The organism is Streptomyces sp. WAC 06738 (genome assembly GCF_003945505.1).
GTDB lineage: Bacteria > Actinomycetota > Actinomycetes > Streptomycetales > Streptomycetaceae > Streptomyces.
In genome coordinates this window covers 2,649,991-2,707,661 of sequence record NZ_CP029618.1, presented here as the reverse complement: position 1 = coordinate 2,707,661, position 57,671 = coordinate 2,649,991, and the positions used below count along the sequence as shown (strand labels likewise).

At 74.3% G+C, this 57,671-nt stretch carries 40 protein-coding genes, 1 other RNA gene and 1 pseudogene (2 of these 42 only partly in view); 19 read left to right on the top strand and 23 right to left on the bottom strand.

What is annotated here, in order from left to right; genetic code table 11:
• The 3 genes in view from DMB38_RS11355 to DMB38_RS11345 are tightly spaced (each overlapping or abutting the next) and all read left to right on the top strand, a layout consistent with a single transcriptional unit that may run on beyond the window.
• On the top strand, nucleotides 1–866 hold the 3' portion of the coding sequence (locus DMB38_RS11355) for a hypothetical protein (protein ID WP_240662124.1). 112 nt of this gene lie to the left of the window's left edge; the window shows 866 of its 978 coding nt (coding positions 113–978); the start codon falls outside the window, past its left edge; its stop codon occupies nucleotides 864–866.
• Nucleotides 863–2,494 carry a hypothetical protein gene (locus tag DMB38_RS11350; RefSeq protein WP_125935069.1) on the top strand — a complete coding sequence of 544 codons (1,632 nt, stop codon included), beginning with the start codon at nucleotides 863–865 and terminating at the stop codon, nucleotides 2,492–2,494. The genes DMB38_RS11355 and DMB38_RS11350 overlap by 4 nt, the downstream gene beginning before the upstream one ends.
• The gene (locus DMB38_RS11345; protein ID WP_125935068.1) at nucleotides 2,491–3,714 is read left to right on the top strand and encodes a glycosyltransferase; all 1,224 of its coding nucleotides are present in this window, start codon (nucleotides 2,491–2,493) and stop codon (nucleotides 3,712–3,714) included. Before DMB38_RS11350 ends, DMB38_RS11345 begins: the two co-directional genes overlap by 4 nt.
• Before the next feature lie 78 nt (nucleotides 3,715–3,792).
• Here the strand turns inward: DMB38_RS11345 and DMB38_RS11340 are convergent, their stop codons facing one another.
• From DMB38_RS11340 to DMB38_RS11305, 8 genes are all read right to left on the bottom strand, one after another.
• A complete protein-coding gene (locus DMB38_RS11340) occupies nucleotides 3,793–5,316 on the bottom strand; it encodes an oligosaccharide flippase family protein (protein WP_240662123.1) in 1,524 nt (507 codons plus the stop codon).
• A gap of 77 nt (nucleotides 5,317–5,393) precedes the next feature.
• Nucleotides 5,394–6,389, bottom strand: coding sequence for an FkbM family methyltransferase (locus DMB38_RS11335; protein WP_125935067.1), 996 nt, complete (start codon nucleotides 6,387–6,389; stop codon nucleotides 5,394–5,396).
• Nucleotides 6,390–6,396: 7 nt separating this feature from the next.
• Entirely contained in the window at nucleotides 6,397–8,346 is a 1,950-nt protein-coding gene (locus DMB38_RS11330; protein ID WP_125935066.1) for a stealth family protein, read from the bottom strand.
• Between the two features lie 116 nt (nucleotides 8,347–8,462).
• The gene (locus tag DMB38_RS11325) at nucleotides 8,463–10,769 is read right to left on the bottom strand and encodes a bifunctional glycosyltransferase/CDP-glycerol:glycerophosphate glycerophosphotransferase (RefSeq protein WP_125935065.1); all 2,307 of its coding nucleotides are present in this window, start codon (nucleotides 10,767–10,769) and stop codon (nucleotides 8,463–8,465) included.
• 174 nt (nucleotides 10,770–10,943) lie between these two features.
• Nucleotides 10,944–11,867, bottom strand: a complete 924-nt coding sequence (locus tag DMB38_RS11320; protein WP_125935064.1) for a carbohydrate ABC transporter permease — start codon at nucleotides 11,865–11,867, stop codon at nucleotides 10,944–10,946.
• Nucleotides 11,864–13,261: an ABC transporter permease subunit gene (locus DMB38_RS11315; protein ID WP_125935063.1), complete on the bottom strand. Its 1,398-nt coding sequence runs from the start codon at nucleotides 13,259–13,261 to the stop codon at nucleotides 11,864–11,866. Before DMB38_RS11315 ends, DMB38_RS11320 begins: the two co-directional genes overlap by 4 nt.
• Nucleotides 13,262–13,283: 22 nt before the next feature.
• Nucleotides 13,284–14,663, bottom strand: a complete 1,380-nt coding sequence (locus tag DMB38_RS11310) for an ABC transporter substrate-binding protein (protein WP_125935062.1) — start codon at nucleotides 14,661–14,663, stop codon at nucleotides 13,284–13,286.
• Nucleotides 14,664–15,192: 529 nt separating this feature from the next.
• Nucleotides 15,193–19,407, bottom strand: a complete 4,215-nt coding sequence (locus DMB38_RS11305) for an FHA domain-containing protein (RefSeq protein WP_125938957.1) — start codon at nucleotides 19,405–19,407, stop codon at nucleotides 15,193–15,195.
• A gap of 533 nt (nucleotides 19,408–19,940) precedes the next feature.
• On the opposite strand from DMB38_RS11305, the pseudogene DMB38_RS11300 reads away from it, so the two are divergent.
• The 4 genes and pseudogenes from DMB38_RS11300 to DMB38_RS11285 all read left to right on the top strand — a co-directional run bounded on the left by DMB38_RS11300 (nucleotide 19,941) and on the right by DMB38_RS11285 (nucleotide 25,486).
• Nucleotides 19,941–21,661: pseudogene (locus DMB38_RS11300) on the top strand (serine/threonine-protein kinase).
• 186 nt (nucleotides 21,662–21,847) lie between these two features.
• Nucleotides 21,848–23,221: a serine/threonine-protein kinase gene (locus tag DMB38_RS11295; protein WP_206337676.1), complete on the top strand. Its 1,374-nt coding sequence runs from the start codon at nucleotides 21,848–21,850 to the stop codon at nucleotides 23,219–23,221.
• 63 nt (nucleotides 23,222–23,284) lie between these two features.
• Complete coding sequence (gene prfB, locus DMB38_RS11290) at nucleotides 23,285–24,406, top strand: peptide chain release factor 2 (protein WP_125935061.1); 1,122 nt, start codon at nucleotides 23,285–23,287, stop codon at nucleotides 24,404–24,406.
• 330 nt (nucleotides 24,407–24,736) lie between these two features.
• Nucleotides 24,737–25,486, top strand: coding sequence for a hypothetical protein (locus DMB38_RS11285; protein ID WP_125935060.1), 750 nt, complete (start codon nucleotides 24,737–24,739; stop codon nucleotides 25,484–25,486).
• A gap of 192 nt (nucleotides 25,487–25,678) precedes the next feature.
• Here DMB38_RS11285 and DMB38_RS11280 read toward each other — a convergent pair whose 3' ends face one another.
• Nucleotides 25,679–25,876, bottom strand: a complete 198-nt coding sequence (locus DMB38_RS11280; RefSeq protein WP_125935059.1) for a hypothetical protein — start codon at nucleotides 25,874–25,876, stop codon at nucleotides 25,679–25,681.
• 216 nt (nucleotides 25,877–26,092) lie between these two features.
• Here DMB38_RS11280 and ftsE point away from each other — a divergent pair, with 216 nt between their 5' ends.
• The 5 genes from ftsE (at nucleotide 26,093) to ssrA (ending at nucleotide 29,970) form a co-directional block, all read left to right on the top strand.
• Entirely contained in the window at nucleotides 26,093–26,782 is a 690-nt protein-coding gene (ftsE, locus tag DMB38_RS11275) for a cell division ATP-binding protein FtsE (protein ID WP_047016035.1), read from the top strand.
• 30 nt (nucleotides 26,783–26,812) lie between these two features.
• Entirely contained in the window at nucleotides 26,813–27,724 is a 912-nt protein-coding gene (gene ftsX / locus DMB38_RS11270) for a permease-like cell division protein FtsX (protein ID WP_047016034.1), read from the top strand.
• A 153-nt stretch (nucleotides 27,725–27,877) separates the two neighbouring features.
• Complete coding sequence (locus DMB38_RS11265; protein WP_125938955.1) at nucleotides 27,878–28,993, top strand: S41 family peptidase; 1,116 nt, start codon at nucleotides 27,878–27,880, stop codon at nucleotides 28,991–28,993.
• Nucleotides 28,994–29,010: 17 nt separating this feature from the next.
• Nucleotides 29,011–29,490, top strand: a complete 480-nt coding sequence (smpB, locus tag DMB38_RS11260; protein WP_047016032.1) for an SsrA-binding protein SmpB — start codon at nucleotides 29,011–29,013, stop codon at nucleotides 29,488–29,490.
• Nucleotides 29,491–29,600: 110 nt separating this feature from the next.
• Nucleotides 29,601–29,970, top strand: a transfer-messenger RNA (tmRNA) gene (gene ssrA / locus DMB38_RS11255).
• A 96-nt stretch (nucleotides 29,971–30,066) separates the two neighbouring features.
• On the opposite strand, the gene DMB38_RS11250 is transcribed toward ssrA, so the two are convergent.
• The 3 genes from DMB38_RS11250 to DMB38_RS11240 form a co-directional block, all read right to left on the bottom strand.
• Complete coding sequence (locus DMB38_RS11250; RefSeq protein WP_125935058.1) at nucleotides 30,067–30,729, bottom strand: hypothetical protein; 663 nt, start codon at nucleotides 30,727–30,729, stop codon at nucleotides 30,067–30,069.
• A 117-nt stretch (nucleotides 30,730–30,846) separates the two neighbouring features.
• A complete protein-coding gene (locus DMB38_RS11245; RefSeq protein WP_125935057.1) occupies nucleotides 30,847–31,995 on the bottom strand; it encodes a PP2C family protein-serine/threonine phosphatase in 1,149 nt (382 codons plus the stop codon).
• Nucleotides 31,996–32,206: 211 nt separating this feature from the next.
• A complete protein-coding gene (locus DMB38_RS11240) occupies nucleotides 32,207–32,929 on the bottom strand; it encodes a Crp/Fnr family transcriptional regulator (RefSeq protein ID WP_164715961.1) in 723 nt (240 codons plus the stop codon).
• A 24-nt stretch (nucleotides 32,930–32,953) separates the two neighbouring features.
• On the opposite strand from DMB38_RS11240, the gene DMB38_RS11235 reads away from it, so the two are divergent.
• A complete protein-coding gene (locus tag DMB38_RS11235) occupies nucleotides 32,954–33,214 on the top strand; it encodes a YciI family protein (RefSeq protein WP_125935055.1) in 261 nt (86 codons plus the stop codon).
• A gap of 33 nt (nucleotides 33,215–33,247) precedes the next feature.
• Nucleotides 33,248–34,555: an MFS transporter gene (locus DMB38_RS11230; RefSeq protein WP_125935054.1), complete on the top strand. Its 1,308-nt coding sequence runs from the start codon at nucleotides 33,248–33,250 to the stop codon at nucleotides 34,553–34,555.
• 27 nt (nucleotides 34,556–34,582) lie between these two features.
• Here the strand turns inward: DMB38_RS11230 and DMB38_RS11225 are convergent, their stop codons facing one another.
• Nucleotides 34,583–35,521 (bottom strand): hypothetical protein, encoded by a 939-nt coding sequence (locus DMB38_RS11225; protein ID WP_125935053.1) that lies wholly within the window; start codon nucleotides 35,519–35,521, stop codon nucleotides 34,583–34,585.
• A 208-nt stretch (nucleotides 35,522–35,729) separates the two neighbouring features.
• Between DMB38_RS11225 and DMB38_RS11220 the strand changes: the two genes are divergently transcribed.
• Nucleotides 35,730–36,632 carry a hypothetical protein gene (locus DMB38_RS11220; protein ID WP_125935052.1) on the top strand — a complete coding sequence of 301 codons (903 nt, stop codon included), beginning with the start codon at nucleotides 35,730–35,732 and terminating at the stop codon, nucleotides 36,630–36,632.
• Nucleotides 36,633–36,722: 90 nt separating this feature from the next.
• Here DMB38_RS11220 and DMB38_RS11215 read toward each other — a convergent pair whose 3' ends face one another.
• Nucleotides 36,723–37,859, bottom strand: a complete 1,137-nt coding sequence (locus tag DMB38_RS11215; RefSeq protein WP_125938954.1) for an MFS transporter — start codon at nucleotides 37,857–37,859, stop codon at nucleotides 36,723–36,725.
• 230 nt (nucleotides 37,860–38,089) lie between these two features.
• On the opposite strand from DMB38_RS11215, the gene DMB38_RS11210 reads away from it, so the two are divergent.
• Nucleotides 38,090–38,989 (top strand): LysR family transcriptional regulator, encoded by a 900-nt coding sequence (locus DMB38_RS11210; RefSeq protein WP_125938953.1) that lies wholly within the window; start codon nucleotides 38,090–38,092, stop codon nucleotides 38,987–38,989.
• A gap of 52 nt (nucleotides 38,990–39,041) precedes the next feature.
• Here the strand turns inward: DMB38_RS11210 and DMB38_RS11205 are convergent, their stop codons facing one another.
• Nucleotides 39,042–40,661, bottom strand: coding sequence for a beta-N-acetylhexosaminidase (locus DMB38_RS11205; protein ID WP_125935051.1), 1,620 nt, complete (start codon nucleotides 40,659–40,661; stop codon nucleotides 39,042–39,044).
• Between the two features lie 140 nt (nucleotides 40,662–40,801).
• On the opposite strand from DMB38_RS11205, the gene DMB38_RS11200 reads away from it, so the two are divergent.
• Genes DMB38_RS11200 through DMB38_RS11190 form a run of 3 tightly spaced genes read left to right on the top strand, consistent with a single transcriptional unit; the run spans nucleotide 40,802 to nucleotide 45,317 of the window.
• Nucleotides 40,802–42,103, top strand: coding sequence for an ROK family transcriptional regulator (locus DMB38_RS11200; RefSeq protein WP_125935050.1), 1,302 nt, complete (start codon nucleotides 40,802–40,804; stop codon nucleotides 42,101–42,103).
• Nucleotides 42,100–44,040, top strand: coding sequence for an ABC transporter permease subunit (locus DMB38_RS11195; RefSeq protein ID WP_125935049.1), 1,941 nt, complete (start codon nucleotides 42,100–42,102; stop codon nucleotides 44,038–44,040). The genes DMB38_RS11200 and DMB38_RS11195 overlap by 4 nt, the downstream gene beginning before the upstream one ends.
• An 8-nt stretch (nucleotides 44,041–44,048) precedes the next feature.
• Complete coding sequence (locus DMB38_RS11190) at nucleotides 44,049–45,317, top strand: extracellular solute-binding protein (RefSeq protein ID WP_240662122.1); 1,269 nt, start codon at nucleotides 44,049–44,051, stop codon at nucleotides 45,315–45,317.
• A 148-nt stretch (nucleotides 45,318–45,465) separates the two neighbouring features.
• Here DMB38_RS11190 and DMB38_RS11185 read toward each other — a convergent pair whose 3' ends face one another.
• From DMB38_RS11185 to DMB38_RS11150, 8 genes are all read right to left on the bottom strand, one after another.
• Entirely contained in the window at nucleotides 45,466–48,378 is a 2,913-nt protein-coding gene (locus tag DMB38_RS11185; protein ID WP_125935047.1) for a glycoside hydrolase family 3 protein, read from the bottom strand.
• 90 nt (nucleotides 48,379–48,468) lie between these two features.
• Entirely contained in the window at nucleotides 48,469–49,476 is a 1,008-nt protein-coding gene (locus DMB38_RS11180; RefSeq protein ID WP_125935046.1) for a LacI family DNA-binding transcriptional regulator, read from the bottom strand.
• 51 nt (nucleotides 49,477–49,527) lie between these two features.
• Complete coding sequence (gene yicI / locus DMB38_RS11175) at nucleotides 49,528–51,831, bottom strand: alpha-xylosidase (protein WP_125935045.1); 2,304 nt, start codon at nucleotides 51,829–51,831, stop codon at nucleotides 49,528–49,530.
• A 60-nt stretch (nucleotides 51,832–51,891) separates the two neighbouring features.
• On the bottom strand, nucleotides 51,892–52,713 hold the full coding sequence (locus tag DMB38_RS11170) for a carbohydrate ABC transporter permease (protein ID WP_125935044.1): 822 nt from the start codon (nucleotides 52,711–52,713) through the stop codon (nucleotides 51,892–51,894).
• Nucleotides 52,710–53,702, bottom strand: a complete 993-nt coding sequence (locus tag DMB38_RS11165) for a sugar ABC transporter permease (RefSeq protein ID WP_125935043.1) — start codon at nucleotides 53,700–53,702, stop codon at nucleotides 52,710–52,712. The genes DMB38_RS11170 and DMB38_RS11165 overlap by 4 nt, the downstream gene beginning before the upstream one ends.
• Entirely contained in the window at nucleotides 53,699–55,003 is a 1,305-nt protein-coding gene (locus DMB38_RS11160) for an extracellular solute-binding protein (RefSeq protein ID WP_125935042.1), read from the bottom strand. The genes DMB38_RS11165 and DMB38_RS11160 overlap by 4 nt, the downstream gene beginning before the upstream one ends.
• Before the next feature lie 282 nt (nucleotides 55,004–55,285).
• Complete coding sequence (locus DMB38_RS11155) at nucleotides 55,286–56,560, bottom strand: lactonase family protein (protein WP_240662121.1); 1,275 nt, start codon at nucleotides 56,558–56,560, stop codon at nucleotides 55,286–55,288.
• Between the two features lie 431 nt (nucleotides 56,561–56,991).
• Nucleotides 56,992–57,671, bottom strand: partial view of an FAD-binding protein gene (locus DMB38_RS11150; protein WP_125935041.1) — the 3' end only. Its footprint extends 955 nt past the window's final position; only the last 680 of its 1,635 coding nucleotides appear in the window; the start codon falls outside the window, past its right edge; its stop codon occupies nucleotides 56,992–56,994.

Sequence of the window (57,671 nt, the reverse complement as noted above, 5' to 3'; positions counted from 1 at the left end):
CGCTGCCGCTGGAGGTGGCGCGGGAACGGGCCTTCGGGACGTACCTGGTGGAGCCGGGGGCCGAGGACGGGGCCGGCATGAGGCGGCGGCGGGCCGCGGGGGCGGGGCACGGGCTGGACGTGATCGCGGTGCGGGAGGGGGAGGCGCGGGAGCTGGGCGTGGAGCTGGCGGTGGCGGGCCGGCGGCGCCGGGGGTACGGGCTGAGGGCACCGGGAGGCGGGGTGCCGGCGGCGGGCCCGACCCTTCTTGATCCACCGCATCCCGGCGGGTGGCGGATCACCGTCGCGGCATCGGGGGACGGGTGCGCCGTCGAGCTGAGGGCGGTGCGGTTGCCGCCGCACGCGGAGGTGGAGCGGGTGGAGACGGGCTGGACCGAACTGGCGGTGCACGGGCGCGTGGTGGGTCCCGCGGATGCGCCACCGGCCCCGCGGTGGCCCGCCCTGCTGCCCCGGAGCCGGGGCGCGGAGGACGCGCGGCGCGGGCCGGCCGGCCCGGCTCCCGGCGGGGAGTTCGCGTGCGCACTCGTGGAGCGCGGGGAGGCCGGTGGCGTGTGCGCGCTGCCGGTGGACGGGCGCGGTGGCGGGCGGTTCGTGGCCCGGGCCGGAGGTGCCGCGTTGACGCGGGTGGCCGCGCGGGGCGGCGAGCGGACCTGGGACGTACGGGTACGGGCCGCCGGGTGCGCGGCCGCGCTTCCGGTCGGCCGGCTGCTCGGCGACGTCGTCGACCCCGGGCGCGTCTACCGGCTGCCGAACCGTTTGCTCGTCGCCGACTCCGGCGATGTCGTCCGGGTCGCCCCGCGGTACACCGCCGCCGGGCTGCTGGTCGTCGTCACCGAGGTCGTGGGGCACGCGGGGGAGGCCCGATGAGGATCACGTTCCTCGCGGACGCCGCCGCGGTGGAGGACGGCGTCGTACGGGGCCTCGCGGCGCACCACGACGTGGAGTTCGCCGCCGGTCCCGGCCCCGCCGCCCTGCGTACGCTCGACGCCGACGTGCTCGTCATCGCCGCCCCCGGCCTCGTATCCGCCGCCGTCGCATTCGCCCCCGCCCGCATCCTCACCGTCCACCGCGCCACCCGCCCCGGCCACCCGCCGCCGCCCGGCGCGCCGGAGCTGGACGCGCTGGTCGTACCGGCGGAGGACGACCGGGAGGCGTACGAGGCGGAGTTGGGCCCGGCGGCGCCGCGCCTCGCGGCCATCCCCGACGACGCGCACGCCGCCGAGCGCTGGCAGGCGCTCCTCGCCGAACTGGCCGCGCTCCGCGACGACGAACCCCGCCGCCAGCGCGACCGCGCCGACCGCGCCGCCTTCCACCGCGCCGCGACCGCCCCCGCCCGGCCGCTCCGCCCCCTGCCGCCGCACCCCGCGCCGACCGCGGCGGAGCTGCGACGGTGGGAGGAGACGGTAGGGACCTCGGGCGGCGGAGGCGGCGGGCGACTCGTGCGGGCGGCGGGGCAGTGGGCCGAGGTGCGGGACGACCTCCTCGCCGCCGACGCGTACGCCGCCAACCTCCGCCTCGCCGCGGACGCGCTGGAGGCCGCCGATGTCCCGTACCTCCTGCTGCGCGACCCCGACGACCCCGACGGGACCGACGGGACAGACGGGGCCGACGGGACAGACGGGGCCGACGGGACCGACGATCCGGACGGGCCCGCCCCCCGCCACCGCCTCGCCGTCGACGCGGGCCTGCGTTCGCGGGCCTGCCGCGCGCTGGCCGGCGCGTACCCCGGCCAGGCCGTCTACGCCGTGTCCCCCCGGAACCCCGGCGTCCCCGTCCCCGCCGAACTGCTCACCGCCGCAAGCGAACCGCCCGCGCTGCGCCTCTACCGCCCGTACGTCACCTCGGGCCGCACCCTCCGCTACGGCCCCGGCCACGGCTGCGACATCGAGTTCTGGCAGCGCCGCCACCGCGGTGGTGCGTACACCACCCCGTGCGCCCCCACCGCGCTCGGCACCACCCTGCCCTCGCTGACGCCGACCGCCGTGCTGTACGTGGCCGACCGCGCGTTCCCCACGCTCCGCGAGTTCGTCACCGAACCCCGCCCGCCCGTCGACGCCGTCTACACCACCACGGGCCCCGCGCTGCGCTACTCCCTCCGTTCCCTCGCGATGTACGCGCCCTGGATCCGGCACACCTACCTCGTGGCGGAAGCCCCGCCGCCCTGGCTCGACACCGCCCGCCCCGGCCTCACCGTCGTCGACCGCCGCCACCCCCTCGACGCCCTCGCCAGGCACGTACTGCCCCTCGCCGACGACGTGTTCCTCGGCCGCGCCCTCCCCGCCGGACGCCGCACGGGGCCGCCCCGCGTCGAGAGCGCGGGCGGCCACGAGCCGCGGCGGCTCGACAGGCTGTTCGCCCGCCGCGACACCGACGTCTTCTGCCTCCGGCTCCACGGCACACTCCCCCGGGGGGTGCAGGCGTTCCTGGAGGGGTACTTCCCGGCGCCGTCCCCCTACGAGCGCGCGGGGGCGCGCGGGGAGGGCGTACGGGCGTGAGGATCGTCTTCCTGCTCTCCCGCGCCGACGAGCCGGGCGAGGTCCCGCGGGCCGTCCTCACCCGGGCGGGCCACCTCGCCGCGCGCCACGACGTCGAGGTCGTCAGCGTCTTCCGCACTCGCGACCGGCCGCACACCGCGCCCGGCCCCGGCGTCCCGCTGCGCCACCTCGTGGACCGCACCGGCCCCGTCCCCGTACCGCTGCGGCCCACCGCCCTCACCGACCGCGCCCGGCAGCAGCTCGCCGCCGTGCCCAGCGCGCTCGCCGACCCCGCCCTGGACCCGGAGTTCGACGCGCTCACCGACACCGAACTCGCCCTCGCCCTGCGCACCCTCGACACCGACGTCCTCGTCACGGCCTCGCCCGCGCTGCTGCGCGCCGCCGCGGACCACGCCCCGGCGGGGGCGGTGCGGATCCACGAGTCGCCCTGGGCGGGGGAGGGGGAGCCGCCGCCGGGGACGGGGGAGTGCGACGCGGTGGTGGTACGGACGGAGGGTGCGCGGCGGCGGCTGGCGGCGGCGCTCGGCGCGGCGGCGCGGGAGCCTTCGGCGGTGAGGACGGCGGCGATCCCGTACCCGGCGCCCGGCGGCTTCCGGCCGCGGTCGTCGCGTACGGCACGGACGGCGGTGCTGGCGGGCCCGCCGGCCCGGGCGGACCACGCCATCGCCGCGTTCGCGGCGGCGGCATCGTCGCCGGCCGGTTCCGGCTGGCGGCTGCGGGTGTTCGGGGAGGGCCCTGAGCCGCCGCGGCTGCGCCGGCGGGTGGCGGAGCTGGGGCTGTACGAGCGGGTGGAACTGCTGGGCCCGAGCCCGCACATGGCGGCGGAGTGGGCCAAGGCGAGCTTCGCGGTGCTGCCTTCGGGGAGCGCCGGGGTGCTGGAGGCGTACGCCGCGGGGGTGCCGGCGGTCGCGTACGACGAGGGCGGCGGGGCGGCGGACGTCGTACGGGACGGGGTGGACGGGCTGCTGGTGCCGCCGGACGACGTGGACGCGCTGGCGGACGCGATGGCGCGGCTGATGGCTGCGGACGCGGAGCTGCTGCACCGGCTCGGCGCCAACGCCCGTGCGGGGGTGGGGCGGTTCGCGCCGGAGGGGGTGACGCGGGCGTGGGAGGAGCTGTGCGCCGAGCTGGTTGCGGCGCGCGCGCCCGCCCGCCGAGCCGCGGAGCCGGGGCGGCGGCGCGCGGCCGGGGCCGAGCACGCGGGCGTGCCGCCGCGCTGACGCGGAGGGGCGCCCAGAGCGTACGAAACACGCGGCCCGACCGGGGGCCGGGGGCAGCCCCCGTGCGTACGGGCGGCGCTACGGGACCGGGGCACCCGCCGTGCCGCGGGGCGCCGGGGTCCGGGCCGACGACCGGGGCTGCGGTGCGGGCGCCGGACCCGGGCGGTCGCCGGAGAGCGCCGCGGAGAGCGGCAACTGCTCGTGCAGCCCCGCGCAGAGCAGGGCTACGGGCGCGAGCGCCAGCAGACCGTAGAGCAGCCGGTCACCCGGCGCCGCCGCCGCGGAACCGGCCAGCGTCGCCAGCGCCCCGGCCGCCGCCCCGATGCCGCAGTGCACCGCGTGCGCCCGCAGCGCCTCCCGTACCCGCACCAGCCCGCACCGCCCCCACCGCACCAGCTGCAGCGCGTGCCCCGCGGCGGGCCCGGCGGCCGCGGCGCAGGCCAGCAGCGGCAGGGCGGAGCCGGAGCCGCGCCACGGGAGGACGACGGCGAGGGCGGCGGCGGTGGCGAGGAGCACGACCAGGTGCGTACCGAGGAGTTCGCGGCGGCGGCCGCGGGCGAGGTCGAGGGAGCAGCCCGCGGAGTAGACGAGGTGCAGCGCCCCCGCGGCGCAGAGCCACGGCACGAGCGCCGTCGCGGACTCCCAGCCGGGGCCGAGGAGCAGCGCGAGCGCGGCGGGCCCCGCCCCGGCGACGATGCCGAACCCGGCGAAGCCGGCGGCCGAGGCGGCGGTGACGGCGAGGCGCGCGGTGGGCACGTCGACGCCGCGTACGGGGCGGGACGCCCGGTGGCGATCGGCCTCCCGGCTTCCGCCCGCCGTCCGGTTCGCCACCCGGCCGTACACCGTCACCGGCACCTCGCACAGCCCCGCGGCGCGCGAGTACACGCCCGCCGCACCGGGACCCAGCAGCCCGCAGACCACCCACAGCGGCGCGCCCGCCGCGACCAGCCGCAGCAGCCCGAACCCGGCCTCGAACCACGGGACGCGGATGAGCGACGCGGCCTGCACCGGAGGTCCTTCCGGCAGCGGCGTACGGGACAGCAGCAGCCCCGCCGCGCCGAGTGCGACCGCGGCCGAGACCGGCAGCACGGCGGCCAGACCGAGGGGGTTGACGCCCCCCGCGAGCAGCAGGAGGCCGGTCGCGGCACCGGCCGCCTGGCCGCCGGCGTCGGTCAGCACGGCATCGCGCGGGCGGCCGGCGCGGCGGAGCGCGGCGAGTGCGGCGTCGGCGGCGGGCCGGCAGAGGAAGGCGCAGGCGAGGAGGCGGAGCAGGGGGGTGGTGCCGGGGGTGTGCAGGAGCAGGGCGGGCAGCGGGGCGGCGAGTTGCGCGACGGCGAAGCCGGTGAACCCGGTGATCCCGGCGAGCCGCAGCGCGGCGTGCGCGGCGGGCCGGGTCGGCGGCCCGGCGCGGTGCAGGGAGGCGGCGATGGCGCCGCCCGCGAGGTGGGCGAGGAGGTGGACGGCGGTGAGGGCCACGGCGTACGCGCCGAGGGCGGCCGGGGAGACGTGGCGGGCGGCATAGGCGACACAGCAGAGCTGGAGCAGCAGCCCGAAGGCGGCGCCACCCCACCGCCAGCCGCCCGCGGCGTCTTCCGCGTGCACCGTACGGTCCGCGCCCCCGCGCACCGCCCCGCCGCCCGCGGCGGCTTCCGTATGCCCCCTGCGAGCCGGATCCCCGTTCACCGTCCCACCGCCTGCCGCCACATCCGCGGCAGCCGCGCCGCCGGCCCGCGCCGCGGCCGGGGCGGCGCCCCCGGCCCACCGTGCGGCGCGTTCCAGTCCCGCGGGAACGGCTCGCCCGGCGGCACCAGCACGTTCTCCTCCTTGCCGCACGCCAGCACCGCCCGCAGCCACGCCCGCTGCGCCGCGTAGAACTCGTCCGCCAGCGGCTCGGGCGCGAACAGCCAGTCGCGGCACTCTCCCTGGACGTGCGGCGCGTAGCTCGTCGCGTCGTGCGCGGGCCACGGCGTCTCGGGGTGGATGAGGTGCAGGCCGTACCCCAGCTCCGTCAGGTGCGACAGGGCCGCCGCCATCGCCGCCGGGTCCGTGCTCGGCAGTACCTCGCAGACGATCCACGGGCGGTGCTCGCGCAGCACCCCGGCCGCGCCCGCGAGGACTTCGGGCTCGTGGGTCTCGACGTCGATCTTGATGAGGTACGGCGCGTGCCCGTGCCGCTCCGCGAAGCCGTCGACCGTGCCGACCGGCACCCGTACCGCCTCCGTGTGCGCGCGGTGCGCGGCGTTGAGAGAGTTGGAGCTCTCGGCCTTCAGGGACAGGTACAGCTCCGCCGTGCGGCTTCGGTCCGACAGCGCCATCTGCCGTACGTCGAAGTCCAGTCCGTTGCCGTCGCGCAGGCGGCGGCAGAGCTTCGCCGTGCGCGGCGTCGGCTCGAAGGCGACGGTCTGCAGCCGCTTGGCGCCGTGGACGAGGTCGACGAGGGCCGCGTACAGCCCGATGTGCGCGCCGATGTCGTACACCGCCGCGTGCGGCGGCGCGTACTGCGCGACGGTGAGCAGCGTCGCCTGCGTCAGCGGCTCGTACCCCGCGAGGCCCGCGCGGCGCAGTTGGCGCTGGACCGCGGTCTCCTTCCGGCTGAGCACGTTCAGCGCGCGGGGGTACGCGCCGGTGCCGGGCGGCGCGGCCGGGTTCACCGGCGTGCGGACGGCCAGGGGCATGGCCTGCTCACCTCTCCAGGGGGCCCGGGCCCGGACGCGGGCCCGTGAACGGGATCTCGAACGGGCTGGGGTCGGGGAAGTACGCCTCCAGGAAGGGGCGGATGAGCTCCACCTGCCGGTCCAGGTCGCCCGCGCCGGAGAGCGTGTCGTTGAGGCAGAAGACGTTCCGGTCGCGGCGGCGCAGCAGCCGCCGGAGGCGGGCGGCGAGGTCCGGGTGGGCGAGGTCGAAGTAGTCGTACGGGATCTGCCCGGGCACCGCGCGGCCGGTGAACGCCGCGTAGTAGTGGTGGAACGCGGACGGGATGCTCAGGTCCGTGGCGCTGCGGAAGCGGCTCGCCGCGGTCTGCCGGTGCCGTTCGGGGAAGCGCTCCTCGATCTCGGCGAGGATGCTGCGCCGCAGGGCGTGCGGCGTGTGCTTCATCTTCTGCGTGATGTAGGTGCCGAACCTCTGCTGGAGGAGCGCCCTGTTGTTCTTCCCCGCGACCGACACGGGCACGTCGCCCGCGTCCGGCGGCCCGGAGGGCAGCAGCGCGCGGGAGGGGAAGTAGCGGGTGATGCCGCTGGGGAGGAAGAACCGGTCGGGCAGGAGCGGGGCGCCGAGGAAGACGTCGTCGTTGAAGTAGAGGAAGTGCTCCGCCAGGCCGTCGATGTGGTGCAACTGGCTCTCGATGGCGTGCGAGTTGAACGTCGGCAGGACGCCGGGGTCGGTGAAGACGTCGCGGTGGTCGACGACCGTGAGGCGGGGGTGGGCGGTGTCGAGCCAGTCGGGGGCCTGGTCGTCGGTGACGAGGTAGACGTGCCGGATCCAGGGGGCGTACAGGTGCAGCGAACGGAGCGAGTAGCGCAGCTCGTCGCGGTTGAGGTAGCGGGCGTCGTTCGCGGCCTCGGCGTGGTACGGGACGCCGCCCGCCTCGGCGCGGCGGCGGCGCCAGGCGGGGTCGTCCCCGTCGACCCAGGTGTAGACGGCGTCGATGGGGAAGCGGAGGTCGTCGGGGAGCGGGACGGTCATCTCGGGGCGGGTGCGGACGTCGGGGACGGTGCCGAGAGAGCCGGGGAGCACGAAGCGGGTGAAGAGGTGACCGGGCGCGGTGACATGGGTGCCGTCGTGCGGTACGGACTCGACGACGCGGTTGAAGCGGGGCGCCACCAGCCGGCCCGCGCCCGGTGACCCGTCGCCCGGATCGCTCTCCTCGTACGGTTCCTCCGCCCAGAACTCCACGTCGCAGCCGTAGCCGGCGCCCAGCAGCGTGTGCCCGCCGCGGTCGGCGTAGTAGCAGGCGAACCGGACGACGGCCGCCCCCGCGAGCGCCTCCCACGAGGCGGGGTCGCCGGCGGGACGCACCCGGCGCTCGGGGCGCTTGCGGCGGTCGGGGAGGCAGACGTAGCCGGGGTGTGCGGTGCACAGGGCGGTGAGCGCGGCGACGGCGCGGGCGCGGGCGGAGGCGGGGACGGCGACGGCGGTGGAGACGCTGCCGTAGCCGCGGACGGCGAAGTGCTCGACGCCGGCGGCGTCGAGGGCGCCGGTGACCAGGCGCAGGTTCTCGTTGCGGGCGTGCAGCGGCGTGGGGGAGCCGGCTACGACGGCGAGCCGGGTCTGGCCGCGGTAGTGGACGACCCGGCGGTCGGGGCGGCCGAGTTGGCCGGTGGCGCGCAGGGCCCGCAGCACCGAGCGCTGCCCCGGCTCGGGGACCCGCCGGGAGACGGCGCCGAGCACGCGCTGCACCCGGTGCCGGGTGGCGGGGCCGGCGACGGCGACGACGAGCCGGCGCACGCGCCGCGGGACCGCGCGCCGGTAGCGGCGTACCAGCCACGGCTGCCCGGGCTTCGCGCCGTTGGCGTCCGCGGCGTAGGCGGGACGGGGGCCGGGCCGGGCGGGACCGGGGCGGGGGCGGCCGACTCCGGTGGCGGGGGGCGCCGTCGGCGGGGCGGCGGGGCGCTCGCTGCGGGTCTGTGTCATCCGTACCTCCGGCTTCCGTGCGTCGGGACTGCGTGCGTCGGGCGTGCGTGCGTGCGGCTCTCGTGGCTGCGGTGCGCGTGCCCGCGGGGTGCGTACGACCCGTGGCCGCACCGCCGTCATTCGCTGCGCACCACCGCACTCCCCGCCGGCCGCGGCAGCACCCCGGCAACGCCTCGCGCCACAACCCCGGGCCCCGGCACCGGCGGGCGCCCCGCCTCGCCGAGGAACACGTGCCGGACCACGCGCTCCGCGGCGTGCCCGTCGTCGTACGGGCAGAACCGGCGCCGGAACGCGGCGAGCTGCGCCGCGGCGGCGGGGGCCGCGTGGGCGCCGGTGGCGAAGGTGCCGGCGATCTCGTCGACGGTGCGGCAGACGCGGCCGGGCGGCTCGGCGGTGAGGTCGAAGTACGTGCCGCGCGCGAGCCGGTACGCCTCCCAGTCCGCGGCGTGGATCACGATGGGGCGGCCGAGCAGGGCGTAGTCGAACATCACGGACGAGTAGTCGGTGAGCAGCGCGTCGGAGGCGAGGCACAGCTCGGTGAGCGAGGGGTGCGCGGTGACGTCGAGGACACCTGCGGGCGGGGCGCCGGCGGGTGCGGCGGCGTGGAAGTAGTGCGCGCGGGCCAGCAGGACGACGTGCGCGCCGCGTTCGCGCAGCGCGCGGGCGAGGGCGCCGAGGTCGAGCGCGGGGACGTGGCCGGGCAGGTAGTCGCGGTGGGTGGGGGCGTAGAGGACGGCGGTGGCGCCCTCGGGGATGCCGAGCCGGGCGCGCAGCCCGGCGCGCGCGGAGGGCGCGAGCGGCGGCCCGGCGAGGGCGTCGTTGCGCGGGTAGCCGTACTCCAGGGTGGTGTGCTCGGCCGGGTAGGCGCGGCTCCAGGCCAGCGTGGAGTGGCGGTTGGCGGAGAGGCTGTAGTCCCAGCGGTCGACGCGGGTCATGAGCGCGGCGAAGTCCATGCCCGCCGCGCCCGCCGGGTGGGCGGCGAGGTCCAGGCCCATCTTCTTCAGCGGGGTGCCGTGGTGGGTCTGCACGTGGATCTGGCCGCGGCGCTTCACCACGTACTGCGGAAAGTTGACGTTGTTGACGAGGTACGTGGCGCGCGCCAGGGCGCGGTGGCAGGCGAGCGAGCCGGGGCGCAGCACCCGTACGCCCGGCGGCACGGTGTGCGCGTACGCGGGGCGGGCGATCCAGGCGGTGGCGAGGCCGGGGACCAGCTCGCGGGCCTTCGCTTCGAGGGCGGCGGGGTTGCAGGAGTAGCCGCGGTACCAGTACGCGGCGAAGACCGCCAGGTGCGGGTCGAGGGGCAGGCGGAGCTGGAGGCGGTAGTAGAGCAGGCCGCAGCCGGCGCGGGCGCGGCGGGCCGCGCGGGCGGCGAGGTCGCGGGTACGGGAGAGGAGCCGGCCGGCGGCGCCGAGCAGTTGGAACGCGCGCCGGGTGCCGAGCCGCACGAGGAGATGCCGCGTCCGGGCCCGGGCCCCGCGCCCGGCCCGCAGGGCACCGCCGGCGGCACCCCGGGCCCGTACGGGCCCCTCGGCCTCTGGGGCGGGACCCGTCCCATACCGCACGTACAGCGCCCGCGCCCGCCGGAAGAACTCCGCCCGCTTCTGCCGCGGCACCCGCTCGCTCTTGTTGAAGATCGTCGTCAGGTGGTCCACCATCCGCACGAACAGCACCGGCCGCCACCGCTCCAGCCGCCGCGCGGCGAGGAACGCGAACACCCGCTCGTACTGCTCGAAGACGTCGAGGTGCTGCTCCCCCGGCGTGCCGAGGATGTTGCCCGACCGCCGCTGCCGGTAGTGCACGCACACCCGGTCCAGCACCGCGATCCGCCCCGCCGACAGCAGCGCGGGGTACGTCCACGGGGTGTCCTCGTAGTAGCCGGGCGGGAAGCTGAGGCCCTGCGCGGCGACGAAGTCCCGCCGGTACGCCTTGTTCCACACCACCATCAGCAGCCGCAGCAGCTCCGGCCGCTCCGCCAGCCGGAAGACCTGCGGGTCGCGCTCAGCGAGCAGGTCGGCGCGGACGTTGCGGGCGTGCCGGCCGTCCCAGTAGGTGCGCGCGTAGTCGTAGACGAGGACGTCGGGGTCCGCGGTGGCGGCGAGCCGGTCGGCGAGCGCCTGGAGCGCGCCGGGGACGAGGGTGTCGTCGCCGTCGAGGAAGAGGACGTAGTCGCCGGTGGCGCGCTCCAGTCCGGCGTTGCGGGCGCGGCCCAGGCCGACGTTCGCGCTCAGGTGGACGGCGGTCAGCCGCGGATCGCGGGCCGCCGCGGCGTCGATGATCTCGCCGCAGAAGTCGGGGGAGCGGTCGTCGACCGCGATGACCTCCACGTCCGTGAAGGACTGGGTGAGCACGGACTCCAGGCACTCGTCGAGATACGCCTGGACCCTGTACGCGGGCACGATGACGCTGAACCGGGGCACGGACACATCCCTGGGCGGGCGGCGGCGGAAGGACAGTCCGCTGGTCGGAATGTCCTTATTTCTGGTATCCGCCACCGTAACGGCGGCCCCACGCACGCGGCCGTACGACAGTACGGCCGCCCGGGTGATCCACCCGGACGGCCGTATCGTCTCGACGCGCTCGCCTCAGCGCGTACGCGCCTACTTCACCGCGCCCGCCATCACGCCGGACACGAACTGCCGCTGGAAGGCGAAGAAGACGACCAGCGGGATGATCATCGAGATGAACGCGCCGGACGCGATCAGCTCGATGTTGCTGTCGAACTGCCGCGTCTGCTGCTGCACCGCCACCGTCAGCGGCGGCTTGCCCGGGTCGGCGAAGACCAGGGCCACCAGCATGTCGTTCCACACCCACAGGAACTGGAAGATGCTCAGCGCCGCGATCGCGGGGCCGCCCAGCGGCATCACGACGCGGAAGAAGAGCCGCAGCTCGCTCGCCCCGTCGATCCGCGCCGCCTCCAGCAGCTCCCGGGGGATCTCCGCGAAGAAGTTCCGCAACAGGAAGATGGCGAACGGCAGCCCGAACGCGGTATGGAAGAGCACCACGCCCGTGATCGTGTGGAACAGGTTCAGATCCCGGTACAGCGACGCGATCGGGATGAGCGCCACCTGCACCGGCACCACCAGCAGGCCCACCACCGCGAGGAACACCCAGTCCCGGCCGGGGAACTCCATCCACGCGAAGGCGTAGCCCGCCAGCGCGCCGATGACCACGACCAGCAGCGTGGACGGCACGGTGATCCAGATCGTGGTGGGCAGCGCGCCCATCACGTCGTCGTTGCCGAAGAGCGTGTCGTACGTCTCCGTGGTGAGCTGCCCCGGATCGCCGAAGACCTTCCACCAGCCGGTCGTCGCGATGTCCGCGGGATCCCGGAACGACGAGATGAGCAGCCCCACCGTCGGGGTCAGCCACAGGAACGCCACGATCACCAGGAACGCCCGGACCGCGCCGCCGCCCGCGTACCGGCCGATGCGTGCCGCGAGGGACTCCTTGGCCGGCGCCTCGGCCTCCGCCTTCTGCGGTTCCGGCTTGGGTGCGGTCTCCGCCGCTGCTGCGGTGGTCATCGGCCGGACTCCTTTCGCAGGCGGCGGATATTGAAGATCATCACGGGGATGACGAGGAGCAGCAGCACGACGGAGATCGCGCTGCCCACGCCCAGGTCGGGCTCGGTGCCCGCGAACGCCTGCTGGAACAGCTCGACGGCCAGCACGTTGCCGTCCTCCAGCCGGGCGCTGGGCACGATGATGTAGACGAGGTCGAAGATCTTCAGCACGTTGATCATCAACGTCACGAGCACCACGGCGAGCACCGGCGCCAGCACCGGCACCGTGATCCGCCGGAACACCTGCCACTCGTTCGCGCCGTCGACCCGCGCCGCCTCCATCAGCTCCCGCGGCACGGACGCCAGCCCCGCCGCGATCAGCACCATCGCGAACCCGGCCCACATCCACACGTACGCCGCGATCACCGCCGGCGTCACCAGCGACGGGCCGAGCCAGTCGACGCCGCCGTACGCCTCCGCGAAGTTCGAGGAGGGCAGCCGCAACTGGGCGCCGTCGGCCGCGGCCGGCAGCGTGAACGTACCGTCGGACGCGGTCGTGGCCGAGGCGACGACCTTGCCGTCCTTGACCGCCTCGACCTTGATGTCCTTCAGCGCCTTCTCACCGCTGTCGACGACGTCGGGCTTGCCGCCGCCGGGCTTGAAGTCCAGCCACACCGTGCCGCTCACGCCGTCGTCCGCGGGCTGCGGCTTCGCCGCCGGCTCCTCGCCGGCCGCGTCCTGCGGCTTCACGGCGACCAGCGGCAGCAGCGCCGTCTGACCGGCGCTGACGGTCGCGTCGCTGGTGAAGGGGCCCTTGTCGGGGCCCTTCAGATCGGCGTTGGGGCGCGGCCGGGCGCCCGGCCAGGGCGCGGGGTCGCTGAACGTGTCGTGGATCGTCGTCCACGCCGCGTTCGCGGCGCCGCGCTCCGGCTCGTTCTGGTAGACGAGGCTGAAGATGACGCCCGCCGCCAGCATCGAGATCGCCATCGGCATGAAGACGACCATCTTGAACGCCGTGCCCCACCGCACCTTCTCGGTGAGGACGGCGAAGATCAGCCCCAGCGCGGTGCAGACCGCGGGCGCGACGAGCACCCAGATCAGGTTGTTGCGCAGCGCGGTGCGGATGCGGTCGTCGCTGAAGAGTTCGGTGTAGTTGTCCAGGCCGATGAACTCGTCGCCGGAGACGTCGAAGAGGCTGCGGTAGACCGAGTACCCGATCGGATACAGCACCAGGGTGCCGAGCAGGACCACGGCGGGCAGCAGGAACGCCACCGTGATCCAGCTCTTGGTCCGTACCACCGACCTCGGCGGCTTGCTCAGCTTCTGCTCTTCCGGCTCTTGCGACGTGCTGCCCGGCGGTGCGAGGGGGGTGGGTGCGGCGGACTCCGCCGCACCCCCCGCCGACGAGGTCGACATCAGGGTCTCCCTGCTCCGTCCGTCAGCTCTTGTAGGCCGCGGCCGCGGCCTTCTCGAGGTCCTGCTGCGCGCCCTCGACGTCCTTCGGATCGGCCAGGAAGTCCTGCAGCGCCTTCCATTCGCCCTTGCCCGCGGTGCCGCCGAAGTCGGCGGGCGCCTGGTCGGACATGTCGAAGCGGAAGTCGTCCCCGGCGTCGACGAGCGCCTGCGCGATCTCCCGCTGCACGTCGTTCGGGTACGCGCCCATGTCCATGTTCTTGTTCGGCGAGACGAAGCCGCCGGGCGCCGCCCACGCCTCCGCCGCCTCGGTGGACGAGAGGTACGTGAGCAGGGCCTGCGCGCCCTTGGAGCCGGTCAGCGTCACGGCCGCGTCGCCGCCGGTGACGACCGGCTTGTCCGGGCCGACCGCCGGGAACGGGAAGATCTTCGCGTCCTCGCCGACCTTCGCGTCGGTCTCGTTGACGAACGCGCCGACGAAGTCGGCCTCGAAGACCATCGCGGCCTTCGGGTCCTCCAGGTCCGCGAACGGGGCGATCGCCGAGTCCGGGAACGCCATCTTCGTCGCCTTCTTCTGGCCGCCCGCGATCAGCGTGTCGTCGCCGAAGAGTTCGCCGAGGGTGGTGAGCGCGTCCTTCACGGACGGGTCGGTCCACGGGATCTCGTGCGCCGCGAGCTGGTCGTACTTCTCCGGGCCGGCCTGCGAGAGGTAGATGTTCTCGAACCAGTCGGTGAGCGTCCAGCCGTCCGCGCCGCCGATCGCCACCGGCGGCACGCCGGAGTCGGAGACGAGCTGCGCGGTGTCCATGAAGCCCTGCCAGTCCTCCGGCTCCTGGGCGCCCGCGTTCTCGAAGGCCGTGGTGTTGTACCAGACCAGCGACTTGTTGGCCGCCTTGCAGTACACGCCGTACTGCTCGCCGTCCACCGCGCCCAGGTCCTGCCAGCCCTGCGAGAAGTTCTTGCCCAACTCCTTCTTCGCGGCGGCGTCCAGCGGCTTCGCCCAACCCTCCTTGACGAACTCCTGCAAGACGCCCACCTGCGGCGCGAACACGACGTCCGGCGGCTTGCCGCCCGCGACCTGGGTCCGTACGAAGGACGCGACGTTGTCGCCGGTGGGCACGTACTCCACCGTGGCGCCGGTCTTCTCCTCGAAGCCGTCGAGGACCTTCTCGAAGTTCTTCTGCTCAGGGCCCGTCCAGACGGCGCCGACACGCAGGGACTCGCCGTCCAGCTTCGGGAGCGTGACGCCGGCGCCGGACTTGTCCGCCTTGCCGCCGTCCCCGCCGTTGTCGTCGCCGTCGTCGCCGCACCCGGCGGCTGTCACGGCGAGGGCACCCGCGGCGATGATCGCCACCGCGGCCCGCACGACTCGTACCTGCTGCAGTGTATGCAGCGAACTGCGCATCCCAGCCTCCCCAGGAACGCGGGGCAGATGGGGTTGTCCCGTACCGGCACAAACCTGCCCCGCGAGGTCTGTGCCGTTTTACCGGTGCGAAATGCTGTGGGGTATGTCCTACGCCCGGACCGGCGGGCCCGCAATAGCGCCTTCTGCGCAATCCCCGTAAGCGGCCGTTTCGTGATCCGTCCGTGACAGGGCAGCGTTCGGGAGGTGAAGGCGGGCCCAGGCGGGCCGGAGGCCGGGGAAGGCGCAGAAACCGCTGGTGGGGGGCTACTTGAAGAGAAACGGGCGCGGTCGTGGGGTGTGACGGGAGAGTTCGGCCGTTGGAGGGAGGCCGGTTGCGGTGGGTTGACGCCGGGGACTTCTGGGGTGGCAGATTGTTGCTGGGGGGACGGGTGGGGCGGATGGTGCGAGTGGGGCGTTGAGGGCAGGAGCGTGCGCGGACGGGCGCGCGCGAAGCGTGCGAGAGGCGTACGTGCCCACCGCGCGGCCGCCGTGCGCAGACGCGGGCCGGCCGGGACGGGGGTCGCGGGTCCTACGGAGACGGGGTGCGGGTGTCGTCCTGCGGGGCGGCGGGGGTGCCCGCGGCGCGCTGGAGGGCGCTGGCGAGCAGGGCCAGGTCGGTGGGCCCGTTGCCGAGTTCGCGCAGGGGGCGGCTCGTCGGGGGTGAGCCCATGCGGGCCCACTCCAGTGGCACGACGGTGGGCCGTGCGGTCGCCGTACGGGGGATCCGGCCGGTGACCCGCGCCGCCTGGAACGGCACCGGCTCCGCCCCCGCGGCGCACCACAGCCCGCGGCCGGGCGGCACGTCCTCGCCGCCGAGCACGACGTGGTGCGCCGCGCCGGAGACGGCGGCGGTGCCGGCGGTGGCCTCCGGCTGTGCGGAGGCGGTGACGAGGTGCATGCCGAGCGGGCCGCCGTCGCGGGCGATGGCCTCGACGACACGGACGACGGAACCGGCGGCGGGCCGCGCGGGGCTGCCGAGGGCGGGGGCCACGAGGGCGTCGTAGTCGTCGACGACCAGCACGACGGCGGGCGGCGCGCCCCGCCGTCCGGCGGGCGCGGTGGCGGATGCGGGGGCGGTGCCGTGCGGCGGTGTGGCGCCCGGGCGTTGCTGCGGTGCGGGCGTCCGGGTGCCATGGGGCGGGGTCGCACCGCGGCCGCCGGCGGTGCCTTCCGTACCCGCGCCCGCTCCGGTCCCGGTCCGTGCCCCTGCCCCCGCCGCCGGCACCGTGCCGGACTCGGCCCGTGCTCCGGCCACCGGCGTCTCCTCCGGGGCCGGTCTGGGGCGCAGCCGCAGCGTGTTGCTCTGCGCGGCCTGTATGTCCGCCGCGCCGCCCGGGCGCGGGTCGCCCGCCGCGCGGGGGCCGGGGATCGCCGGGCCCTGCGGCGCCGGTTCGCCCCCGGGGGCGTGCTGCGCTGCCCTCCGCTTGAACTCCGCCCACAGCTCCTGCGCGAACTCCCGCATCCGCACCGGGTCGGACGCCACCAGATATCCCGACACGTGCGGCAGGTCCGCCGCCGCGCCGAGCGCGTCGCCCCGCTCCCGGCCCGCGCCGTCGACGAGCACCAACTGCAGCCGCTCCGGCGGCTCCCCGGCCGCCAGCGCGGCGGCGAACGAGCGCAGCAGCTCCGACTTGCCGCCCCGGGCGGCGCCTTCGACCGCCAGCGGCCCGGCGGCGAGGTCGGCCATGAGCCGCCCGGTCGGCCCCGCGCCGAGCACCGCGCCCACGCGCGGGGCGCCCGAACGGGACTCCAGCCAGCGGGCGGTGAGCGCGGTGGGGGTGGCGCGGGCGAGGTCCAGCTCGTCCAGGAGGCGTACGGCACCGGGGAGCGCACCGCGGCGGGCGGGGTGGATGCCGTCCGCGTCGTCGCGCTCGCCGTACGGGGCCAGCGCGCGGGCCAGCCGCTCCGCCCACGCGGCGGACACGGCGTCGACCGTCCCGGCCGGTCCCGCCGCGGCGGGCCCTGAGGCGGCGGCCTCGAACCAGCCGCCGGCCGCGGCGGGTTCCGCGGGCGCCGCGGAGCCGTCGCCGCCGAGGCGGGCGCGGCCGGTGCCGTAGGAGGTCGCGGGGGAGGAGCCGGCGGGGTCGTCGTGCGCGGTGTCGTACGGACCGGGCGCCGTCGGCTCCGCGGGCCCCGGCGGCGGCGCCGTGGCCCGGGGGGCGCCCGGGTCCGCGGCGTGGCCCTCCGGTGCCGTGGCGGGGCGCTGGAGGAGCCGCAGGCTGGTGGCCACGTCACCGCTGAGCAGCCCGACCGCGCCGCAGGCGGCGAAGCCGGGGGCCGCGCCGCTCGCCGCCGCGTACGTCGCGGTCAACGGCGAGGCGGGGGTGGCGGGTGCGGTCTCGGCGAGGCAGACGAGGTGCACGCCCGCGGCGGGCCCGCGCTCGGCGAGCAGGGCGACGGCGTCGCGGACGGCGGCCGTCCCCGGATCACCGTCGACGACGACCACGCTGCGCGTCCCCGGCACCGGCTGCTCCAGCCGCCGCTGCAACTCGCCCACGCGCGCGGCGGCCTGCTCCCGGTCGTACGCGAGCAGCAGCCGGCAGTCCTGGCCCTGGCGCGGCCGTACATGGGGGAGCCAGCCGGCCCACGACCAGTCCTCGACGCGCGACTCGTGCGGCCGGCTCGGGTCGGCGGCGATCAGCACCAGCTCGAGGACGTCGGGCCCGTGCAGCGCGGCGAGTTGGGCCACGACGGAGCGCGCGAGCCCGGCGAGCCGCCCGCGCGGGCCGGCGAGCGCGAGCGACCCGGCCCGCCGCAGGTCGACGGTGAGCGGGACGGTGCCGCCCCCCGGGCGGAACTCGGTCCCCAGCCGCACGACGAGCGTGTCGGCGTGCGCACTCCCGCGCCGGAAGACGAGTCCCCGCCCGGCGGAGCCGCCCGCGCGCGGGGTGGTGCCCTCCGCGGCGCCCGGCTGCGCGGGGATGCCCGCTACGGCATCGGCGGCACCGGAGCGGCCGGGAGTGCCCGCGTCCGGGCCTGGGTGCGGGAATCCGCCCGCGGCTGCGGGGGGCGCGGGGTGGTGCGCCGGGGTGTCGTCCGGGGCGTAGAGGAAGCCGGGCCGGTACGCCGCCTCGCCGGCCAGGGCCGCGAGCAGGACGGTGGCGGCGTCCGGGTAGCGCTCGTGCAGGTCGGTGGTCTCGCCGGGCCGGGAGGCGGTACGGGCCGTGGCCGGGGCGCCGGCCGCCGGCTCCGCGGCCTCCTCCCGGCCGCCGAGCCGCCGGGCCCACGCCCGGATCCCGCGCCGCGGCGGCTGCGGTACGGCAGCGGCGCCCGCCGCCCCGCCGCGGGACCGCAGCTCCGGCGGCACGACCGTGCCCCGCGTCGGCGTACCGCTCCTGCGCGGGGCGGCCGCGCCCGGTGCACGCGCTCCTTCGGCGGCGGTGCGCCCGCGCGCCCGCCCGGCACCGGACTCCGCGGCACCGTGCCCCGCGGCACCCTCCCGGGGATCTGCTTCCGCCGCACGTCCGACCCGGTCGGGGCCGAGGTCCCCGCCGCCGTACCCCGGTTCCGCGCCCGTGGCGGGCCCGCTGAGGTCGGCGGGGACGCGTCTCCCGCCGTACCCGGCGTCCGCCGCCGCGGAGCCGTGGACGCGTGCGCCGTCCTCGTCACCGCGCGCCGGGCCGTCGTATCCGCCGCCGTCCGTCCGGCCGCCGTGCGCGCGGTCCGCTCCCGTGCCCGATCCGCTCCCGCCGGGGGTCTCGTGTCCCTCGCCGTACGCGGTGCCGCGCGTGGCCCGCGCCTCACCGGCCGCGTCTCCGTCCCCGCGGACCGCGTCGGGATTCGTCCGGCCGTGCACCCCGTGCGCACCGGCGTGCGTACGGTCCGCTCCCGCGGCCGTGCCACCTCCGCGCGGCCCCGGGCGCCCGCCGCCGGACTCGCCGCCGCGGGCGGGGCCCGCGCCTCTCGGCGCCTTGCCGGACCGGGCGCCGCCGGCACCCGGACGTCCGCCGTGCTCGGGGTCCACGTCCGCGCCGCCCCGGGCCGCGTCCCGCGCACCGCCGTCTCCGTACTCCGGGCCGCCGCCCGCCGGCCAGCCGCTGCCCAGGCCCGCCGTCGTCGTGCCCTGGTCCCCCGGCCGGCGCTGCTCCGGGACCCGGCCGTGCTCCGCCGCCCCGGCCCCCGGCCCCGCCGTGATCCGCAGCGCCGACTCCCCGACCCGCAGCACCGCGTCCGGGCGCAGCGGCACCGGGGTCGTGCCCACCGCCACCCCGTCGATCGTCGTGCCGTTCGTGGAGCCCAGGTCCGCCACCGTGACGCCGCCGTCCGGGGCGACCGTCAGTGCGCAGTGGAGCCGCGAGACGTCCGGGTCGTCCAGCGGGACGTCGGCGTCGGCCGATCTGCCGATCCGGATCTGGCCGCCGTGCAGCAGGTGGACACCGCCCGCGTCGGGGCCCGCCACCACCCGCAGGCTCGTGACCGCCGCCGCGTCGGCCGCCGGGGGCTGGCCGTGGCCCGGGTCCGCGGGGCCGCCGAGGCTCAGGACCGCGCCGTCGACCAGCGGGGGTTCGCCGAGGAGGACGCGGTCCGGGTCGAGCAGCCGCTGTCCCGCGTAGACCGCGACGCCCGCGCCGCCGCCCGTGCCGCCCGCGGTGCCCCCGCCGCCGCTCGCGGCGGCCGCGGCGGCGTCCAGGAGGCCGCCCGCCACGGCGCCCAGGGTCGTGCCGGCAGGTGCGGTGACGATCACATCGCGACCGCGGGCGGCGGCGCCGCCGCGCGCCGCCTGGACGGTCAGCCGGATCTGCATGCCGGTCACCGCTCCCTTCCCTGGGCAGGCCGATTCGAGGGCCGCCGTCATATTCCCATCTCCCACCGACAGCCCGCTGCGAGACCGGTGTTGGCGGATCTTGTATGGCCGCTTCCTGCCCCGACTCCGACTTGAAAGTTGCCGTTACGGACCATTGTTGACGCCTTCATCAGCCCAACGGGGCAACCAACGACCGGGTGGCTGACGTCCTTCCTTCGCACAGGCGTCACGGAACGACCGCGGGCGGGCGATACGGCGGCAGGCACGGGTGGGACGGCGCCGCGCGCGGGTACGGCGTCCGCAGGGGTACAGGGACGAGCGCGGCGATGCGGGTACCCGGCGGACGAGGGCACGGCACAAAACAGGAGGCGCCTTCCGGAAAACCGGTGGCCAGGGGCTGACCGGGACGCCGGACCCCGGGTCCCGCCCGACCCCGGCGGGCGCCGCGGTGACGCCACTAGAGTGGTGCAGATGGCGCACGGACCGACCGGTCCGCGGGCCGCCAGGAACGATCAGACCAGGGAGCGCATGACGTGCGGCCGGTAGGCAGCAAGTACCTCCTCGAAGAGCCGCTCGGGCGCGGCGCCACGGGCACCGTGTGGCGCGGCCGCCAGCGCGAGACGGCGGGGGCGGAAGCCGCCGTGGCGGGCAGCCCGGGCGAGGTAGTCGCCATCAAGGTCCTCAAGGAGGAGCTGGCAGGCGACCCCGACGTGGTGATGCGGTTCCTGCGGGAGCGCTCCGCGCTCCTCCGCCTCACCCACCCGAACATCGTCCGCACCCGCGACCTGGTCGTCGAGGGCGATCTGCTGGCCCTGGTCATGGACCTCGTCGACGGTCCCGACCTGCACCGCTACCTGCGAGACAACGGCCCCTTCACGCCCGTGGGCGCCGCCCTGCTCACCGCCCAGATCGCGGACGCGCTGGCCGCCAGCCACGCCGACGGCATCGTCCACCGCGACCTCAAGCCCGCCAACGTGCTGCTCGCCGGGAGCACCGGGCCCGACGGGGCCGGCCGGATGCAGCCGATGCTCACCGACTTCGGCATCGCCCGGCTCGCGGACTCCCCGGGCCTGACCCGGGCCCACGAGTTCGTCGGCACGCCCGCGTACGTGGCGCCCGAGTCCGCCGAGGGCCGCCCGCAGACCTCCGCCGTGGACGTCTACGGCGCCGGCATCCTGCTGTACGAGCTGCTCACCGGCCGGCCGCCCTTCGGCGGCAGCTCCGCCCTGGAGGTGCTCCACCAGCACCTCAACCAGGAGGCGCAGCGCCCGCCCGGCCTGCCGGACCCGATGTGGACCGTCGTCCAGTCCTGCCTGCGCAAGAACCCCGACGAACGCCCCAGCGCCGAGAACCTGGCCCGCGGCCTGCGCACCGTGGCCGCCGGCATCGGCGCCGGCGCCACCCCGGAGCAGGCGACCGCCGCCCTCGGCGTCGCCGCGCTCCTCGCCGCCGACCCGCACCCCGCGCAGGTCCCGGGCACCGGCACCGGTGCGTCCGACCCCACGCAGGTCCTCCCGGGGGCAGCGGCAGCGCCCCCGGGCAGCAGGGCGCGTACGACCCGAACGCGGCCACCAGCGTCCTGCCCGCCGGCGCCGCGGGAGCCGCGGCCGGTGCCGGCGCGGGCGCCGCCGCCGCGCACGCCCAGCAGGGGCCCGGGTCCGAGGACGGCACCCGTGTGATGCCCGTCACCGAGGGGCCGCCGCAGCCGGAGGGCCCGCACCCCTGGGAGACCCAGATGCGCGCCGCCCGCGACCGCGGCGAGCAGACCCAGCAGATCGGCTACCTCGACCCCAGCGAGGACCCGCTGCGCCGCCGCCCGCCGCGGCGCGTCCAGCGCCGGCAGCCGCCGCCCGAGGCGTACGCCGCCCCGCCGCAGCGCCGCGAGCCGCCGCCCCAGCGCTACGAGCCCCGCCCGCAGCCCCCCGCGCCCCCGCCGCAGCCCCCGCGCGAGCGGCGGCGCAGCGCGAACCCCATGCGCATCCCGGGACTCGGCTGCCTGAAGGGCTGCCTCTTCACCGTCCTCATCCTGGTCGTCGGCTCCTGGCTGATCTGGGAGCTGACCCCCGTCCAGGACTGGATCGCGGACGGCAAGGGCTTCTGGGACCAGATGACCGACTGGGCCACCGACCTCAAGAACTGGATCTCGGAGTTCAACGACGCCGCCGACGACGCCCAGAAGACGAAGGACGACATCGACTCGGGTGTCAACGACGTCCAGAAGGGCATCGACGGCCTGAAGAACGGCGGCCAGTAACCGGAGCGCCCGTGACCGACGGGCCGGTCTCCGTGGACCGGTGACCGCCGCGGAGCGGTGACAGAAGGGGCTCCCCAGGCCCCGAACCGCCCCCTGGCCTGTGAGCATGCCGACAAGTCGACACCCACGGGGGGTTTCCGCGCCGGTCCGGCAGCCAACGCCCGTGGCGCCGCGTAGCTTTGTGGCATGGCACGCAGAATCGGCAGCCGATACGCCGCCCATCAGGTGATCGGACGCGGCAGCGCGGGCACGGTGTGGCTCGGCGAGGGCCCGGACGGGCCGGTCGCCATCAAGCTGCTCCGCGAGGACCTGGCCGAGGACCGGGAGCTGGTCGAGCGCTTCCTGGGGGAGCGCGCCGCGCTGATGAGCCTGGACCACTCGCGCGTCGTCGGCGTCCGCGACCTCGTCGTCGACGGCCGCGACCTGGCGCTCGTCATGGACCTCGTCCGCGGCACGGACCTGCGCACCCGGCTGGAGCGCGACCGCCGGCTGCTCCCGCAGGCCGCCGTCGCCATCGCCGCCGACATCGCGGAGGCCCTGGCCGCCGCGCACGCCGTGGGCCTCGTCCACCGGGACGTCAAGCCCGAGAACGTCCTGCTGGACTCCGACGCCCCCGCGGGCGCGGGCGGCGCGCCCCCCGCGCTGCTCACCGACTTCGGCGTCGCCAAGCTCATCGACGCCCCCAGCCGCGCCCCCCAGCCCCCGCCCCCGCCCCGCGGGCGGGGCGGCACGGCGGCGGGCACCCGGGTGCCGACCCAGCGCCGCGTCATCGGCACCCCCGACTACGTCGCCCCGGAGATCGTCGAGGGCCTGCCCGCGCGCGCGGCCGTCGACATCTACGCCCTGGCCACCGTGCTGTACGAGCTGCTGGCCGGCTTCACCCCCTTCGGCGGGGGCCACCCGGGCGCCGTGCTGCGCCGGCACGTGACGGAGACCGTCGCGCCGCTGCCCGGCATCCCCGACGAGCTCTGGGAGCTGCTGCTGCAGTGCCTCGCGAAGGCACCCGCGTCGCGGCTGCGGGCGGTGGAGCTGGCCGCCCGGCTGCGCGAGATACTGCCGGACCTGGACGGGCTGCCGCCGCTGGACGTGGAGGAGTCGGCGGACGGCGCGGACGAGGCGGGCGGCCGGTCGCCGCACACGATGCGGCTCGGCGGCGACCGCGAGACGGCCCCGGCCGGAGCCCTCGCCACCGCGGGCGAGCCGGGCGTGACCGGCGCCGGCGGCCGGCCGCTGCGCGGCTCGGTCCCGCTGGTACGGTCCGCGGCCCCGGACTCCAACCGGGACACCCACACGAGCATGCGGATGCCCAGCGCCGACGAGCTGGCCGGCGGCGCCCGGGGCACCGCGCGCGTACCGCGGCTGGCCGGCCAGCCGCGGCCCGGCTCGGCCCGCGCCGCCCGCGCGACCGCGACCCGGGCGAAGCGGCTGAAGCTCACGGTCGCCGCGGCCGTTATCGCCCTCGCGGGCGTCGGCGGCTGGCTGGTCGCGTCGGGCGGCGGCGACGACGGCGGCGGGGGCGGGAGCGGCGGCGGCGACCGCTCCACCACCTCGGAACCCTGACTCCGTCCCGGTCCGCGGATACGCGCCACCTGCGGTCGGAGCGCGCAGCGGTACTCTGGTGGGGTGGCAGCACCTGATGTATCCGAATCGCTCAAGGCCCTCGGCTCCACCATGGACTCCATCGAGGCCGTGCTCGACCTCGACAGGCTGAGGGCCGACATCGCCGCGCTCGAAGAGGAGGCGGCGGCCCCCGCCCTCTGGGACGACCCGGAGAACGCGCAGCGGGTCACCAGCCGGCTCTCCCTCCTCCAGGGCCAGTTGCGCAAGATCGAAGAGCTGCGCGGGCGGATCGACGACCTCGAGGTCCTCTTCGAGCTCGCCGAGAGCGAGGGCGACGCCGACACGCAGCGCGAGGCCGAGGGCGAGCTGTCCGACGTCCGGCGCGCGGTCGAGGAGCTGGAGGTGCGCACGCTGCTGTCCGGCGAGTACGACCAGCGCGAGGCGATGGTCAACATCCGCGCCGAGGCGGGCGGCGTGGACGCCGCGGACTTCGCCGAGCAGTTGCAGCGCATGTATCTGCGCTGGGCGGAGCACAAGGGCTATCCGACGGAGGTGCTGGACACCTCGTACGCGGAAGAGGCCGGCATCAAGTCGACGACCTTCGCCGTCAAGGCCCCGTACGCGTACGGCACTCTCTCCGTCGAGCAGGGGACGCACCGCATGGTGCGCATCTCCCCGTACGACAACCAGGGGCGCCGCCAGACGTCGTTCGCCGGCGTCGAGGTGCTGCCCGTCGTGGAGCAGACCGACCACATCGAGATCCCGGAGAACGAGATCCGGATCGATGTCTTCCGTTCCTCCGGGCCCGGCGGCCAGTCCGTCAACACCACGGACTCCGCGATCCGCATCACGCACCTGCCGACCGGCATCGTCGTCTCCTGCCAGAACGAGAAGTCGCAGATCCAGAACCGCGCCGCCGCCATGCGCGTGCTCCAGGCCCGCCTGCTCGCCAAGCGCAAGGAGGAGGAGCAGGCGAAGATGAACGCGCTCAAGGGCGACAGCGCCGGCTCGTGGGGCAACCAGATGCGGTCGTACGTGCTCCAGCCCTACCAGATGGTCAAGGACCTGCGCACGACGCACGAGGTGGGCAACCCGCAGGCGGTCCTCGACGGTGAGATCGACGGCTTCCTGGAGGCGGGCATCCGCTGGCGCAAGCAGCAGGAGCAGGCGGCCGCCGAGGGCTGATATCCGCCGGTCGCGGGAGCGCGTCCGCGGCCCGGTCCTTCCGCTGCAATTCCACGGCTGACCGCGGGCGTTGCGGGTCCCAGAGCGAGTGTCACAGTCGTGCACCACTTACCCCGGACATTGGCCGGGAAAAGGTACAACCCCGTCTCAACTCGCTTGACGCTCCAGCGAATACCCGAGAGGCTTGCCGCCGAGCTTTCTGCAGGTGTGTGGGGTTCGTGTGACTCAGGGGGGTAAGCCCGCCGCGAACAGGCCCCGTACCGACGCCAGCCCACTGACGAGTACGGCTACTGGGGGTAGCGAGCAATGACGAACAAGGTGCGTGTACGGGTGGCGCGAATCGCCGCCAGCGCGCTGATCGCCGGCGGAGCCTCGCTCGCCGCTGCCGGAGCGGCGCAGGCCACCGGCGACGACGGCGGCGGCGACAGCGGTCGCCAGGGCAACGGACTTGAGGTCAGCGCGATCGCGGGTGTGGCCGGCATCGGCGCGACCGACACCGGCGGCGACGTCGCCGGCCCCGGTGGCGTCGACGACGGCGGCACCACCGACGACGGTGGTACGACCGATGACGGCGGCACGACCGACGACGGTGGTACGACCGATGACGGCGGGACCACCGATGACGGCGGGACCACGGACGACGGTGGTACGACCGATGACGGCGGGACCACCGATGACGGCGGGACCACGGACGACGGCGGCACGACCGACGACGGTGGCACCACGGACGACGGCGGCACCACCGACGGCGGTGCCGACGACGGTGGTTCCGGCGACGACGGCGGCTCCGGCGACGACGGTGGTCAGCAGACCACCGGCGGCCAGCAGACCACCGGCGGCACCGGCGGTGGCGACACCGACTGCGAGCTGGACGGCGACAGCGTGATCTGCGAGGCCGAGTCGACCTCCGGCGGCAGCGAGCCCTCGCCGGCCGGCGACAGCGAGCCGCAGGAGCAGCTCGCCGACACCGGTTCCAGCGGCACCACGTACCTGCTCGTCGGTGCGGCCAGCATCATCGCCGGCGGCGTCGGCTTCCGGCTGCTGCCGCGGCTGATGACCCGCAACGAGTCGGCTGCCTGACCCAGCCCCCGCCCCACAGGCGACACGAAGGGCCCGGAGCGAATCGCTCCGGGCCCTTCCGCGTCTTTCGTAGCGCTGTGTGGCGGTTTCCGGCACTTCGCTACGCACCGTCGGTGAAGCGATGTGACGCAGATCACATACGTGGGTTTCCCGGGCGCCGTACGCCCCGCGCCCCCCGCGGACTCCGCCGCGCTACGCCGTCCGCTGCTGCAGGAACAGCACCGCCGCCACGGCCGCCAGCAGCGCCAGCAGTATCCACACCGTCGTCGGCGTCACGCCGTGCCAGCCGTTCTCCTGGCGCATGCGCTCCCTGCTCGCCCGGCAGACGGGACAGCGGCCCTCGCTCACGGGCCCCGCACAGCTCGCGCAGACCAGCCAATCGCGTGTCATGTGCTTCCTCCTCCCGCTTCGCTCTCCGTGCACCGCCGGTTCCGTTTCTCCCTCTACCACTGTGCCAGGTCCGGACCGAATCGGCGCGTGTCAACGGATTCCCCGCCGGCACCCGGGGCGGTTTGTCCGTGACGAAACGCACCAACCGCCCACGGCGACTGCGCGCCCCCGCCGCATTCGCGTAAGGTCACCTGCGACCGCGACAGGGAGCCCAGCGTGATCCGATTCGACAACGTCACCAAGATGTACCCCAAGCAGAACCGTCCAGCGCTCCAGGACGTCTCGCTGGAGATCGAGCGCGGCGAGTTCGTGTTCCTCGTGGGGTCCTCCGGCTCCGGCAAGTCCACGTTCCTGCGGCTCATCCTCCGCGAGGAGCGGACCACGCACGGCCAGGTGTACGTGCTCGGCAAGGATCTCGCCCGGCTGTCCAACTGGAAGGTGCCGCAGATGCGGCGCCAGTTGGGCACGGTCTTCCAGGACTTCCGGCTGCTGCCGAACAAGACCGTCGCGGAGAACGTCGCGTTCGCCCTCGAAGTGATCGGCAAGCCCCGCGGGCAGATCCGCAAGACCGTCCCCGAGGTGCTCGACCTCGTGGGCCTCTCCGGCAAGGGCGACCGGATGCCCGGCGAGTTGTCCGGCGGTGAGCAGCAGCGGGTCGCCGTCGCGCGGGCGTTCGTCAACCGGCCGATGCTCCTCATCGCGGACGAGCCGACGGGCAACCTCGACCCGCAGACCTCGGTCGGCATCATGAAGCTGCTCGACCGCATCAACAGGACCGGTACCACAGTGATCATGGCCACGCATGATCAGCAGATCGTCGACCAGATGCGCCGGCGCGTCATCGAACTCGAGTTGGGGCGGCTGGTCCGCGACCAGTCGCGCGGTGTCTACGGATACCAGCACTGAGCCGCTGCCCCCGGAGCTGAAAGGACGGGCATGCGCGCCCAGTTCGTCTTCTCGGAGATCGGTGTAGGTCTCCGCCGCAATCTGACGATGACCTTCGCGGTGATCGTCTCCGTGGCCCTGTCGCTGGCCCTGTTCGGGGCCTCCTGGCTCATGGGCAAGCAGGTCGACACCATGAAGGGCTACTGGTACGACAAGGTCAACGTCTCCATCTTCTTCTGCAACGAAGTCGACGCCGAGACCTCGCCCAACTGCGAGCGGGGCGCGGTCACGGCCGAGCAGAAGAAGGAGATCCAGGACGACCTGAAGGCCCTCGACGTCGTCGAGAGCGTGCACTACGAGTCCAGCGAAGAGGCGTACAAGCACTACAAGGAGCAGTTCGGCGACTCGCCGCTGGCCTCCTCCCTCACGCCGGACCAGATGCAGGAGTCCTTCCGCGTCAAGCTGACGGATCCCGAGCGGTACGAGGTCATCACCAGCGCCTTCGCCGACAGACCCGGCGTCCAGGAGGTGCAGGACCAGCGCAATGTGCTGGAGAGCCTCTTCAACCTGCTCAACGGCATGACGTACGCGGCCATCGGTGTGATGGCGCTGATGCTCGTCGTGGCGATCATGCTGATCGTCAACACGGTACGGGTGTCGGCGTTCAGCCGAAGGCGGGAGACCGGCATCATGCGGCTGGTGGGCGCGTCCAGCGTCTACATCCAGTTGCCGTTCATCGTCGAGGCCGCCGTCGCCGGGCTGATCGGCGCGAGCTTCGCGGCCGTGCTGCTGGTCGGCGGCAAGCACTTCCTGATCGACAACTGGCTCGCCGACAAGATCCTGTTGATCAACTTCATCGGCTGGGACGAAGTGATCCGGGTGCTGCCCCTCGTCGTCGCGATCGGGCTGCTCATGCCGGGTATCGCGGCCTTCTTCGCGCTGCGGAAGTACCTCAAGGTCTGACAATCGGGGCGGGTGTGGCGTAGGCCACGTGCGTGCAGTGGCGGGGCCAACTCCCCCTGCCGCACCCGCCGCTGTCCTACACTCAGCGACATGTCGGGCCCGGCTGACAGCGACAGGCCCCGCAGCGCCTTCCGCCGCGGGGCCTCCCTGACGTTGGTCTTCGTCAGCGTCCTGGCCACCGGCGCCGCCACCGGGTCCTGGCCGGGCGAGGCCGAGCGCCCGCCCAAGGTGCTCACGGGGCACGTCGCCGACGAGCAGGACTACGAGCCGCGGGCCGGCGAGGGCGACACCGCCGGCTCGGCGGGCGAGCTGGTCAGCCGCAGCGGAGACCGCTGGTCGACGGCGTACAGCGCGCGCGAGTACGAGTCGCTCCAGCAGATGCTGGCGGGCAAGTACGTCGGCGTCGGGCTGTGGATCAAGACCGACGGGGCCGGCCGGATGGAGATCGCCCAGGTGGGCGAGGAGAGCCCGGCCGCCGAGGCCGGCATCCGCGCCGGCGACACGCTGCGCGCCGTCGACGGCACCCCGGTCGCGGGCCGCCCGGTCACCGAGGTCGTCGCGCTGCTGCGCGGCGAGGAACTGGGCGAGGGGGCGCGAGGAAGCACGGTGGTGCTTGCGCTCCAGCGCGGCGAGCGGCGCTGGACGCGGCCCGTGCGCCGGGTGGAGCTGACGACCGAGCCCGTGACCGTACGGCAGGACAGGCCCGGGGGCGAGGGCGCCGCGACCCCCGTGATCCGGGTGGAGAGCTTCACCCGGGGCAGCGGCGCGGAGGTGCGCAGGGCCGCGGCGGAGGCGCGCGGCAGCGACGGCCTCATCCTCGACCTGCGGGGGAACTCCGGCGGCCTGGTCGTGGAGGCCGTCGAGGCGGCGTCGGGCTTCCTCGACGACGGGGTGGTGGCGACGTACGACCTGGAGGGCAGCCAGCAGGTGCTGTACGCGAAGCCGGGCGGGAACACCCGGACGCCGATGGTCGTCCTCGTCGACGGCGGCACGATGAGCAGCGCCGAGCTGCTGGCCGGGGCGCTCCAGGACCGCGGCCGCGCCGTCGTCGTCGGCAGCCGCACCTTCGGCAAGGGCTCGGTGCAGATGCCGAAGGCGCTGCCGGACGGCTCGGTCGCCGAGCTCACGGTCGGCGAGTACCGCACCCCGGCCGGGCGCAGCCTGGAGGGCGTCGGCGTCACCCCGGACCTGGACCTGGCCGTCGCCGGCGGCCGGAGCGCCGAGGAGGAGGCCCGGACGGTTTTGAGTGGCCTCGGGAGCGGCGTCTAGGCGACAATGGCCCGGCTATGGGTAAAGACACGGGTCGCAAGCTGATCGCGCAGAACAAGAAGGCGCGGCACGACTACCTCATCCTCGACACGTACGAGGCGGGGCTCGTGCTGACCGGTACCGAGGTCAAGTCGCTCCGCCAGGGCCGGGCCTCGCTCGCCGACGGCTTCGCGCACCTCGACGGCGGCGAGATCTGGCTGCACAACGTGCACATCCCGGAGTACTCGCAGGGTACGTGGACGAACCACACCGCGCGCCGCAAGCGCAAGCTGCTGCTGCACCGGGCCGAGATCGACAAGCTGATCGGCAAGACGCAGGAGACCGGGCTGACGATCGTGCCGCTGGCGCTGTACTTCAAGGACGGCCGGGCGAAGGTCGAGATCGCGCTGGCCCGCGGCAAGCGGGAGTACGACAAGCGGCAGGCGCTGCGCGAGAAGCAGGACAACCGCGAGGCGCAGAAGGCGATCTCCGCGGCCCGCCGCAGGTTCCGCGGCTGACCTGCGCGGACGGCGCGCCGCGGGGTGGAATACGGTGGCACGGCGCGGCGTTCCTCCAGTAGGATGTCCGCAGCGGCTCCTGAGGGCTGCGCACCTTGAAAACACCACATGGGGATGATCGGTTTCGACAGCGGCTGTCGGAACAGGAGAAGCGAGCCGAGGAAGCGGCCATGATCTCGTTAACCACAGGCCGAAACAAATAATCGCCAACACCAAGCGCGATTCCTTCGCCCTCGCTGCCTAAGTAGCGACTTGCGAAGTGTCAGCCCGGGGCTGTTCCCGACCCGGATCCTGGCATCAGCTAGGGAACTCCACTGCTAGACCCGGTCACGGGGTGTAGCAGGACAAACCACAGTGACTGAGCCCGTCGGAGACTTGTCCGCGTGATCTCCGGGGCCGAGAAAAACGTAGCGGACTGCGCTCGGAGAAGTCCTGTCCCTGCACCGTTGGACGCGGGTTCGATTCCCGCCATCTCCACGAATGCGATCGGCGACCTGTGCCCACGGAAGTGTGGGCCGGGTCGCCTTCGTCGTTTCTGCGCGGCTTCGCCGCGCCCGGCGGGGGCGTCCCCTGTCGTCACTGTCTTCCGATGTGGTCCCTCAGGCGGGTCAGCAGGGGCTCGGCCACCGGCCTGCGGCGGTACAGGAGCACCGGTGGGGTCGTGAACTCGCCCAGTGCGTGGGCGCCGGGGCGTAGCTTCGGGGACGTCCTCGTCAGCGTGACGCAGAACCCCGCCTCCGCCACCCGGCTCTCGTGGAAGTCCGCCGCGGACGCCGCGTAGAAGCGGCCGGGTCCCAGCAGCCGGTCCTCCACGACCTCCAACTCCGCGACCTCCTCCGTCCGCTTGAGCACGGAGAGCCGGCCCCCTCCCTCCGCCCGGTACAGCGGCCCGCGCACCCCGCCCGGCGCCCCGCCGAACCGCCGGTAGCGTAACTCCCCGTCGATCACCAGGCTTTCCAGCGCGTACGCGTGCCGGTGCACGGTCAGCGTCCGTGCCGCCGGATGCCGTTCGCCGCGCGGCCAGCAGTGCAGCGCGTACCGCCGGCGTGATGCGGCCCCGGCCAGGTCGAGGCGGAAGCAGCCCAGCGGGTGCCACAGGGCCGGGCGCCCGCCGGGGGCCGGCGTGTCGAGCAGCTCGCCGAGTGCGGCAAGGGCCTTGCCGGCGTCCCGGTCGTCGAAGGCCGCGGCGAGCGCGGGCATGACAAACTCGTCGCCGGACATCGAGGTCTCCGCGGGCATGTGGGAGGTGGACCATCGGTCTGCGGTGCGTCCCATATGCAAGCAACGCCGCGCGCCCCGGGCAATGGCGCATGGTCGCGGACCGATGGCTTTCGGACGGGCGGGCGCCCCGCCCGGTCAGAGCGGTGGCGGGGTGCTCGGCAGGCGCTCGATGACCACCAGCGCCGCGTCGTCGGCCAACTGCCGGCCGGCGTGCCGCAGCAGGTCCCTGCGCAGGGCCGTGACGAGGTCGGCCAGCGCGCCTTCGGCGTGGCGGGCGACGCTGGCGGCGAGCGGGAAGTAGACGCCGTTCTCGTTGCGGGCCTCGATGAACCCGTCCGTGTAGAGCAGCAGCCGCTCGCCGGGGCGGAAGGCGATGGTCTGCGGCACCGGCAGGGTGCCGACCAGGCCGCCGAGCCCGATCGGGAGGCCCGGCCGGTCGGGCATGTGGCTGGTGACGGTGGCGCCGTCGATGAGCAGCGGCTCGGGGTGGCCCAGGTGCACGATGCGGGCGACGGGCTCGTCCGGCGGGATCTCCACCAGCAGGGCGGTGGTGAAGCGCTCGCTGTACATCTCCGACGGGTCGTCCCGGGCGATCTCCCGCAGCGCGGTCTCCTCCAGCCGCCCGGCGACCTCGCCGATCGTCGGCTCCCGGTACGCGGCCTCGCGGAAGCACCCGGTCAGCACGGCGGAGACGCCGACGGCGGGCAGCCCCTTGCCGCGTACGTCGCCGATGAGCACCCGGGCGCCGTACGGGGTCGGCAGCGCCTCGTACAGATCCCCGCCGATCTGGGCCTCCGCCTCGGCGGCGAGATAGACGCTGTGCAGGGCGAGCCGGTCGATCCGCGGCGGCAGCGGCCGCAGCAGTGCCCGCTGCGCGGCGCCGGCCACCGATCTGACCTGCCGCAGCTCGGTCTCCCGCTGCTGCCGGATGGCGGCGCCGACGATGCTGGCGATGCCCACCGCGCACGCGGACGCGAAGGTCATGTCGGAGCTGAGCTGGCCCCAGACGTCGTGGTAGACGTTGAGCGCCACGGTCAGCCCGATCACGACGGCGGAGAACGCGGCGGTGGTCCATACCGAGAGGGTCGCCGCGGCGACGACGGGCGCGGCGACCAGCAGGGGGGCGACCTGCGTCGTGCGGGGCGTCGCGATGTCGATGACGAGGGTGATCGCGATGATCAGCAGGGGGAACAGGACGCGCGGGATCGCGGACGCGCCGGGTGCGGCGGGGTCCTCGGCGCCTCCGACGTCACGGCGGTGGCCGCCGCGGAGCGGGAGTCGCATGGTGGTGGCGTCCTTCGGTTGATTTGCTCCTTATGTTCTGATTATCGAGGATAGGTCACGGTAGGGGAGGCGACGCGATCGTGCGACCCGATCGGGGTCGGGGGCGGTCGCCGCGGGCTGGGGGCCGCTCGGATACGGGTCCTGAGGGCCGGCTTCGTACCGGGGCGTACGGCGGGCGCGGCCGGGCCCCTGCCCGTTTCGCCGCGGTGGGTCAGCGGGCGCCGGGTGTGGCGCGCAGCACCAGGGTCTCGGGCGCGATGATCTCGATGTCACCGTGCGCGTACGTCAGCACGCCGTCCCGGCGGAGTCCGGAGAGCGCGCGGTTGAGGGTGACGCGGGTGACCCCGAGGTGGTCGGCCAGGGCCTGCTGGCCGCCGGGGAGGGGCACCCGGCGGGAGCGGCGGCGGGCGGCCTCGTCGAGCAGCCAGCCCGCGAGCCGGGCGGGCGCGGGGAGGGTCGCCGCCGCGGTGAAGCGGGTCTGCTGGTCGCGGGCCTGGGCCGCGAGGGTGCGCAGGACGTGGGCGCGGACGGCGGCGGCGTCGTCCACGAGCGCGAGGAAGTCCGCCCGGGGCAGGCTGCGCACGGTGCAGGGGGTGAGGGCGGTGTACGTCGCGGTGTGCCCGCGGCCGTCGATGACCGCGACCTTGTCCAGCGCACACGGCCCCGCCCACGCCCCGACCCGTACCACCCGCCCGCCCGCGGAGACGACGGTGGCGGCCACGCGGCCGTCGAGGAGCAGGAGCAGGTGCCCGGCGGGCTCCCCGGCGGTGCGCAGGACGCCCCCGGTGGCGAACCGCCGCGGGAGGGAGGCGCGCCACAGGGCGCGGAGGCGGTCCTGGGGGAGGCCGCGGAGCAGCGGTACGCCCCGGAGCGCGGCGCTCGCACCGGGCTCCGCGTCCGGCGCCGGTGTATCGGGTGATACAGATCCCCTCACGCCCCCGACCGTACCGTCGCCCCCATGCTCGTACTCGAACTGTCCTTCACCCCCACCCCCGACCGCCTCGCCGCCAGGACCGCCCACCGCGAGCGGCTCGCCCGGCTGCACCGCGACAAGGTCCTCCTCGCCGCCGGGCCCTGGGCCGACGACTCCGGCGCCCTGCTCGTCTTCGACACGACCCGCGACCGGCTCGACGCGCTCATGGCCGGCGACCCGTACTACCGCACCCCCGGCGTCCGGGTCGTCGGCGTCCGCGAGTGGAGCCCCGTCGTCGCCCCTTGACCTCGACCTTGGTTCAACCATCACGCTGGCGGCGTGACCCGCCCCCTCGTGCCGCGCGCCTACCGCCCCGTGTTCGCGCACCCCCGGCTGCGCCGGCTGCTGCCCGCCTTCGTCGCCTCGGACTTCGGCGGCGGCATGAGCATGGTCGCGGTGGCCTGGCTGGCCCTCCTCATCGCCCCGGACGGCCGCGAGGGCCTGCTCGTCGGGGCCGCGCTCGCCGCGTACGCGCTGCCGGGGGCAGCGGGCGTGCTGCTGCTCGGGCGGTGGCTGCGGAAGCTGCCCGCGCGCCGGCTGCTCATCGCCAACTGCGCGCTGCGCGGCACCCTGCTGGGCTGCGTGCCGCTCGCCTGGGGCCTCGGCGTCCTGGACCCCGTGACGTACGTCGTGCTGCTCGGCTGCTCGTCGGTGCTGACCGCCTGGGGCAGCGCGGGGAAGTTCACGCTCGTCGGCGAACTGCTGCCGGAGCGGCACCGGCTGGCCGCCAACGCCCTGCTCGGCGCCAGCATGTCCACGAGCATCGTCGCGGGACCCGCGGCGGCCGGGTTCCTCGCCACGGCCGTCAGCCCGGCGTGGATCATCGGCCTGGACGCGCTGACGTACGCCGTTCTCGCCGTGCAGACCGCCCGGCTGGGACCCGGCGGCGAGGAGCGTGCGAACGCGGCGGCCGGGCCCGCGGGGCGCGGGCTGCGGCTCCTCGCCGGAGAGCGCGAACTGCTCGCGATCCTCGTCCTCACCTGGCTGTTCTTCGCCCTCTACGGCCCCGTCGAGGTCGCCCTCCCGCTCTACGTCACCGGCGCGCTCGACGGCGACGCCGGGCTCCTCGGCCTCTTCTGGACCGCCTTCGGCGTCGGCGCGGTCGCCGGCGGGCTGACGGTCGGCGCGCTGCGGCGGCTGCCGCTGTGGCCGGTGACGCTCGGCATCGTCGCCGGCTGGGGCGCGACGCTGCTGCTGCCGTACGGACTCGGGGCCGGGACCGCCGCGGCGATGGCCTGCTTCGCGCTGGGCGGCGCCGTGTACGGCCCGTATCCGGCGCTGTCGTTCACCCTCTTCCAGAACCGCACGCCGCAGGGCTGGCTGACCACGGTGCTCGCGGCGCGGGGCGCGGTGCTGCTCACGTCGACGCCGGTCGGGGCGGCGCTCGGCGGGCCGCTGGTCGCGGCGTTCGGGGCGCGGGCGGTGCTGGCGGGGTCCGGCGCGGCGACGGTGGGGGTGGCGGCGGTGGGGACGGGGGTGTGGCTGGCGACGCGGGGGGCGCGGCCCGTAGCGGAGGCGGGCGGGGAGCAGGACGGCGGGCCGGACGACGACGGGGCGCGGGGGGACGGGGCGCGGGCCCCGGCCTGACCCGCGCGGCCCCGGCGGTTCGCTCCTTCAGCCCGCCGCCAGCACCTCCCGCAGCCGCCCGTACGTCGGTGCCAGCCTGCGCAGCACCTCGGCCAGCGCGGCCCCGTCACCCCGCACCAGCGGATACTGCACCGCCCCCACCAGCCGCGCCTGCTCCTCAAGCACCGCCGCGGCCCGGCCGAGCCCCGCCCGCCGCACATACGCCGACGCGTCCGCGAGCCGGCGCGCCCCGACCCGTACCGCGAAGTCCGCCAGCAGCTCCCGCACCCCCGCGTCGAGCCCCGCCGCGGCCCGGTCCGCCAGCCTCTCCAGCGCCTCGGCCCCGCCCACCGTCCCCGGCGGCACGGGCAGGTCGGCGCGTCCGGCGAGCCACGCGGCGGCGCCGGGGAGCGCGGCCCGTACCGCCTCCTCCGCCGTGACCGTGCGGACCCGCTCGAAGCCCGCCCGCATCACATACGGCTCCGCCGTGTACTCCACCGCCTCCGCCCGCCAGGACGCCAGGAACTCGCCGGCCGGCAGGGTGGCGTAGGGGTGGCCGTGCGGGTCGTGGAGGAGGACCGTGTCGCCGTCGGCGGCCAGCGCGACCACGTAGTGGTCGTTGCCGCCGGCCGAGGGGCCCCACGGGGTGCCGGGGTGGTACAGCAGCAGGCCCATGTCGACCGGCCCGACCAGCACGGGACCGCGCGCGCACGCCGTCCGCAGCCGCGCCATCGCCTCGTCGGCGGACCCGCCGGAGGTGCGGTCGCAGCGGAAGCCGAGCAGGGCGACGGCATCGTCGAGGCCGATCTCGGGGTCCCAGCCGTACGGGTCGAAGAGCGGGACGGTGCCGCCGAGAAGCTGGACGCCGAAGGGGGAGCCGGTGAGGGTCTCCACGAGACCGGGGGAGGGGCGCGCGGCCGCGCCGGGAAGGGACATGACGAGGGAGTTGGCGTAGCAGTAGGGGCCGGAGCCCGTGTAGTCGGTCATGCGGCCAGGCAACGCCCTGACACGGGGAGAGAGTCCAGCCGGGCGCTAGCGCCGCGACCGCGAAGGTTCACCGGGTGACCGTTCGTGCCGTTGGCGCCGGTGCCGGTCGGATGCGGGCGACAGGCCCTGTTGCGGCGGAACCGCACAGCCATGGTGGTGCGTCGGAGTCGCTGTTCCGGTCCGATCTGTGTACGGAGGAGGCTCGCGCATGGCGAGGGTTCGGTGCGCGCTGGTTGTGCCACATGACGCGCATGTGGATGAGGAATTGCTCCAGGCCGTGGCCATGGCGTCAGGTAAGGAGTTCTCGGTTGACGCCAGTGGCATGTTCGGCATCGAGGTGTTGGCCACGCTCTACTCCGATGAGGCCGGTGACCTGCTGATTGAGGCACAGGCCGTGGAGGTGCCGGTCAAGGCCGTGCTGGTACGCACTGCGGTTCCCGAGGACGCCGTTGCGATCCGCCAGGTGGTTGGAGACCGGCTGCACGGCTGGAGCGAGCAGATGATCCGCGCCCGGATCGAGGCGGAGCCGGACGGTGACCCACAGCTCATGGTGGCCCTCGCCATGGCGGTGGGTGGCGGCTCGATCGAGCAGGAGAGTCTCAGCCTGCTGCAACGCGCCGCTGTGGTCGATGATGAGAAGGTGCGGGGCCTGGCTGCGTATGCGTTGCAGGTCGCGGCCGATCTGGCGGACCCGCCGATCGTCCGGAAGGAGGAGGAGCGGGAGCTTGCCGACGTGCTCCGCCCCCGGGCGCCGGTGGACGACGGCGACGATTGGGTTACCGCACGACCGGGAATCAGCGGGCGGCAGATCCCACGCCCGGTCACCTGGTTGCGCGGGGCAGATGCCTCGAAGGCGATCACTGAGTGTAGTTGGGACGATGACTGGCTCATGGAGGTCGCAGGTGATACCCGTTCCGACTGGTACGAGGACATCTGGATTACCGAGAACCAGCGCACCGCGATCCACAAGATCGAGCACCCGGCGCTGGGCGGTGTGCACATCGCTGTTCACGGCATGGATACGACCGCCATCGTCGCTGCCCTCGGCATGAAGGGCGACCTCGAAGTCCTCGACACTCCTCCGGACTGCCTTCCCCGGACGGCTCCTTGACTTGATCGCATGGGGTGGGCGACATGCTTGTGCGGGGACCGATCGGGTCGGCCCAGGGGGCGGACCGGCTGAACCTTCGCGGTCACGGCACTAGGAGCCGGCGTTGGTCCGCGGGACCCGGCCGAGCAGGGTCACCGCGACCGCGCCCAGCGCCAGCGCGCCGCCGAACCACAGCACCGACCGCGTACCGAACCCGTCCACCATCCGGCCGCCCGTGAACGCCCCCAGGGCGATCGCCCCGTTGAACACCGCCACGAACAGCGACGTCGCACCCTCACGGGCCCGCGGCGCGGCCAGGCCCAGCCACGTCTGCGTACTCACCGACACCCCTCCGTACGCCAGCCCCCACACGACCAGCAGCACCGCCGCCCCCGCCACCGACAGCCCGAGCAGCGGCACGAGCAGCAGCGAGGCGGTGAGGACGGCGCCGATCACCAGTACCGTGCCGCGCAGCCGCCGGCCCACCCGGGCGCCGGCCGCGAAGTTGCCGGCGATACCGGCGATTCCGTACGCGAGCAGGAGGGTCCCGATCATCGGCGCCCCGGCGCCCGCGAGGTCCTCCAGGACGGGACGCACATACGTGTACGCGGCGAAGTGCCCCGTCACCAGCAGGGACACCACCGCGAGCCCGGTGGCCACCCTGCTGTCGACGGCCAGCCGCAGCACCCCGCCGAGGGCGACCGCCTCCGTGGCGGGCAGCGGCGGCAGCAGGACGGCCATCGCGGCGCTCACCAGCAGTGCGAGGCCGCCGACGGCGAGGAACGCGGCGCGCCAGCCGGCGAGGTCTCCGAGGTACGCGCCCGCCGGCACGCCCACGACCGAGGCGACGGCGACGCCGCTGAAGATGAGGGAGGTCGCCGCCCCGACGGCCGCCGCCGGCACCAGCCGCACCCCGAGCCCGCCGGCGAGCGACCAGACCCCGCCGAGCCCGACGCCGACGAGGACGCGGGCCGCGATCATGACGGCGAACCCCGGCGACCAGGCGGCGAGCACGTTGGCCGCGGCCAGGAGCACCATCAGCGAGCAGAGGACGAGCCGCCGGTCGAGCCGGCCGACCGCGGCGGTGACGAGCGGGGCGGAGAGGGCGGCGACCAGGCCGGTGACGGTGAGGGTGAGCCCGGCGGTGCCCTCGCTCACGTCCAGCGCACCGCTGATGGGGGTGAGGAGACCGACCGGCAGCATCTCGGAGGTGACCACGGTGAAGGTCCCGGCGGCCACGGTCGCCACGGCGGGCCAGCCGCCTTCGGCGGCGGCTTCTGCGGGCGGGGCTGCGGACAGCTCGTCGACTTTTGCCATGGCCTCAGCCAAGCCCGGCGGGCGGGAGGGGAACAAGCGCGAAGTGCTCATGCTTCCATGAGGTGGACTTATCGATGGGCGGCGTGCGGCGGCGCCGGGCAGAAGGGCGGCGGCGGATGGCGAGCGCAGGTCAGAAGGGCGGGAACGGGAATCCGGCGGCGGTGGGCGGGGTGGAGATCCGCGAGCTGGAGTGCTTCCTGGTCCTGGCGGAGGAGCTGCACTTCGGACGTACCGGCGAACGGCTGTATGTATCGCAGAGCCGGGTGAGCCAGCTCGTCCGCGCGCTGGAGCACCGCATCGGCGCCCGCCTCGTGGACCGCACCAGCCGCCGGGTCCGGCTCACCGCGGCGGGCGAGGACTTCCTCGCCGCGCTCCGCCCCGCGTACGCGGCGCTGCGCGCGGCCGTCGACGACGCCCGGGCGGCGGCGCTGGGGGTGGGCGGGCCGCTGCGGATCGGGTTCCAGGGGGTGGTGGGGTACGGATTCATGGACGCGGTCGGGGAGTTCGAGGACCGGCACCCGGGGTGCGGTACGCGTCTCACCGAACTCCCGCTCTCGGACCCCTTCGGGGCGCTGCACCGCGACGAGGTGGACGCGGCGGTGGTGCTGCTGCCGGTGGCGGAACCGGGACTGGCGCTGGGGCCGGTCTTCTCGGTGCAGCCCCAGTACGCGGCGGTCTCGCGGCGGCACGCCTTCGCCGGGCTCGTGGAGGTGGACGCCGAGGACCTGGCCGCCACCCCGCTGATCGGCGTGACGGCTCCGGCCCCGGCGTACTGGCGCGAGGCCCAGGCCCCGGCGCGTACCCCGGCGGGGGCGCCGGTCCCGCGCGGGCCGGAGGTGGGGACGCTGCAGGAGGGGCTGTCGCTGGTGGCGGCGAACCGGGGGGTGATGCTGCTCTGCCGCCCGACGGCGGAGCACCACCCGCGGGGGGACGTGGCGTACGTACGGGTGCGGGGGCTGCGGGAGTCGGCGCTGGGACTGGTCTGGCGGGAGGACGGGGCGGGCGCGGCGGTACGGGCGTTCGCGGAGGCGGTGGGGGAGGCGATGAGGGGGGCGGGGTGAAGGGGTGCCGGCGACCGGCTCCCCCGTGGCCGGTCGCCGGGCTCCCCGGCGGTTACCTGATGTTCCTCGTGTCCGCCTCCACCTCCGCCAGGTACTCCGCCATCGTCACCGGCCTCCCCCGTACCCCCGGGCGCCGCTCCCACGGCCTCGGGCCCTCCGGCCGCCGGTACTCCACCCCCAGCGCCTCCAGCCGGTCCAGGTGGTGCGCCAGCCGCTCCGCGAAGGCCGTCCCGTCCCGGGTCGCGTCGCACCACACCGTCTCCGCGAACGCGCTCATCCGCGGGAACGCCTGGTAGTCCAGCGCCCGGGCATTGTCGATCGCCTCCGTCCACAGGCCGCACTGCGCGCCGATGACCAGGTCCGCCGCCGGGGTGCCGCGGAGCTCCTCCGGGACCGGTTCGAAGGCGTAGACCTCCTCGACCGGCAGGACCGTGCCCACCGGGACCGGTTCGTCCGGGGAGTCCGAGGCCCGGTAGTCGAGGTAGACCTGGCGGGCCGGGCTGGTGACGACCTGGTGGCCCTCGCGGGCCGCCCGCACCGCGCCGTGGTTGTCGCGCCACGACACGATCGTCGCGGCCGGCGGCAGGCCGCCCTCCAGGATCTCGTCCCAGCCCAGCAACTGCCGTCCCCGCGCCTGAAGATGGTCCGAGACCTGCCGGATGAACCAGCTCTGCAGCTCGTCCTCGTTGCGCAGCCCCAGCTCCGCCATCCGCGCCTGCGCCGCCGGACTCGCCTTCCACTGGTCCTTCGGGCACTCGTCGCCGCCGACGCAGATGATCGGGCTGGGGAAGAGCTCGATCACCTCGTCGAAGACGTTCCGTACGAAGTCCAGCGTCGCGTCGGAGACGTTGAGGATGTTCGACTTCACGCCCCAGCCGGTCTCCACCGCCAACTGCGCCCCCGTGTTGCCCAGTTCCGGGTACGCCGTGATCGCGGCCTGCGTGTGCCCCGGCACGTCGACCTCCGGCACCACGAGGATATGCCTGGCCGCCGCGTACGCGACGATCTCGCGGATGTCGTCCTGCGTGTAGTAGCCGCCGTGCGGCCGGCCGTCGCCCGTCTCGTTCCAGCCCGGCTTCGACTCCGTGCGCCAGGAGCCGACCTCCGTCAGCCGCGGGTAGCGCTTCACCTCCAGGCGCCAGCCCTGGTCGTCGGTGAGGTGGAAGTGGAGCACGTTCAGCTTGTGCAGCGCCATCTGGTCGAGCACGCGCAGCACGTCGCGCTTGGTGAAGAAGTGCCTGGCCACGTCGAGCAGCACGCCCCGCCACGCGAACCGCGGCCGGTCCTCGATCTCGACGCAGGACAGGTCCCACGGGCCCTCGTCGAGCGCGCTGTGGCGCAGGGTGTGCGGCGGCAGGAGCTGGCGCAGCGTCTGCACGCCGTAGAAGGCGCCGGCCGGGCCGCCCGCGGCGATGCGGATGCCGTCGGGGCCGATCGTCAGGCGGTACGCCTCAGGACCCGCACCCGGGTCCGCCGCCAGGTCTCCGGCCAGGGCCAGCTCGATCCCGCCCCGCCCGGGCGGCAGCGTGCAGCCCGTGCCGGGCAGGAGCTGTTCGCGCAGGACGCGGGCGACCGGCGTGAGCGCCGGATCGGCGACGTGCAGCGGGGTGTCCGGGCCCAGGGCGTACGAACCGGGGCGGGGGGAGCTGCGCGACGGCGTGGGGATGATCAAGGTCGGTCTCCGTTCGACGGGTTGACGCTGGCGTTCTCCACTCCATATAAAGGGCTCCATCGTAAATATGTAAAGGAGTCCATCGTTACTCCGTCGCGGGTTCTCCACGGCGGGAGGTGGGCGTGGGAGGGGCGTGACTCATGGCATCGGCAGCGGAGCTGGGCGGGGACCTGTCCCGGCTGCGGCACCTGAACTCGCTGGCGGTCGTGGACGTCCTGCGCGGCGCCGAGCCGCTCACCCTCACCGCCGTCGCCGAGCGGACAGGACTCTCCCGGCCGTCCACCAAGGACGTCGTAGGCCAGCTCGTGGAGCTGGGCTGGGTCCAGGAACTCGGCCCCGCGCAGGGCACCGTCGGGCGCCCCGCGCGGCGGTACCGGTTCCGGGCCGACGCCGGGCACGTCGCCGGCATCGACATCGGCGTCCACAGCGTGCGCGCCGCCGTCGCCGACCTCGACGGCACCGTACGCGCCCAGACGCACCGCACAGTCGGCCCCGCCACCCCCGTCGACGACCGCATCGCCGCCGCCGACCTGGCCGTGGCCGACTGCCTGACCGCCGTCGGGCTGCGGCGCGAGGACCTGTGGGCCGTCGGCGCGGGCACCACCGGCATCGTGGACCGCGCCGGCACCGTGCAGTTCTGCGCCGGCGTCGCCAACTGGACCGGCGTCGACCTCGCCGCCCGCATCGGCGCCCTCTTCCCCTGCGCCGTGCAGATCGACAACGACTCCCGCCTCGCCGCCCTCGCCGAGCGCCAGTGGGGCGTGGCCAAGGGCGTCGACGACACCGTCTTCCTCCACGCCGGCCGGCGCACCGGCGCCGCGCTGGTCGTCGGGGGGCAGGTGCACCGCGGGTTCGGCGGCGTCGCCGGCGAGGTCGGCATGCACCCCGTGACGCACTGGGTCACCGCCGCCTCGTACCTCCACGACTGCCCCGCCGTCCCCCCGGACGTGCCCAAGAGCGACGCCGCGCGGCACACCTTCGCCGCCGCCCGCGGCGGCGACCCCATCGCCGTGGCGGCCGTCGAGCGCTACTGCGACGACCTGGCCCTCGGCACCTCGGCGATGGTCATGACCCTCGACCCCGAACTGGTCGTCCTCGGCGGCGCCTTCTCGCGCGCCGCCGACGTGCTGCTGCCGCGGCTGCGGCGGCGGCTGGAGGACGTGTGCCTGCGGGTGCCGGAGCTGCGCGCGTCCGCGCTCGACGAGGAGTGCGTCGCGGTCGGCGCGATCGGGCGGGCCGTGGCGTATCTGGACGGCGAGCTGTTCGGCGGTGCCGCCGGGCAGATCGTCCCGCTGCACGACCTCGCCGCCGGCGACGGGAAGGCGGCGGAGTCCCCAGGCCACCCGGGCGATCAGCGCCACCCGGGCGTGCGGGCCCAGCGGCGCGATCCGGGCGATCAGGGCGCCCCGGGACCTGACCGAGCAGCAGGAGGTGCCCGTTGACGACGACGCCCCGCACCGAGGCGACCGCCGATCCCGTACGGAACGAAGGCGGCGCCCCGCCGACATCCCCACGACCCCCGGCCGGCGCCGCGCCGCCCCCGGTGAGCCCGCTCCGCGCCCTGTGGCGGCGGACCGTCCCCGCCCGCTGGCTGGCGCCCGGCACCCTGCTCATCGCGGCCGTGATCGTCTTCCCGGCGATCTACATGGTCGGGATGTCCTTCGTCGAGATCAACCGCATCGGCCTCACCGACGGCTTCGCCGGGCTGGAGAACTACCGCAGCCTCTTCGCCGAGGACGAACTCCCCGGCGTCGTCGGCAACACCCTCCTGTGGGTCGTGGTCGTCGTCGGCCTCACGGTCCTCGCCTCCCTCGCCCTCGCGCAGTTCCTCGCCAAGGACTTCTTCGGCCGCCGCTTCGTCCGGCTCGCGCTGATCGTGCCGTGGGCGACGTCCCTGGTGATGACCGCGACCGTCTGGCGCTTCATCTACGAGGGCGGGAACGGCCTGCTCAACCGGCTGCTGATGGATCTGAAGATCCTCGACTCGCCGGTGGACTGGTACAAGGACCCGGACATCGCCTTCTTCTCGCTGATGGCGGTCGGGGTCATCACCTCGATCCCCTTCACGGCGTACGTCCTCCTCTCCGGGCTGCAGACCATCCCCGGCGAGGTGGTGGAGGCCGCGAAGATCGACGGCGCCGGGCCGTGGACCACCTGGCGCCGGGTGACGCTGCCGATGCTGCGGCCCTCGCTCACCGTCGCGCTCGTGCTCAACATGCTGCACGTCTTCAACGCCTTCGCCCTGATCTGGGTGATCATGGGCAAGACGGCCGGCAACCACGCCGACACCTCCGTCACCTTCATGTACAAGATCGCCTTCACCGGCCGGCTCGACACCGGTGAGGCCGCCGCCCTCGGCGTGCTCAACGTCATCGCGATCAGCCTCCTCATCGCCGTCCTCATCCGGCTCCTCAAGGGCCGCGCCCCCGCCGCGTACGGCAAGGAGCGCGCGGGCAGCGGGGCCGCCGAGGCCCTCGGCCGCCGCACCCGGCTGGCCTCGGCCGCCCTCGCCCGCGGCCTGCGCCCCGTGACCGGACCGCTGGCCGCCGGGTGGCGGCGGGTGCGGCACATCGGGCTCCCGCTCGCGGGGCTCTGCGTCGCGCTCTTCTTCCTCGCGCCGTACGTCGCGATGTTCCTCGGCTCGCTGAAGACCGACGCCGAACTCTTCCAGGTGCCCGCCGACTACCTGCCCGACGAGTGGGCCTGGTCCAACTACGCCGACGTGTGGGACAAGATCCCGCTGGCCGACTACTTCAGGGTCAGCCTGATCGTCGCGCTGGTCTCCACCGCCGTGGTGCTGCTGATCGCCGCGCCCGCCGCGTTCATCCTGGCGCGGACGGACTTCCGCGGCCGGGGCGCGTTCCTCGGGCTCGTGCTGGTCTCCCAGATGTTCCCCGCGGTGGCGCTGCTCATCGGCCTCTACCGGGAGGCGGTGTTCACCGGCGGCATCCACAGCTACTGGTTCATCATCGCGGTCAACTGCGCCTTCAACATCGCCTTCGCGATCTGGATCCTGCACACCCAGTTCAGCTCCATCCCCGTGGAGATCGACGAGGCGGCGATGCTCGACGGGCTCGGCCGCTTCCGGACCATGGTGCGGATGGCGCTGCCGCTCGCGGCCCCCGCGCTCATCACCGTCACCATCTTCACGTTCATCCAGGTCTGGAACGAGTTCGTCGTCTCGCTGACCGTCTTCAACGAGCCCACCGAGAACCGGGTGCCGCTCACCGTCGGCGTGCAGCAGTTCGTGGGCCTGTACGAGACGAACTACCAGTACCTCTTCGCCGCCTCCCTGATGGCGATCGTGCCCGCGGTGATCCTGTTCGCGCTCATCGAGCGGTACCTGGTGAGCGGCCTGACGAAGGGCAGCACCAAATGAGCCACCCCATGCCCGGCAGCGGGCCCGGCAGAAGGGCCGTCCTCCGCGCCGGCGGCGCGCTCGCCTCCGCGTCCGCGCTCGGCGCGCTGGCGGCGGCCTGCGGCCGGCCCATCGCGGCCGGCGACCCGGACTCCATCAAGGTCGTCATCGCGCAGTACACCGACGGCACGCAGCCGTACTGGCGCAAGCTCGTCGCGAAGTTCGAGGACAAGCACCCCGGCAAGAGCGTCAAGCTGCAGATCATCGACTGGGGCAACCTGCAGACCCAGATCAACACGATGGTGCAGACGGGCCAGTTGCCCGACATAGCCAACCTCAACCTCTTCGCCGACTACGCCGACGCCGGCCTGCTGCACCCCGCGGAGGACGTCCTCACCCCCGAGGTCTACGGCGACTTCATGCCCGCCTTCGCCGACAACGCCTCCTTCGAGGGCCGGCAGTACGCGCTGCCGTTCCTCGCCACCGTCAACGGCATGTACTACAACAAGGCGATCCTGCGCGAAGCCGGCTTCGACGGGCCGCCGGAGACCCGCGAGGAGTTCCTCGACGCCGTCGACCGGATCAAGGCGCTGCCCGGGAAGTACGTCCCGTACGGGCTGGCCCTCGGCATCGAGTCCGGGCACTACGAGTTCGGCACCTGGGCCCGCGCCAACGGCGGCGGCTGGACCGCGAACGGCAAGTGGGCCATCGACAGCGACCGCAACGTCGAAACGCTCGGCTTCCTCCAGGACCTCAGCAGGCGCGGCTACACCCAGCCCAACCCCGGCCAGACCAACCGCCCCGACGGCACCTGGCCGCTCTTCGCGCAGGGCAAGGCCGCGATGGTCTACGGCGCCTTCGGCGCGCGGGCGTTCCTGGACCTGATCGAGAAGGGCGACGTCGACTACGGGCTCGCCGTCCACCCGGTCAGCCACGGCGCCGCGCCCGTCGCGCACGGGATCCAGGACTACCTGATGGCGTTCAAGAAGTCCGGCAACCGGGAGCTGATCCGCGACTTCCTCAGCTTCTTCTACCGGCCCGAGAACTACGTGCCGTATCTGAAGGCCGAGGGCCTGCTGCCCACCACGCAGTCGGCGGTCGACGTGCTCAAGGACGACCGGCGGGTCGGGCGGTACGTGGGGATGACGGGGCGGGCCCGGTTCGACCCCACCACGCGGCCGGTCTGGGCCGAACTGCTCGGGGTGATGGGCAACGACCTGGGCAAGGCCGTGAGCCGGAACTCGGCGCCGGAGAAGGTGCTCCGCGAGTTCCAGTCGATCGCGGTCTCGGGGGACTGAAGGCTCCTTCCCGGGTGCGTACCGGGATCCCGCGAGCCCCGTGAGCCCCGGCACCGCCGGCCGCCGTGCCCTCGGCCCGGCGGTGCCGGAACCGGCGTCCGCGGCGGGCGGCCGTCCTCCCGCCCGCCGCGGACCACCAACCCGCGGCTCAGCTCAGGGAGAAGTCCGCGATGCGCACCCCTTCACCCGGCACCAGGTACACGTCGCGCCGCCCGGTCGCGCCCCGCAGCACCGCCGTGACCTCCTCGTACGCGTACCGCGACCCCGTGCTGCGCACCGCCGCCTCACCCGCCAGCGGGCCGTCCGGCGCGTCCAGCCGCACTTCCAGCGTGGCCGCGCCCGGCGACTCCTTCGCCACCCGCGCCACCAGCCGCCGCGCCCCGCGCCGCAGGTCGGCGTCCGCGAAGAGCAGCCACGCGCCCGCCGACTCCGCGCCGACGGCCGTGCCCCTCGGCTTCGACTCGTCGACCAGCCGCACGCCCGCGTAGTCGTCGAAGTTCTCCGCCCGCGTCGTGCGCCGCAGATCCCGCGGCGGCACGGTCTCGCCGTCGACGTCCAGCTCCGCCCGCGCCCGGATGTCCCCGGACGAGGCGCCGACGAGCACGTCGTACGTGCTGCGCTCCACCACCCAGCGCTCGCGGGTGACGTCCCAGTGCGCCAGCGCCGCGCGCGGCAGCGGCAACGTCACCGTGCGCGTCTCGCCGGGCCGCAGGGTCACCTTCGCGAACGCCTGGAGCTTCTTCAGCGGCTGCTTCACGCGCGAGTCGCGCTGCCGCGTGTAGAGCTGCACGACCTCCGCGCCCGCGCGGCTGCCGGTGTTGGTGACCGGCACGGCGACGGCATCGCGCAGCAGCCGCGGGCGGCCGTAGCGGAAGGTGGTGTACGACAGGCCGTGGCCGAAGGGGTAGAGCACGTCGCCGGTGAAGTACTGGTACGTGCGCTCGTACTTGATGTTGTCGTACTCCAGGATCGGCGGCAGGCCGGCGGCCGACCGGTACCAGGTCTGGGTGAGCCGGCCCGCCGGGTTCACGTCGCCGAAGAGCACGTCGGCCAGCGCACGGCCGGTCTCCTGGCCCGCGTGGGTCGTCCACACGAGCGCGGGGACGTGTTCCTGCTCCCAGGTGAGCGTGGTGGGGTAGCTGTTCTCGACCACGACGACGGTCTTGGGGTTGGCGGCGAGCACGGCGCGTACCAGCGCCGACTGGGTGCCGGCCAGGCCCATGTCCTCGCGGTCGTCGGTCTCGCGGGCGTTGATGAACGGCATCGAGCCGACGACGACGATGGCGGTGTCCGCGGCCCGTGCCGCCGCCACGGCCTCGTCGATGCCGTCTCGAAGCGTTTCGAGGGTGTAGCGGGAGGCGTCGGCGGCGGTGCCGAGGACGAGCACGCCGTCCTCGCGCGCGCGGAGGTAGACGGCGTCGCCGAACCAGTTCTCGTAGCCCGCGTACCGCAGCACCACCGTGCCGTCGTCCTGCTCCTCCGGCCGGAACAACTGCGAGACGAACCAGCCGTTGGGCTGCTCCTGGTCGTTGTAGAACCGGCCGTCGCGCAGGCCGACGACCTTGCCGTTGGCGACGGCCCGCAGCGTGACGACGCCCTCGCCCCAGCCGAAGACGTCGAACTGCTCGGTCTCGCCCGCCGTCGTCGCGCCCTCCGCCAGCGCCGCGCCCTCGTCGCCGCGGCCGGCGGTGACGTAGCGGCCGGTCGCGGCGTTCTTCAGCGCCACGCGGTCGACGCCCTCGCCGGTGGTCACCTCGGCGCCCGCGCCGAGGCGGTCGGTGATGCCCCGCAGCGGCGTGATCGCGTACGGCAGGCTGCCCGAGTACCAGTCGGTGTAGAGGGTGTCGGCCAGCGGGCCGACGACCGCGACCTTCCGCAGCTTGCGGGCGTCGAGCGGCAGCGCGCCGCGGTCGTTCTTCAGCAGCACGACCGCCTCGGCGGCGGTGCGGCGGGCGAGCTTGCGGTGCGCGGGGCTGTCGATGACGGACTTGTCGAGGTGCCCGTACGGACCGCCGTCCGCGTCGAAGTCGCCGAGGCGGGCGCGGATGTCGAGGATGTGCCGCACCGCGGTGTCGACGTCCGCCTCGGTGAGCAGGCCCTTCGCCAGCGCCTCCTTGACGGCGGCGGTGGTCGGGCCGCCGTCGGTGTCGTCGGTGGTGAAGCTGTCGACGCCGGCCTTGAGGATGGCGGCGTCGGCCTCGGCGAGGGTGCCGAAATACTTCTGCGAGCCGGTGGCCGGGAGGTTGTTGGGGGCCCAGGCGTCGGTGACGTTGAGCAGGGAGCGGTCGGTCCAGGTGCGGACCGAGGCGTTGAGGTCGGTGACCGTGCAGGGGCGGCCGTTGACGAGGTTGTACGCGGTCATGACGCCGCACGCGGCGTCGGCGGAGATCGCCGCCCGGTAGGCCGGCTCCTCGTACTCCTTGAGCACCCGCGGGCGCAGGTCCGAGGAGGTCTGGTCGCGCCGGACCTCGTTGTTGTTGGCCAGGTAGTGCTTGACGAGGGGGGCCGTCTTGAGGTTGTCGGGGTCGCCGCCGGTCAGCCCGCCCGCGTAGGCCGTGGAGATGACGCCGGTCAGGTACGGATCCTCGGAGTAGCCCTCCTCGTTGCGGCCCCAGCGCGGGTCGCGCAGCAGGTTGACCGTCGGTGCCCACACGTTCAGGCCCCAGCCGGCGGGGCGTTCGTGCTGGAGGCCGCGCACCTCGTCGCCGACCGCTTCGCCGACCTCGCGGATGAGTTCCGGGTTCCAGGTGGAGGCGAGGCCGATGGCCTGCGGGAAGACGGTGGCGGGGCCGAGCCAGGCGAGGCCGTGCAGGGCCTCGGTGCCGGTGCGGAACGCCTTCATCCCCAGCCGGGGGATGGCGGGTTGCCACTGGTGGAGCAGGGATATCTTCTCGTCCAGGGTGAGTCGGGCCAGCAGCTCGCGCACCTTGGCGGCGGCTGCGGAACCGGCCGGAGCGGCCGGAGCGGCCGGGGCCGCGGCGGCGGTGCCGGCGAGGGCGGTGGTGAGGGAACCGGCCAGCGGGAGCGCCAGCGGGGCGGCGAGAACTGTTCTTCGTTTCACGTGCGCGACTCCTTGTGATCTAGTCGAAACGCTTCGACTACGCGATGAGTTGCTCCGTTCCGTTCCCCAAGAGGTCCGCCCGCCCCCCGGTCAGCCGGCGCGTGGCGCCGTCGTCGCCCGCCGGGTCAGCCACGGCGGCAGCATGGTCGCCTCCGGCACGTCCTGCCCGTCGAGCTTGCCCATCAGCAGCTCCACGGCCCGCGTCCCGATGCGCGCGGAGGGCACCGCCACCGACGAGATCGGCAGCGGTGCCTGCTCGGCCAGCTCGTCCGGGCAGATCGCCACCACCGACAGGTCCTCCGGCACCCGCAGCCCGAGCCGCCGGAACGCGTCGATCAGCGGCTGCACCACCGGCTCGTTGTGCACGACCACGCCGGTCAGCTCCGGGTGCTCGCGGAGCAGTTGCTCCGCCATCGCCTGCGCCGCCGCCGGGGTCGCCTCGCAGGGGTGCACCGTCGACGTCAGCCCGCGCTCGTCGGCCGCCGCGGTGAAGCCGTGCGTGACGCGCTGCGCGAAGCCCGTCTCGCGCAGGTACACCTCCGGCGGCGAGCCGACGAGGGCCACGCACCGGTGCCCCAGCTCCGCCAGATGCGTCACGCAGGCGCCGCCGGCCGCCGCGAAGTCCAGGTCGATGCAGGTGAGTCCCGCGGCGTCGGCCGGGAAGCCGATGAGCACCGAGGGCCGGTCCAGGGCGCGCAGCAGCGGCAGCCGGGCGTCGTGCAACTGCACGTCCATCACGATGAGCGCGTCGACCAGCGCCGTGTCCGCCACCCGCCGCAGCCCCTCCTCGCCCTCCTCCTGGGTGAGCAGCAGCACGTCGTGGTCGTGCTGCCGCGCCGTCGTCACCACCGACACCGCGAACTGCATGACGACCGGCACGTGGATCCCGCTGCGGAACGGGATGACCAGCGCCAGCACGTTGGACCTGCTGCTCGCCAGCGCGCGGGCGCCGGCGTGCGGGCGGTAGCCCAGCTCGCGGATGCTGGACTCGATGCGCTGCCGGGTCTCGTCGGAGATCGGGCGCTTGCCGCTGAGCGCGTACGAGACGGTGCTCGGCGACACCCCGGCGTGCCGGGCCACATCGGTGATCTTGACCATCAACTCCCCCTGCTCGCCGGGTCGGCCGTCCGTCTGCCGGACAGCCGGACCTTAGCCCAGCTCCGCGACGAGGACGCCGCGGCCCGATTCCGCGCGCACCGTGGGACCGCCGACGACCTCCAGCGCCCAGGGCCCGCCCGTACCGCTCGAACCGTCCGCGGCGCCCTCCCCGTCGCCCGCCGACGCCCGTACCGTGCCGCCCTCGCAGACCACCGTGAACACCCGCCCCCCGACCGGCACCCGCACCCGCTGCCCCGGGCTCAGCCCGTACGCGCGCAGCGTCACCCCGTCCGCGTAGTCGTAGTCCGGCCGGTCGTCCACCGCCCCCACCGGCAGCACCGCACCCGGCCGCACCAGCACCGGCGCGCTCGCGAACCCGTGCCGCTCCCGCACCCACCGCGGCCCGTGCACCTCCTCGCCGCTGAGCAGATGCGTCCACGTGCCCTCCGGGACGTAGTACGAGACCTCGCCCCCGTCGCTGAACACCGGCGCCACCAGCAGGTCGGGCCCGAGCATGTACTGCCGCTCCAGATGCGTGCACGCCCGGTCCTCCGGGAACTCCAGCGCCATCGGCCGCATCATCGGCACCCCCGACTCGTGCGCCTCGCGCGCCACCGCGTCCAGATACGGCATCAGCCGCAGCTTCAGCTTCGTGAACACCCGCAGCACGTCCACGGCCTCCTCGTCGAAGAGCCACGGCACCCGGTACGACGACGAGCCGTGCAGCCGGCTGTGCGACGACAGCAGCCCGAAGGCGATCCACCGCTTGAAGAGCGCCGGCGACGGCGTGCCCTCGAAGCCGCCGATGTCGTGGCTCCAGTAGCCGAAGCCCGACATCCCCAGCGACAGACCGCCGCGCAGCGACTCCGCCATCGCCTCGTACGTCGACTCGCAGTCCCCGCCCCAGTGCACGGGGAACTGCTGGCTCCCGGCCGTCGCCGAGCGCGCGAAGACCACCGCCTCGCCCTCGCCGCGGTGCTTCTTCAGCACGTCGAAGACCGTCTCGTTGTAGAGGTACGTGTAGTAGTTGTGCATCCGCTCCGGGTCGGAGCCGTCGAAGTACGCGACATCGGTCGGCACCCGCTCGCCGAAGTCGGTCTTGAAGCAGTCCACGCCCATGTCGAGGAGCGCCGCGAGCTTGCCCGCGTACCAGGCGCGCGCCTCGGGGTTGGTGAAGTCCACCAGCGCCATCCCCGGCTGCCACTTGTCCCACTGCCACACTGCGCCGTCCGGCTTGCGCAGCAGATATCCGGCGTCGCGGCCCTCGGCGAAGAGCGGGGAGCGCTGCGCGATGTACGGGTTGATCCACACGCAGATCCGCAGCCCCCGCTCCTTCAGCCGGCGCAGCATCCCCGGCGGGTCGGGGAAGACCCGCGGGTCCCACTCGAAGTCGCACCAGTGGAACTCGCGCATCCAGAAGCAGTCGAAGTGGAAGACGGACAGCGGCAGATCGCGCTCGGCCATCCCGTCGATGAAGGAGGTGACGGTCTCCTCGTCGTACGAGGTCGTGAACGACGTCGACAGCCAGAGCCCGAACGACCAGGCCGGCGGCAGCGCGGGCCGGCCGGTGAGCGCCGTGTACTTGCGCAGGATCTCCTTCGGCGTCGGCCCGTGGATGACGTAGTACGTCAGCTCCTGCCCCTCGACGCTGAACTGCACCCGCGACACCGCCTCCGAGCCCACCTCCAGCGACACCCGCCCGGGGTGGTCGACGAAGACGCCGTAGCCGGCGTCGGTGAGGTAGAACGGCACGTTCTTGTACGCCTGCTCGGTGGCCGTGCCGCCGTCGGCGTTCCAGATGTCCACGACCTGGCCGTTCTTCACCAGCGGCCCGAAGCGCTCGCCGAGCCCGTAGACGTGGGTGCCGACGCCGAGCCCGAGCTGCTCGCGCAGATAGTGCCGGGCCGGGCCGCCGCCCGGGGCGTCGGTCTCCATGATGGCCATGCCCTTGGGCCCCGAGGAGGTGAGCGGCTTCAGCCCGTCGGCGGTGAGGAAGTCCAGCCGCCACGGCCCGCCGCGCGCCACCCGCAGGGCGAGGCTGCCGGCGGTGAGCAGGGCGTGCTCGTCGTCGTACGAGACCTGCGCGTGCGACTCCGCCCCGGCGAGCCGGAAGCGGGGCCCGGCGTCGGTGCCGCCGTCGAAGTGGGTGAGCGTCACACCGATCACGTCGGGCATGGGGGAGTGCACGGAGACGGTCATGACCGGGCCTTTCAGCAGATCGCCGCGGTGCCGGATGGGCTGGGTCGGTGCGTGCACGTCCAGCGTGCCGTCCCCGGGGGTGACGTCGAGCACCTCGACGGGGTAGGCGGCACGAACGCCCTCGCGCAGCATCCAGTAGCCGTCGGTGAACTTCATGCGCAGCCTCTCGGGGTCACTTGGGGAGTACGTGGTGGGGCACGTCGGGATGTACGGGGGTCACTTCACGGCGCCCACGGCGATGCCGCGGGTCAGGGTCCGCTGGAAGATGAGGAAGAACGCGATCGCCGGCAGCACGCCCAGCAGGGCGGCGGCGTTCGTCATCGTGGCGTCCATGTCCCGCTGCCCCTGGAGCACGCCGAGGGCGACGGACACGGTCTGGTTGTCGTCCGAGACGAGCATGACCAGCGGCAGCAGGAACTCGTTCCACGTCCAGATGAAGAAGAGCACCATCAGCACGCCGATCGTCGGCCGGCTCACGGGCACCACCACCCGCCACAGCACCTGCCACTTGGTCGCCCCGTCGATCCGCGCCGCCTCGATCACCTCGCGCGGGAACCCGCCGAGCACCGAGGCCAGCAGATACGTGCCGAAGGCGGACTGCACGACGGTGAAGACGATCACGACGCTCAGCCGGGTGTCGTAGAGGCCGAACTCCTTCGACAGGTAGTAGAGGGGGTAGACCAGCGCCTCCTGCGGCAGCATGTTCGCCAGCACGAAGAACGCGAGCACGTACGGCCGCCCCCTGATCCGGCCGATGCCGATGGCGTACGCGCTCAGCACCGACAGCACCACGGCGAGCACCGCCACCGAGCCGGAGATCAGCACCGAGTTCCAGAGCTTCTGGCCGAAGTCGACGCGCTCCCAGAAGTCCGCGAGGCCGTCGAGGTACACGCCGTCGGGCATGCTGAGCGGCCCGTCGCTGGAGTACTCCTCCGGCGTCTTGACCGCGTTCATCAGCACGACGAGGAACGGCAGCACCATGAACGCCGCGCCCACCACCAGCGCCACGAGCACGGGATACTTCTTGACCGGGCTCATCTGTTCTCGTCCTCCGCCCGCGTCTGCAGCTTCAGGGCGACGACCGCCAGCACCAGGATGAGCACGGTGAGGACGGTGGAGATCGCGGCGCCGTAGCCGGCCTGGAAGTTCTCGAAGAAGTTCTGGTACGCGAAGTACGACGGGACGTTCGTCGCCCCGCCCGGGCCGCCGCCGGTGAGGACGTACACCATGCCGAAGACCTTCAGCGCCGCGATCGTGCACCACAGGAGCACCACCGCGATCTCCGGCCGCAGTTGCGGCAGCGTCACGTGCCAGAACCGCCGCCACCAGCCCGCGCCGTCCAGCTCCGCCGCCTCGTGCAGCGCCGGGTCGACGCGCTGGAGCCCGGACATGAAGATCACCAGCGGGAAGCCGATCTGCACCCACACCATCACGGCCATCACGCTGTACAGCGCCCAGTCCGGGTCGCCGAGCCAGTCCTGCTGGAGCGCGTCGAGCCCGACGGCGCCCAGGAGTTCGTTCAGCGAACCGCTCTCCGGCGCCAGGACCCAGCTCCACACGATGCCGGCGACCGCGATCGGCAGCACCTGCGGCAGATAGAAGCAGGCGCGCAGCACGGCCACCCAGCGGCTGCCGGCGTGCCGGCCGACGAAGTCGAAGAGCGCCGAGGCGAGCACCAGCCCGAGCGCGGTCGGGATCAGCGCCATCGCCGCGACCATGGCCAGGCTGTGCCGGAACGACTCCCAGAAGTCGTCGTCGCCGAGGAGCCGGTCGTAGTTCTCCAGACCGGTGAACTCCGGCGTGCCGACGCCGCTCCAGTCGGTGAAGCTGATCCCGGTGTTCATCGCGAACGGCACGACGATGACGACGAGGAACGCCAGCGCGCCGGGGAGCAGGAAGAGCGCGTACGAGCCCTCGGTGGACGGCCGGCGCGAACGGCCGCCGCGGCTGGTGGGCCACCGCCGGCGGGAGGGGGTTCCGCTCCCGCCGGCGGGGCGAGCCGCGTCCTTGGAGACGACGGCCGTCATTCCTGGAGCACGTTCTCGTCGTACTCGGCCTGGAGCGACTCCAGCACGTCGCCCGGCTCCGCGCTGCCGGTGAGGAGCTTCTGCGTCTCGGAGGTCATCGAGTCGTAGAAGCCGTTGGCCGGCCAGTCGGGGTAGTAGGCGAGGCCGTCGTTCCCGGCGAGGGTCGTGTAGTCCTCGATGAGGGCCTTCGACTGCGGGTCCTTGATCGCGGCCGCGTCGGCCGCGACGGGGACGCCGCCGTTGTCGCCCAGGACGTTCTGGATGCCCTTCTTCATCGTGATGTCGATGAAGTCGTACGCCAGCTCCTTGTTCTCGGCGCCCTCCGGCACCACCCACAGGTTGCCGCCGGAGCCGAGGGTCAGGTCGCTGCCGGGCCACAGGAAGGTGTCCCAGTCGAACTTCTGGATCTCCGCCTGGAAGCGGCCGAACCACCAGCTTCCGGAGAAGAGCATCGGGTGCTTGCCCTGGATGAACGAGACGCCGGCGTCCTCGGCCTTGGTGCCGGAGGAGTTCTCGGCGATGTAGCCCTTGTCGACCCAGTCGGCGAAGGTCTCGGCGGCGTACGTCCAGGCCGCGTCGGAGAAGTCGGTCTCGCCCTCCATCTGGAAGGAGTCGACCCACGCCTTGTCGGCCCGGCTGAGGGCGAGCTGGTAGAGGTACTGCTGCGCCATGTACTCGGCGCCGGCGTTGGCGAAGGGGGTGATGCCGGCGTCCTTGAACGTCGCGAGCGCGTCCTCCAGCTCCGCGAACGTCGTCGGGACCTCGACGCCGTGCTCCGCGAAGAGGTCCTTGTTGAAGTAGACCATCGTGAACTCGGCGTAGTTGGGGATGCCGTACCAGGCGCCGGAGCCCATGACGCCGCTCTCGTCGTACCGGCTGGTCGTCGCCACGGTCGGCGGCACGGCGTCGGCCCAGCCGCGCTTCTCCGCCTCGTCGGTGAGGTCGGTGAGCAGGCCCTGGCGGGAGAGCTGGCCGGTGGTGGCGTTGCCCTTGTTGTACTCCATGAGGTCGGGCGCCTGGTCGGAGTTGAGGACCTGCGGGGCGGTCTTCTGGATCTGCTCGAAGCCCTTCTCCTCGAACTCGACCTTCACCCCCGGGTGGCTCTCCTCGAACTCCGCGATCGCCTCGGCCCACGCCTTGCCCATGGCGCTGTCGGGACCCTCGTAATGCCAGAGCCGGAGGGTCTTGCCGTCGCCGGAACCGCCGTCGTCGGAGCCGCCGCACGCGGCGAGCGTGCTCAGCGACAGGGCTCCCGCCAGGGCGGCAGCCAGCAGGCGCGCCCTTCTCCGTGCCTTCAACATCCACTGCCTCCGGGAGAGTCGTTCTCGTCGAATCGGTTCGATGAGAGGTGTCGAAGCGCTTCGACGGAGGAACGTAGGGAGGACCCGGCAGTATGTCAATGGCGTTGACAAATTGTTTCGGCGAACGGCATCGGCGAACGGCATCGGTGAACGGTGGTGGCGGGAGGTGCCGGTGAACGGCGCCGGCGAAGTGAGCGGCGAGGGGGCGGGTGCCCGCCGGCACCCGCCCCTTCCGTCGCCGCGTCGATGCGCCGTGCGTCACTCCGGCCCGTACGCCGGCCGTCACTTCGGCAGGACGCCCCCGAAGGCCACGCATGCCGGGCTCGGGGCGGCTGCGGTGGCGCCGGTGCGCCGCAGGGCGCCGGAGCGGGTGACGCGGAACGACACCACGTCGTCGCTGTTCTGGTTCGCCACCAGCAGCACGTCGCCGGCCGGGGCCAGGGCGAAGTGCCGCGGCCAGGCGCCGCCGGTCGAGGTGGTCTCGCGCAGGTCGAGCCGCCCGTCGGCGCCGACCGCGAACCGGGCGATGCTGTCGTGCCCGCGGTTGGACACGTAGACCGTCCTGCCGTCCGGGTGCACGGCGACCTCCGCGCAGTAGCTCTCGCCGGTGAAGCCGCGCGGCAGCGTGCCGAGGGTCTGCAGCCAGCGGAACGTGCCGCGGGCCGCGTCGTACGTGAAGGCCGTGACCGACGACGTCAACTCGCCCGCGACGTAGACGAACCGCCCGCCGGGGTGGAACGCCAGGTGCCGCGTGCCCGACCCGGAGGCGACCTGCATGAACGGCAGGGGGTTCGGCGTCAGCTTCCCCGCCTCGGCATCCAGCCGCCAGGCCCAGACGCGGTCGGTGCCCAGGTCGGCGCCGAAGACGTACCCGTACGCCGGGTCGAAGGCGACCTGGTGCGGGTGCGGGCCGGTCTGGCGCTCCGGGTCGGGGCCCGTACCGGTGACGGTGACGGTGTCCGAGACCGGCTGGGGCGTGCCGTCCGCGCCGAGCGGGACGACGGCGAAGGTGGCGCCGCCGTAGTTGGCGACGATCAGGTGGTCACCGCGCTCGTCGAGCGCGCCGTGCGCGGGGACGCCGGGCACGGGCTGGTCGCCGGTGCGGGTCAGTTCGCCGGTGGCGGTGTCGATGGCGTACGAGACGACCCCGCCGCCCTTCTGCCCGTTCCAGGTGCTCACCTCGCAGACGGCGTAGAGCACCGGCAGCCGCGGATGCACCGCCAGCCACGAGGGGTTGGGGACGCCGGGCACCTCCTGGACCGGGGTGAGGCGGCCGTCGCCCGCCATGCGGAACGCGGCGAGCCCGGCGGGGGCGCCGGGGCCGCCGGCGTAGCCGCCGACGTAGACGGCGCGGGGGCCGCGGGCCGCCGCCGCGGCGGCGGCGGGCGCCGCGGCCGCGGGTGCGGCCGACGCGGGCGAGGCGGAGCCCAGCGCGGGAACGACGCCCGCCAGCGCCGCGGCGCCGAAGACCGGCAGCATCTGGCGCCGGCTCGGTCCTGTGGGGCTTGCGGCGGCGGGTCCTGAATCGGGTTCGGGGGGCGGGGCGGAGGCGTGCAAGGCGGTGCTCCTCTCGTGGCGGGGACGGTCACCGGTGGAGCGGGCGGGGACGGGGATCGGTGGGCGGTGCCGGGGTGGCGCGGGACGGGAAGCGATTCGATACGGGGCTGCTCGCAGTATGCGGCCCGGTCGCGGCGAGCGGACCGGGCGGGGCACGTGAACCGGCCGGGGCTGGCGAACCGGCCGTGCCGCGCGAGCCCTTCGCGGTACGCGAACCGATTCGACCCGGCACCGATCGCAGGGTCCGGGCCGAGCCGGTCCGTGCACTCCTCGCCGGTCCCGCCCCTTCGCCGTACGCCACCGGCCGGCGCACCCCGGCCCGTCGAACCCGCCGCCCCGTCGAACCCGGCCCCGGCGCACGTCGAACGGCGCGCGCGTCGCCCGGCCCGGGGTCCCCTGCGCCCCGGGCCGGGCGCCGTCGCCGCGGCCGCCTACTCGGGCAGCCGGACGGACTGGGCGTGGCGGAACACGTTCCCCGGGTCGTACGCGGCCTTGACCCGCTGCAGCCGCACGTACGCCTGCTTGTAGTACAGGTCGTGCCAGGGGGTGTCCGAGGTGTTCCACTGCGGGTCACCGAGGTCGATGTCCGGGTAGTTGATGTAGCACCCGTCGTTCACCTCGTTGGGGACGGGGACGCCGCCGGTGTCCGCGTACACGTCGCGGTACATGTTCCGGATCCAGCCGAGCTTCGCCGCCTCCTCGGACTGCTCGCTCCAGTACGCCTGGTACTGGAGCTTGATGATCGAGTCCCGCTGCGGCGCCGCGGTCGCGTCCGTACCGACCGCGTTGACCTGCGCACCGTACGAGTCGATCGACACGAGCGCGCTGCGCTGGTCGGTCTCGGTGAGGTTCTTGTACATCGCGGATATCTGCTCGTCCGGGAACGCCCGCCGCAGGTACGCCGACTTGTAGTCGCCCCGCCCGCCCCAGCCGGAGCCGCCGAGCTGGCGGGTGGCGACCAGCCACGGCCGCGCCTGCGGCGCGAAGAGGTCGGGCATCGCCCGCATCTCGTTCGTGGAGAGCGTCGTCGGCTGGGCGTCGCCCATGTGCCCGCCGATCTCGGCGAGGAAGTCGTCCAGCTTGCGCGCCGCGTCCGGCTGGGTGGCGTCGA

Coding starts and splice junctions, on each gene's coding strand:
- DMB38_RS11225 (WP_125935053.1), bottom strand. CDS start 35,521: ATGACCGACTACACGGGCTCCGGCCCCTACTGCTACGCCAACTCCCTC.
- DMB38_RS11320 (WP_125935064.1), bottom strand. CDS start 11,867: ATGACCACCGCAGCAGCGGCGGAGACCGCACCCAAGCCGGAACCGCAG.
- DMB38_RS11165 (WP_125935043.1), bottom strand. CDS start 53,702: ATGACGGCCGTCGTCTCCAAGGACGCGGCTCGCCCCGCCGGCGGGAGC.
- DMB38_RS11180 (WP_125935046.1), bottom strand. CDS start 49,476: ATGGTCAAGATCACCGATGTGGCCCGGCACGCCGGGGTGTCGCCGAGC.
- DMB38_RS11280 (WP_125935059.1), bottom strand. CDS start 25,876: ATGACACGCGATTGGCTGGTCTGCGCGAGCTGTGCGGGGCCCGTGAGC.
- yicI (WP_125935045.1), bottom strand. CDS start 51,831: ATGAAGTTCACCGACGGCTACTGGATGCTGCGCGAGGGCGTTCGTGCC.
- ftsX (WP_047016034.1), top strand. CDS start 26,813: ATGCGCGCCCAGTTCGTCTTCTCGGAGATCGGTGTAGGTCTCCGCCGC.
- DMB38_RS11235 (WP_125935055.1), top strand. CDS start 32,954: ATGCTCGTACTCGAACTGTCCTTCACCCCCACCCCCGACCGCCTCGCC.
- DMB38_RS11295 (WP_206337676.1), top strand. CDS start 21,848: ATGGCACGCAGAATCGGCAGCCGATACGCCGCCCATCAGGTGATCGGA.
- DMB38_RS11330 (WP_125935066.1), bottom strand. CDS start 8,346: ATGACACAGACCCGCAGCGAGCGCCCCGCCGCCCCGCCGACGGCGCCC.
- smpB (WP_047016032.1), top strand. CDS start 29,011: ATGGGTAAAGACACGGGTCGCAAGCTGATCGCGCAGAACAAGAAGGCG.
- DMB38_RS11245 (WP_125935057.1), bottom strand. CDS start 31,995: ATGCGACTCCCGCTCCGCGGCGGCCACCGCCGTGACGTCGGAGGCGCC.
- DMB38_RS11315 (WP_125935063.1), bottom strand. CDS start 13,261: ATGTCGACCTCGTCGGCGGGGGGTGCGGCGGAGTCCGCCGCACCCACC.
- DMB38_RS11250 (WP_125935058.1), bottom strand. CDS start 30,729: ATGCCCGCGGAGACCTCGATGTCCGGCGACGAGTTTGTCATGCCCGCG.
- DMB38_RS11335 (WP_125935067.1), bottom strand. CDS start 6,389: ATGCCCCTGGCCGTCCGCACGCCGGTGAACCCGGCCGCGCCGCCCGGC.
- DMB38_RS11190 (WP_240662122.1), top strand. CDS start 44,049: ATGCCCGGCAGCGGGCCCGGCAGAAGGGCCGTCCTCCGCGCCGGCGGC.
- DMB38_RS11160 (WP_125935042.1), bottom strand. CDS start 55,003: ATGTTGAAGGCACGGAGAAGGGCGCGCCTGCTGGCTGCCGCCCTGGCG.
- DMB38_RS11200 (WP_125935050.1), top strand. CDS start 40,802: ATGGCATCGGCAGCGGAGCTGGGCGGGGACCTGTCCCGGCTGCGGCAC.
- DMB38_RS11305 (WP_125938957.1), bottom strand. CDS start 19,407: ATGCAGATCCGGCTGACCGTCCAGGCGGCGCGCGGCGGCGCCGCCGCC.
- DMB38_RS11170 (WP_125935044.1), bottom strand. CDS start 52,713: ATGAGCCCGGTCAAGAAGTATCCCGTGCTCGTGGCGCTGGTGGTGGGC.
- DMB38_RS11310 (WP_125935062.1), bottom strand. CDS start 14,663: ATGCGCAGTTCGCTGCATACACTGCAGCAGGTACGAGTCGTGCGGGCC.
- DMB38_RS11350 (WP_125935069.1), top strand. CDS start 863: ATGAGGATCACGTTCCTCGCGGACGCCGCCGCGGTGGAGGACGGCGTC.
- DMB38_RS11220 (WP_125935052.1), top strand. CDS start 35,730: ATGGCGAGGGTTCGGTGCGCGCTGGTTGTGCCACATGACGCGCATGTG.